Source organism: Nostoc sp. (genome assembly GCF_036917155.1).
In the GTDB taxonomy this organism is placed as follows: Bacteria; Cyanobacteriota; Cyanobacteriia; order Cyanobacteriales; family Nostocaceae; genus Nostoc.
This window is the reverse complement of sequence record NZ_JBALDZ010000011.1, coordinates 1-57,671: the sequence shown is the minus strand read 5'-3', so window position 1 is coordinate 57,671 and position 57,671 is coordinate 1. Positions and strand designations below refer to the sequence as shown.

Below are 57,671 nucleotides of genomic sequence, written 5' to 3'. Positions count from 1 at the left end.
CTGCGGCAAGCCGCTCCGCGTCTACGTTAAAAAAAATTGAATTTGACAAAGAGTTTTAGCCTTAACCCAAGCGTATTGCAGTATAGGTAGGGAAGATCCAAAAACTTGGCGTTCTGCTGACAGCATTGATTGAGAAAAAATCATTAACTACTCTTACGATCCCCATAAAGTCTTAAAATATTGTTAATTTCAGCCAAACCTCTCGACCTTCAACTTACAAGTATCACCCCAAAATCACTATGGCTATCGGCTACGTCGCGCTTGTACTCCACGCACATCTGCCCTTCGTTCGTCACCCAGAAAGTGACTACGTGCTGGAGGAAGAATGGCTCTATGAAGCCATCACAGAAACTTACATCCCCTTATTAAAAGTATTTGAAGGCTTAAAGCGAGACGGTATCGACTTTAAAATCACGATGAGTATGACACCACCTCTAGTGTCGATGCTTCGCGATCCTCTGCTTCAAGAACGCTATGAAGCACACTTAGCCCAACTAGAAGAACTTATAGCATTAGAAGCAGAACATAATCTCAACAACGGGCATCTTCGTTATTTAGCCGAACATTACGCTACTGAGTTTAGCGAAGCACGTCAGCTATGGGAACGCTACGGCGGTGACTTGGTGACTGCTTTTAAGAAGTTCCAAGACAGTAACAACCTGGAAATCATCACTTGCGGCGCAACTCACGGCTATTTACCGTTGATGAAAATGTATCCGCAAGCAGTGTGGGCGCAAATTCAGGTAGCCTGCGAACATTACGAGCAAACCTTTGGACAAGCACCTAGAGGCATTTGGTTGCCTGAATGTGCCTACTATGAAGGTTTAGACCGGATGCTAGCCGATGCTGGATTACGCTACTTCCTCACTGATGGACATGGCATCCTTTACGCCCGTCCCCGTCCGCGCTTTGGCACTTATGCCCCAATTTATACGGAAACTGGTGTTGCTGTCTTTGGTCGAGATCATGAATCTTCCCAACAGGTATGGTCTTCTGAGGTGGGCTATCCTGGGGCGGCGGAATATCGAGAATTTTACAAAGATTTGGGCTGGGAAGCAGAATATGAGTACATCAAGCCCTACATCATGCCCAATGGTCAACGGAAAAATACGGGTATTAAGTATCACAAAATTACGGGGCGTGGCTTAGGGCTGTCAGATAAGGCGCTTTACGATCCCTATTGGGCTAAGGAAAAGGCAGCAGAACACGCTGCTAACTTTATGTATAATCGAGAGCAGCAATCTGAGCATCTCTATGGTATAATGCAGCGTCCGCCAATTATCGTTTCGCCTTATGACGCAGAGTTATTTGGACATTGGTGGTATGAAGGCCCTTGGTTTATCGATTACCTATTCCGTAAGTCGTGGTATGACCAAGGAACATATAAAATGACCCATTTAGCAGACTATTTGCGTGAGCAGCCAACGCAGCAAGTCTGTCGTCCTTCGCAGTCGAGTTGGGGTTTCAAGGGTTTCCACGAGTATTGGTTGAATGAAACGAATGCGTGGATTTATCCGCATTTGCATAAAGCCGCTGAACGGATGATTGAAATCTCGCATCTGGAACCAGAGGATGAGTTGGGATTGAAAGCATTGAACCAAGCTGCGCGGGAAGTGCTATTAGCACAATCTTCCGACTGGGCATTTATTATGCGGACAGGAACTATGGTACCCTATGCAGTCAGACGGACGCGATCGCACCTGATGCGGTTCAACAAGCTCTATGAAGATGTTAAAGTGGGCAAAATTGATAGTGGTTGGCTGGAAAAAGTCGAGTTAATGGATAATATCTTCCCCGAAATTAACTATCGTGTTTACCGTCCGCTATAGTTTCACACAGAGTAATCAACAAAAATCGGCGGGAATCCCAGTCTTTGAAGGGATAGGAGGAATAGCCGCCGATTTAGTCATTAGAAGGCAAGAGACGCGATAAATCGCCGTCTCTACAAAGGACTGATTATTGTAAAGACGGCAATTTATCGCGTCTTTGTGATCTAGGGCTAGGGCGTGTCATCAAAAAACCTTATCCGAACCGTATTGCGATCAAAAAAGACTCGGTTACAGGAAGTGCGTAGCCCGTCGTAGATATCGGATTCTGTGCTTGTTGAAATTTAACAGATCACATTGTTCGTTCCATCTCCAATCGCATCTAAAATTCACTTATCTATTGTACTAAAAACGGTTAGGAATTTTACTTTTAAACGCAGAGGTTCGCTGAGTTAAACGCAAAGGTACGCAAAGTTTTTGTTCAAGTTTTCCCTCTGAAGTTTATACTATCCTGTAAAGTCCAGATATTAGCCGTTTGCAGTATAGTACAACAAGGCAAAAGTAAAAAGTAAATTCGATAATCAAATAGGCTATCACCTACTAGAACACAAGGCGCGATCGCTATTCATTACCTTTTGATTAGTCTGCAAATAATCATGGAGCAAATGGCAACCTTGCGCCAGTAATTTTTCTAGTTGGATATCTGCTAAATTCTGTACAATCACTGTACCGTTAGCACTTCCCGCAGCCAAAGTTTTGCCGTCATGGCTGAAAGTGACGCTGGTTAACTCATCCTTATAACCTTTCAAAGCAATCAGCAACGTCCCTTCTCGGTTCCAAAGCCTCACGTTGTCATCACTGCTGGCTACCAGAGTCTTGCCATCGGGGCTAAAACTCACACTGATGAAACTATCGCCATCTCCCGTGAGATTATTTAGCAATTCACCGTCTCGGCTCCAAATCTTCACTGTGCTATCAATACTAACTGAAGCAATGCTTTGACTATCAGGTGTCCAAGCAACCCCATTTACCCGGCGGATATGACCAGTTAATGTGTATAGCAATTTACCATCTGAACTCCAGATTTTCACGGTTTTGTCATCACTGGCTGAGGCTAGCAACTTGCCATCTGGGCTAAAGCTGACCCAATTCACCGCATCTTGATGTCCCTGCAAGGTGTTGAGCAGTTGACCGTTACGACTCCAAAGTTTGACTGTTTTATCTTTACTAGCTGAAGCTATTACTTGACCATTAGGCGACCAAGCTACACCCAAGACGGCATCATTATGACCCTGTAAGGTGTTGAGTAATTGACCGTCATGACTCCAAAGTTTTACCGTTTTATCTTTACTAGCCGAGGCAATTACTTGACCGTCGGGGCTGAAACTAACGCCCCAAACTTGACCTTTATGCCCTGTGAATGTACGGATAAGTTTACCGTCTCGACTGAAAAGTTTTACAGTTTTATCACGGCTTGCTGCTGCTAAGGTGCGATCGTCTGGGCTGAAACTAATGCTAGTAACCCAGTCATCATTATCGGCTTTGGGCTTTCGCAGTAACACATCGTCCCAATGCCAAAGTTTAATAGTTTTGTCCCGACTGGCAGAAGCAAGGGTGCGACCGTCTGGGCTGAAACTGACGCTATTCACCCAATTATTGTGCCCCTTCAGGGTTCCCAGCAACACACCTTCAGAACTCCAAAGTTTGATTGTCTCGTCGGTACTTGCAGAAGCGATCGTTTTACCATCGGGGCTAAAAGTGACGCTGGTAACTCCAGCACTATGCCCCGATAAGGTTCGCAGTAGCTTACCGTTCAGATTCCACAGTTTGATTGTCTGGTCTAAACTAGCAGAAGCAATAGTTTGACCATCGGGCGACCAAGCTACACTTTTGACGGCATCTTCATGTCCCTGCAAGGTTTTGAGCAGCTTACCGTCCCGACTCCACAATTTTACCGTCTTGTCAGCACTTCCAGAAGCTAGGGTTTGACCATCGGTTGACCAAGCGACACCCAAAACTGCACGATTATGTCCCTGCAAAGTTTTGAGTAATTTCCCTTCCCGACTCCACAGTTTTACCGTCTTGTCGGTACTTGCCGAAGCGATAATCTGACCATCAGGGCTAAAACTGACACTATTTACTACAGCTTGATGCCCTAATAGAGTCGCAAGCAGTTGACCCTCTCGACTCCAAAGTTTTATTGTCTTATCTTGACTGGCGGAAGCAAGGATTTGACTATCGGGGCTAAAACTGATGCTATTGACTACATCATCATGCCCCGACAAGGTTTTAACTAAGCTACCATCGGGATGCCAGAGTTTGATTGTATTATCCGCACTGGCTGAGGCAATTAAAGAGCGATGGCTCCGCCAACCCCAAGGGGGAACGCTGCTAAATATAACACTATTCACACCAGATATATGCCCTTCTAAGCGGTTATACTCTCTTACCCCCGAAACTGCTTGATAAAGCGCCGTCTGCACTTGCTCTCTTGTATAGGAATCTACCCAGACTGTTTGTTGTAATTTTATCCCCGCTTTTAAACCTTCCTTTAAGGCATCAATACCTTTCTGCGAGGCAAAGAGGGCTTCACTGGATACACTCAGGGTCTTAATCTCGCTATCTACTGCTGTGACTATGGAAACACTTAATCCTAATATGGCGAGAACGGAAGCAGTTAGGGCAATTTTCAGCGAACGATTTAATTTAGCTTCACTGAGCCTTTGTTGTTCTTGACTTTCTGCAAGTTTAGCTGTTAACTCTTTTTCTTTAAGTTGAGCTCGCAATTGCTCAATTTCTAACTGACTTAATTCTTCCCGCTTTTGTAACTCCCGCAATTCTGTTAATAAATCTAATCCTGGTTGAGTATGAGGAACTACGAATTTAGAACGCTGCTTATTTTGGAGTTCGCTTTTAAGTCGCTCAATCTCAGCTTTACTTTGTTCTACTTTGTAGCGTAGTTGATTAAGTTGTACCTGTAAGCTCGATTCTTGTTGTTGCAGGTAGCGAATCAAGTCTACTAAATAATCGTGAATCAGTTGATAGCGTTCTGGGACATCAGGAAAGAGAACTACTAAACCGGAACGCACTAAAATATCTAACACTAAATCTAATTTGCCAGCATCTTCTAATTCTGCTAGCTGTGTCGCCAACTCAGCACGAGTTTTAAAAGGTCGGTTGTTGCTTTCATCTGTTAATAAATATAAGACAAGTAAGGCGGCTCGTTCGTTTTCTGGTCCGCAATCTTTAATCAGTTCTTTAATATATCGCTCAATGAGTTTGTTGGGTCTATATGGCTGATATTCTTCTAGTGTAGTAATGCGTTCATCTTGAATTTGCGCTCCCACAACTTGTAATTCAATGGGGCGGACTTCTCCAAATTCTGTTGATAAATCTTCAACCAAGGCATCAATTAAAGCCGGTTCTAAATTAAACTGCGATCGCTCGGTCAATTTTCGGATAATTGCTTTAGCATATTCTGGCGAAAAATTATTTAATTGGTAGCGGATATGCTTGTCGAGAATATTATTATTAATCGCTTCCAATGCCGAAAGATGTTTAAAGTCTAATAACCGATGTAAATAATCTTCTCGCAAGGAAAGAATAACTTTGACAAAGGGTATATTCAGGCAGTCGCTAATAAATTTATCAAACTCTTGCTTTTGATTGCGATCGCTATAACCAAAGAAAAATTCTTCAAACTGGTCAAAAATCAAAACTGTGATCAGATGGTTGTCAGCATTTTCTTTTAGTTGTCGTAAAATTCTGAGGATGGTAATAGGTGTGTCAGAGTAGGGTAAAACTTCTGGTTCAATGGCTGCCTCTGGCTTAAGATCGGCATAAATGGCAAGGGATGTGTCACTAGACATCGCCTCACTTAAAGATTTCCCTAATTCCCGCGCCCAATCGGTGTAAACTTGCAGTACCACAGGCACGGCTATTTGATCGCCAATGGCTCGATTTTGCAGTGCTGGAACTAAACCCGCCGTGACGGTAGAACTCTTACCCACCCCTGACTGTCCATGAATCACCGTCAACTTTTGATCGGCGCGGCTAATTCTGCCAATTAAGTTATTAATATCACGCTCCCGACCAGAAGCAGCAATTTCTAAAGCAACGGTGCTACTTCCAGAAGGTGCCATCAATGCTGGGTTTGTCGCCTGTCTTTGGGGTTGCAAGCGTCCTGCGCCAATAAAAGCCCGAAAACCATACTGCTGCTCAACAGAACGCCGTTTCTGTCGAATGCAATAGGCTTCCAGATAACGCCCTTCTTCAAAATATAGCGATCGCAGTGTCCGCAATAAGCGAATATAACGATGGGCATCGTATTGATGGGCACTGTTTTCTAAGGCTGCTGGGAGTTCTTTTGTGGCCTTGTCTAAATATTCACGAGCAACTCCTAGCTCACCTAAATTTCGCTGTGCCTTCGCCAACACTAAATAGTAAATTTGCCCCAATAATAATGGAAACAAGCAGTTATAAGGGTCGTTGTGCTTTTGCGCTTCACCTAATTTCAGCAGTGATACGTGTGCTAAGATACTTGCCTGTACCCACCGCGACTGCTGTACAGCCACTTGCGCTAGAAAACCGTAGTCACAAGCTAATTGGATTTGACTACCATAAGTTTGATGTAACTCCAAAGAATTTTGAGCAACAGTCTGCAACTCTTCCCACTCTTGCAGATATTGCAAAACCTCTGCAAGTTGATTAATAAATCCAGCCACTATATCTAAACGCCCAGCCACCTGCAAGATATTCAAGCACTTCTGAAAATAAGATTTAGCTGTATTCCAATGGCGACGGTTTTCTGTTTGATTTTGCTCTGCAAAACGGCAATAACACAGCCCAATATAAAACAGCAAAATTCCCTGTCGCAGCAGTAGTGGAGATGGGCGATTAGGAGGCGTAAATGAAGAAAATACCCCCTCATCTCCCCCTGCTCCCCTGCTCCCCTGCTCCCCTGCTTCCTCTGTCTCCGCCAACTTTTGCCAAACTTGTAAGCTTTGCTGAAAATGGCTTAAAGCTTTATTGATGCGATCGCTAATATAATTATCTAGACCAAAAACAAATTCTAAACTAGCGTATAATTCTGGCTCTAAGGTAATACCACGATTGTGCAACTCTCTAATGGCAAAGTGGAGTTCATAGCTATGTTCCCAGACTTGCTCCACAGTGGCATAATGCTTTGCAACTTGCAGATTTTGTTGTTGTGCAGCATCACTTAGTAACACCGTAGCAAATAAAGAGTCAGTTTCCTGTTGCAGAAATTGCAGCAGTGATTGAGTTGTCATTTCAAACCGAATCGGTGTCGCCGCCCAACTAGCAAAATCTGGTGCTAAACGGACTATCTTTGGCAATATTTCTTCATTCACCCACAAAATCATCGGAAATGGGTGACGTTTGCGAAATTCATCCCGAATATGATTGATAGACCTCAGTAAATCGTCGATTCCATCTACTGACTCTAAACCCAAAATCATCAACGCCGATGGCGGATTAGCTTCGGTTAGCAGTTGTAAATGAATACTTGTGTAAAGACTTCTAGCATTATGCGGCAGAACTACCTTGAGAATTTGGTGTACTCCTGAAGAGAGTTCTTCGAGTCGTTGCAGCATTCGCTCTTGCAAAGCTCGATAATTGCAGCACACCAAAACTAGAGAAAATTGACCACTAGAAAGGGTAATTGCTCTACCTAAACTCCGCAAAGCACGCTCATTAGCTGCTCTGACATCTACTTGTGGGTGTCGTTCAACCATGATTTAAATTTTTCCGTCTCTGCTAAAACTGGGTTGACGGCAAACCAAGCTCCCTGATGATCGCGGTATTCAAATACAAACAAACTTCGCAAGAGAGTGTGGTATTCTATATCACCTCTAACTCTCTGCTGTTGCACCACCTGAAAGATTAATTCCCACTCCTGGGGATCGATGGCGTTAGCTCGGTAATCTCGCTGTCTTTGAATCACCAATTCGACACACTCCCGCTCAAAGGGTGGATCTTGTTCTCGCAGACAGTCAAACAGCAACCCTAGTAAGTCGCGTACATGACCACCACTAATCAGGCACAATCGATCTAAGGTTTCTAGACTATCAAACACTTCTGTAATTAAGCCTAACCGATCGCTAGGTAAAATGTCTGGAAAAGCTCTAGCTAGTACCATTTGCCGCAACATTGTTAGCCCTTGCGGAAAAATCTCGCCAGAGCGTAGACGTACAGGTATCATCGGCAAAACTTTTGGTGCGACTCCACCCCCCAAACGATGCTGTAGTTCGGCGCTATCGTTGGAGAAAGTCAAGGCTAGGGGAATAGTGTAGACTACATGACAATTCAGTTTGCGTAATTGTTCACCACGCTGAATAAATAAGTATTCTGGCAGCGATCGCCCCGATGGTAAAGGTCTAATTGCGACTCGATCCAAGTTATCAACAATCACTACCAGTCCTTTTTTCCCCCTGGCTTTTAGCTCCTTGTTGGCAGGTTCTAGCAATTCTTGATTAATTGACTGTAAAATATTTGCTGTTCGCGGTTCTAGATAATCTCTTAGCCGCCGCCGCAATTGGGGACTTTCTTTAGTTTTAGCTGTAATTTTGGCAATTCCTACAGATAACTCTGCTTCTACCCCAAGTTCAATTGGCGTTTGCAGAAAATCGACAATTTCACCAAACAACTTGGTAAAATAGGTAGGTTTGAGCCTGATTTTCATCGCTTCCAAGCTTTCACTTACCTGTCCAGCGATCGCTAACAAAATATCAGTCACATCCACATCAGCCATTTCTAAGACGTGGGTAGACTCAAAGTAAACTACATGAAATTGCTCCACTTCTAATTCAGCTTGCAGCCGTAACAACTCCGTTGATTTTCCACAGCCGAGATGTCCGGTAAATAGCTGACAAGTTGGAGCATTTGGCGAGATTCGAGCGATCGTACGCTGCAAGGCTTCGATGATTTTGCCACCCCGCACCGCAGCAAAATCGATATAGTATCGGCGATCGCTAGGGTTTCCTATAATTAGAGGTCTGCTCGGATTGCAAGCCTGATAAAATCTTTCTAAATCTAGGAGCATAACTAATCAAGTTCACTCAGGAATGGGTATGACAAAATTTACTAGATAAATATATTGATTTTAGGGAATTTCTCCCTTAATTTAAGTACATTTCAATCAAACTACTAACTAAACTAGCAGCATTCCGGATAATTGTTCATATCTTATGTTGGATATAACACATAGCAATGCTGATATTTGATTTTAAGTAAGCAGAAATACTACTATAAGTACAAATAGCAAAAATCTCTAATATTAAATAAGCTACTCTTATGAATATTAAAAATATCCAACACAAAAAAAGGTACTGTTAAGTACAATTTTGTAGTGCTATTGAATATATAGCGGTTCTTAATGTTTCAGTTCGCAAAGATTGGAAAGATTTAACTGAACTGTCTAGCGATCGTCGCCATTGGCAGGTACAGCCGTTGAGGCTGTCCGGGAAACATGGTAAATCCGTGATATTCATAAAAAGCCCGCGCTTGCTCATTTTTGGCATCCACCACCACCGCCATCGTTGCAATCTCACTCATCAGGATACGCCACAGGACATCGACGAGGAGGAACGCCCCCAGTCCTTGCCCTTGGAAACGTTCATCCACAGCAAGCCTGCCTAACAGCGTTGCCGGAACAAGAGGATACCTCGGCAGCCTTGCTCGTAGTGCTTCCGGCAAGTCCTCTACCTGAATTGATGTCGCGGCTAAAGTGTAGTACCCTGCTATCTGATTGGTGTCCAAATCATGTAGTACAAACGGCGTTGCCACATAACGCCGCAAATCCTGACCAGCCTGTTCTCGCAGATAACGGTCGAGGACTTCGGTTCCACATCGGAAATCCACTCGATTGTGTCCAGAGTTCAGTAACTCAATGGTATACGCAAAAGCAGGCACACTCACCCTAGCCCCATACTTTCCTGATAACGGCTGATTGCCCGTGCCAGAGGTGCATCGGGCTGTAGCGCAGGGGGATTAACAAGAGAATCGATGAAAGCGATGCTATCTTCCCGACTGAGCTTGATAATAGTATGTTCCTCAATCGTCCGTACAGCCGCTTCCTGGGCATGACTGACCACGAAATCGGTGACGGTTCTACCTTCCAGGTCTGCCGCCTGCTGCAATAATTGCTTCTGCTCACGGGTAAGGCGTGCTTCCAAGCGTTCCAGTTTGCTACGCCTATCTTCTGTTTTGCTAGGGTTCTGCTTGTCGGACATCAGGGGAGACTCTCTTTCTGCTCTCTATCCTTTATAGTACGTCTTAAAGCCGTACAAATCCAGAAAATTTTTATTAATACCTCCTGCCCCCTGCCTTTTTTGTAATCTACAGCCCCATTGAGTATAAAATTATCTGATCGTGTAGCTTGTCAGGCAAAATATGCTTTAGCAACGCCCCGATTTTGGCATCTTGTCCAACAAGATAGCGCGTCTTAGGTTGCTTTGCAGTGAGCGCCTGAACAACAGTCTGAGCAACAATATCCGCAGAAATTCCCCCTGATGCGAGAATCTGCATTTTTTTGCGGACAATATTCATCGCTTGCCCGTAGAGATTTTGTGCCGATTGTGGTAAATCCTGCTGTGCTATTTCCGATTGACTTAGGGACTTTTCCCAGATTGGGGTAGCGATCGCACCAGGTTCGATAATAGAAACAGAGATTCCCCAAGGTCTTAACTCCATCCGCAGCACATCATTGAGTGCAACGAGGGCAAACTTTGACGCATTGTAAGCTCCAAGGAACGGCGTCGGACTTCTACCAGCAATGGAACCCATATTGACAATTCGCCCCCGACTCTGGCGTAATAGACCAAGAAATGCTTGTGTGACGGCTAATTGTCCGGTGACATTAACCAGCATTTGTTGTTGAAATTCTGCGATCGCTAATAATTCTAAGGGGCCAGGGACAGCAATTCCGGCATTATTCACTAAACCCAAAATTCCCCCACCACCGACTGCATTTGTGACTTGATCAACCGCCGCTGCGATCGATTCAGCATCAGTAACATCTAAAAAAATCGGAATCAGCCTTGGCGATCCTTTCTGTTTAAGTGTTTGAGCATCAATATCTTGACGCACTCCAGCAAAAACAGAGAAGCCCAACTGGTCTAAAAGCAAAGCAGTGGCCTGACCAATTCCTGTTGAGGCTCCTGTAACCACTACTGTACGTTGATATTCTACAACCATTAATTTTCTTTGATGATGGGGCTGCCTTTTTTTATCAATCTTTGCAAATACCAAGCCGAAGGCAATCTTCGGTTTGGTCATCTCTAGCCGATATTTGCCACGGTAATATGCGTGATTGAGCATTTGTACTGTAAGCAATTAGAGCAGCTATTGTGGAAAACTGGTTTTTAACAACTGTCACGTCACTACTACAAGTATTGCCTAGCTCAACATTGTATAAATAAACAGGCAATGCCATGAGGGCAATGCAAATTGTCCGGTTCATACCCAACCTCAGCTAAAAATTTCCGATTACGCTATGTATAGATGCCACCTTGATGAACCGGATTTTTAAAACTGAGTGTTAAATGTTGAAGTTTTGAAGTTGTGTGAATTTACCATACTCAGTGCTGAGTGCTGAGTTCTGAGTCAGAAGAGGAGTACTCGGTACTTTCGTACTTGGGTTTTTGCCCTGCCCCTTGTGGGCGGTCTTTCAACTCAGCACTCTTTATTCAGCGCTACTAGCCGCAGAGACGTGATTTCTTAATTATCGGTTCCACCCTTTTTCAGGTTAGGCATTGCCTACAAGATGGCTTCCTACTAACTTATGCAGATGCAAACCCAAAAAACAGGACAAAAAACCCGCAGCACCCAAAAACATATCTTGGTAGCTGCATTCCCCAGATAAAATAATGAAGAATGCTGAGTCACCGAAATGGTCGATGACCGACAAACACTCATGATACAAGCCTCTAAATTTATTTATGGGATTGTTAATTTTGAATTTTGTACGCCCTTGGCGTTCCTGTAGGGTATTTTAAATTTTAAATTCGGAGCGAAGCGACGTGACGCCTTCACAAGACGTAGATACTATAAACGTTCCCAACATCGATCCAGAAGGATATGGTAACTCAGACACCGATCCTCTTGATGAGTTGCCAGGTGAAATCGAAATGTCCCTCTTCGACCACCTAGAAGAGTTGCGGCAGCGGATTTTCTATTCGTTGATTGCTGTAACAGTGGGCATTATTGGCTGTTTCTTTGCCGTTAAGCCCATTGTCCAACTACTTGAGGTTCCAGCACAAGGAGTAAAATTTCTCCAACTCGCACCCGGAGAATATTTCTTTGTCTCCCTCAAAGTTGCCGCCTACACTGGCTTTGTACTTACTAGTCCTTTTATTCTTTACCAGATTATCCAGTTTGTGGTTCCAGGACTGACTCGCCGCGAACGCCGTTTACTGGGGCCTGTGGTTTTGGGTTCGAGTGTGCTGTTTGGGGCGGGTTTAGTATTTGCCTATTTACTGCTTATCCCCGCCGCTTTGAAATTTTTCATCAGTTACGGAGCAGATGTAGTCGAACAACTTTGGTCAATTGATAAATATTTTGAATTTGTGCTGCTATTGTTATTCAGCACTGGTTTAGCATTTCAAATTCCCATCATTCAACTGTTGCTTGGTAATTTGAACATTGTCTCGTCTCAACAGATGGTTTCTGGTTGGCGTTACGTGATTATGGGAGCAGTCATTTTAGGAGCCGTCCTGACACCTTCTACTGACCCCCTGACTCAAAGTCTCTTAGCAGGAGCAGTTTTAGGACTTTATTTCGGTGGTGTGGGACTAGTGAAGCTCACGGGAAAATAACATTTGGAGTAAAAAAATATTTGATACATCAATCATAACTTTTCAAACATCCTCTTAACCCTTGTTCGCGTAAAAGGGTATCAGACCATACAGCATCTTCCAATTTTAGAGGTGGTACTGGTTCTTTATTATAATCAATTGCTAAGTAATATCTCGCGCGATTGTATATGCCATGCAATAAAGATTGCAAATCTACAATCGGTTCTATATCTTCTGACTGTAAAGGTAATGGAAATAGGGGAATTGTTTCTCTGATGCTAAATCCGTATAATTTAGCTTGAGGACGTGTTTCACTTCTGCTAACAATAATTTGATAATTGGTTACAGGAATTTCCCCTAAAATTAACATGGGTTTTCCAGTTCTGAGTAAATCAATTTCGACTAAGTGAGAAAGACTAGCTAAAACTTGTTTGCGTTTCAGTTGATATGCTTTTCTACCTTCGCCTGGGCGTTTATTTTTAGGCGATAAAATTTCGATAGATGTCACCACAAAACCTGTAGAAACTTCTCGAATTTCTAAGTAATTTTCCGTAATATGTTCAGGTAACGGTATCATCACTGTGATACCTTCTGATGTTTCTTTGTGGGTAGCAGTTGATGAGTATTGCTGTGGTAATTTTTGTTGAGAAAAAACCGAAACATCAGGTATACCAACTAATACAGAATCGGAGTCATCACTTAAATAAGTACGTTGTTCAATTGCAACTCGATACTGTAGGGGAATATTTTGCTCAATAGTATCTGCGATCGCTGTGATCAATCGATGATGTACTTCTGACCAAAACACAGGATTTTCTAAATAAGGATTCATTCCGGGAAATGGATAATTCATAGTTTTACTATCCTGAAATGAGCAATTAGAATGATTCTAAATTAACGCGCTAAAAGGGCGGTTAGAAACCGCACCTACACAGGCAAAACCCACCTCCGTGGGTTAAAAAACCTTGATTTCTTAGTCCACGGAGGTGGACTTCGTTTGTGTAGCCGCGAATTCTATTCGCCCAATACTTTTCAAACTTTTCAAACATCCTCTAAGTTTGGGTTAGATTTGCGATCGCCTCCAGTTCAAAATTATCCACCAGATATTTCAGAGCATTGGCGATAACTTGCTCTGATTCGTCACCATACACATAGCGAGGAACGCTAATATCCTGTTCTACTCTCAGATCAATTCCTTTCTCTAAAGCTTTGAGGGCAAGCATATCTCTGATAGAGTAGATCAGCTGATGCAAATCGAAACAGTTTTCCGTTAACTGTAACTGACCCGCTTCAATTTTGGACATTTCCAGCACATCGTTGATCAACGTTAGCAAGTGTTCTCCGCTGCGGCTAATGAAAGTCAGTAGTGAAGGGGTCAGCGAGTCGAGTGAGATCGGATTTGGTGACTGCATAGCTAAGATGAGCGGTTTTGTAAATCAAAAAGTTGTAAATATTAATTTAAAAATTCAGACAAGGAGAATTGCCTGAAATCAGTTTAATTAGCTATTACTAGAGAGGAAAAAGTAAGAAAACTCGATCACAATATCCATTCTGAAGAACGCTCACCCAAATCTAGAGGAATGCTAACAGCTTTGCCAAGTCGGGGGCGATCGCGGGTTTGGGAAATAAATGTTTGTACCTGTGTTGACCCGCCCAAGGCATGAAGATAATTGGCAATGCTATCGAGATGTTCTTGGTACTCCGCCTCGCTCAAGGGAAAAGAAGCTTGCTCTAGATATTTCCACATTACTTGCAAAAATATCTTTCCCTGTGCCCGCCGAAACTGGACATCGTAAGAATATCCCCACTTATCAAGCAATATCTGACGTAATTCCTGTCCTGTCATAGCTTTTCTCAATCAGATTTTACATTTAGTTATGATGTTAAGTTCCGTGACTCCAGTATGATAAGGATATAAAGAAATGTAATGCTAACAGAAAAGATGCTAAATATATCTTGGAACAAAGAATTATGGCATCGTTGTGAGCGCTAGCATTTCGACTTAGACAAGAGTTGCTCAAGTACTAGTACTTTTGTCAAAATGCTTAACAAAATATACAAAGAGCGCGTAGATTATGGCTCAATTTTCTGAATCAGCAGACGTGCCCGATATGGGGCGTCGTCAGTTCATGAATTTGCTCACTTTTGGGACTGTCACCGGAGTGGCTCTGGGTGCATTGTATCCCGTTGTCAAGTACTTTATTCCTCCCGCTGCTGGTGGTGCTGGTGGCGGTGTAACGGCAAAAGACGAGCTAGGTAACGATGTTAGTGTCACTAAATTTCTAGAAAACCGGAATGCAGGCGATCGCAACCTAGTCCAAGGACTAAAGGGAGATCCTACCTATATTGTGGTAGACAGCAAAGAGGCGATCAAAGATTACGGCATCAACGCCATCTGCACCCACTTAGGTTGTGTTGTACCCTGGAACATTGCTGAGAACAAATTTAAATGTCCTTGTCATGGTTCCCAGTATGACGAAACTGGTAAAGTTGTTCGGGGCCCAGCACCTCTATCTCTGGCTTTAGCCCATACCAACGTCAACGACGACAAAATCGTTTTAACCCCTTGGACTGAAACCGACTTCCGCACAGGTGATGCACCTTGGTGGGGTTAATAATTTTGTCCTTAGTCATTTGTCCTTTGTTCAGGGCTTGATGACTAATGACTAATGACCAATGACTAATGACTAATGACTAATTCAATCGTCGCCCTTATTAGAGATGAGAAATGTTTTCATAACAGCGAGGTTAACTCGCAGTGCTAGAGCGATTGTCAAAACATTGCTCATAGCGATCGCCACTGTGACATTTTACTTCACCAGCGATTTAGCACTTCCCCAATCAGCTGCCGCCTATCCATTTTGGGCACAGCAAACCTATCCCGAAACCCCCCGTGAACCAACCGGGCGAATTGTTTGTGCCAACTGTCACCTAGCCGCCAAGGTTACAGAAGTGGAAGTTCCCCAATCGGTGCTACCTGACACTGTATTCAAAGCTGTAGTGAAAATTCCTTACGATTTGAGTGCCCAGCAAGTTGGTGCTGATGGTTCCAAGGTTGGCTTGAACGTCGGTGCTGTACTGATGCTACCTGAAGGCTTTAAGATTGCTCCTGAAGACCGTATTTCCGAGGAACTTAAAGAAGAAATTGGCGACACTACCTTCCAACCCTACAGCGAAGATAAAGAAAACGTCGTCATCGTCGGCCCTTTACCCGGTGAACAGTATCAGGAAATCATCTTCCCAGTTCTTTCTCCCAACCCCGCAACCGACAAAAACATCCACTTCGGTAAATATTCAGTTCACGTAGGTGGTAATCGGGGACGCGGACAAGTTTATCCCACTGGCGAAAAGAGCAACAACACTGCTTACAACGCTTCTGCTACTGGCACAATTACCAAGATTGCCAAAGAGGAAGATGAAGATGGTAACGTCAAATATCTAGTCAATATTCAACCTGAATCTGGTGATGTTGTCGTTGATACGATTCCTTTAGGGCCAGAACTAATTGTTTCCGAAGGGCAAACAGTTAAGACTGGTGATGCTTTGACCAGCAACCCGAACGTTGGTGGATTTGGTCAAATAGATGCAGAAATCGTATTGCAAGACGCTTCTAGAGTCAAATGGATGATTGCGTTTACCGCTCTTGTGATGTTGGCTCAAGTTATGCTGGTGCTGAAGAAGAAGCAGGTTGAGAAAGTTCAAGCTGCTGAGATGAATTTCTAAATTCTTGGCGAAATCATTATTTATAGGACAGGCAAGATGCCTGTCTTTTTTTATATGTGTTCATGCCGCTACTACTATGAGGTAATCAAAGGATAGTTAATTTCTTTTACAAGATTACCGTCAATATAACGGCGCACCGTTTTGGTTCTGACCCAACCATCTTTACACATAACCGTTATAGTTTTTTGGACATCATGGACACCAAACCAGTTCTCTACCCGAATATAGTGGTAGCAGTCTGATCTTTCGTAACTATGGGTTGTTCGGTAAGCAGATTTCCCACCATAGTAATAGGTTAATTCTTTTGTTTCCCCAGTAGGGACATAAATTGTATGTTATTTAATTCTTATTCCTTAGTTACACAAAGCCTGTAAATTTGGGACTTATACCAATTGCTGTACCTCTAGCAATGTATTTGTATCATTATTAAAGTGAAACGCTATTAACTACGAGTAAACTTTATGAACTCAATCATAGTTATTCATCCCTATAAATTCGGTGAGATGTGGGTGTTTGACGATGAAAAAGTAAGTCTAGTTCGGGAGCCTTTTGTGGCAGGGGCGGACGAAATTATTGAAAGAATGGTGGCACACATTCCAGATGCAGAATCAGGGTTCAGTTTGATATTTTCTGCATTTCCCTTTCCTGGCTATCAACTCAAGTTTGACTGGCGGCGTGAAGAATATCGAGGTAACTGGTATTATAGTGCAGATTTAAATCGGGAAGGATGGCTCTGCCCTGCTCTATTTAAGTATTTCGATGAGGCTCCCAAAGAGTTTTACACTCAGTTTAAAGCGAAGATAAACCGATAATGTTGATGAAGCTGATGAAGATGAGAGCATTATGATGAGCCTAGATGAGGTTGGTTGTCAATCATAATTTCCTGTAAGGGACTTCCAAATAAAACAATATCCCAAAACTAACGCAAAAATTCTCTCTATCTCTTCTCCCTCTGTGTTCTCTGTGTCTCTGTGGTAGCCTGCGGCAAGCCGCTCCACGTCTACGTTTATTTGGATAATTTATTTCTTGGAAGTCCCTAAATTATTTATCGAAACAGAATACATGCGTCAGTCGTCAGAATTCATTCTGAATTCTCCTCAAGGGCTTTTTCTCTATTGATTTAGATTAGGGTAACATTTGTCAATATTTTTCTCTTCTATCGACTAATGTAGCTAAACAAACTAGGCTGTGATTGGTTTATTATTCTCAGCTTTAGTTCTAATCATGATCAAAAAGACTACTCTAGATCCTCTAGTGAGCGATGTTCGGTGTGCAGAAATTTGTCAGATTTTGGGAGAGACTTACAACCAGGAACGCTGGAACGATTGGCGCTGGCAAATGCGGCATCGGTTGACTAAGCTGGAACACTTTCAGCGGTTACTAAGGCTGAGTGCTACCGAAGAACAGGGACTTTTAATCGCACCAGAAAAGTTTGCTGTCGCCGTAACACCATACTTTGCATCACTACTCGATCCAGAAGATCCACTTTGCCCACTACGGGTGCAAGTGATACCACGGCAGGAAGAACTAATCATCAGTACAGCAGACATGGTAGATCCATGCGGTGAAGACAACGACACTCCAGTGCCAGGACTCGTACACCGTTACCCCGATCGCGTGTTGCTCCTTGCTTTAGATACATGCGCTGCTTATTGCCGTTACTGTACCCGCTCTCGTTTGGTGAGCCAAGGTGAGATGTACCCAGTAACGCGGCGGTTGGATGCGATCGCCACTTACTTAGAAGAACACACCGAAATCCGTGATGTGCTAATTTCCGGTGGCGATCCTCTGTTGATGTCTGATGAACCTTTAGACAATTTGCTTGGGCGGCTGCGTGCTATTAAGCACATTGAATTTATCAGAATTGGTTCTCGTGTGCCGGGTTTTTTACCGCAGCGAATTACACCAGAACTGGTTGCCTTGCTTCGGAAACATCGTGTGTGGCTGTCTTTGCACTTTTGTCATGTGCGGGAACTTACCCCAGAGGTGGCACAAGCTTGCGATCGCCTCGCTGATGGCGGCATTCCTCTAGGCAGTCAAACCGTGCTGTTAAAAGGTGTGAATGATTCTGAAAAAGCCCTCAAGAATCTATTCCACGGTCTTCTCAAGCTGCGTGTGCGACCCTATTATCTTTACCAATGCGACCCAGTTGTTGGCACTGCACATCTGCGAACAAGTGTTCAAACTGGACTGGATTTAATTTCTAAATTGCGCGGTCATACTACTGGGTACGCTGTACCAACCTATGTAATTGATGCCCCTGGTGGTGGTGGCAAAGTCCCAATTCAAGCCGAGACTCTACTTGCTTATGAGAAAGGCACAGCTACAGTGCAAAATTGGGCAGGTAAGAAGTACACATATATAGATCCAGTAGAGCAGGGATAACACTATATATTTGTATATGAGTTGATCGCCATGATCTAAAAGTGATAGTTGGAATGATTCTTTTAGATTATGGCAAACTAAAAAACTAAATAATCGCAGGAGATTAGTTGGGATGTTGATTGTTGGTAATATAAACATAAAAGGTCGAGGTATCTTCGCACAGAAGCGCTTTTTAAAAGGAGAACTCATTGAAAGAGCGCCAGTTGTGGTTATACCCGCAGAACAGGTTGAATTGCTCGATCAAACAATTTTGGATAACTATTACTATGATTGGGAAGATAAAGCTGCGGCGATCGCCTTCGGTTTAGTGTCCCTGATTAATCATTCTTACTATCCCAATACTTACTATGTGAAAAATTTCGCTGAACGAGAAGTAGAGTATATTGCCTACCAAGATATAGAAGTAGGAGAAGAAATGACTGCCAACTATAACGGTTCTCCTGACGATAAATCTCCTATATGGTTTGATGTTGTTGATGAGCTATCTTTGACTCAATTGAAGAATTAGTAATTGGAATTATTTTAATTAAGATACCTGATTTGTACATTCAAGCTCACAGAAAAAGCTTTTTCACTGAGAATTATGGGGCTATGGGGTTATTAATTGGTCTGTGTTATGACCTGAAGGTAGACTACCTGAAGGCTGGTTTTATTGCCTCTGAGGTGATGGAATTCGACGATGAAGAAACTATTATCGGGTTGGAAAATGCCCTATTTAAGTTAGGTCATCAGGTTGAACGTGTGGGCAATGGTAGAGAACTGGCTGGGCGATTGGCTAAAGGCGATCGCTGGGATCTGGTTTTCAATATTGCTGAGGGTTTAAAGGGTCGCTCTCGCGAAGCCCAAGTCCCAGCAGTCTGCGAGTTATTTGCTCAACCTTACACCTTTTCCGATCCACTCACCTGCGCCCTAACGCTAGATAAGGCGCTTGCTAAAAGAGTAATGCGCGATCGCGGTTTGCCAACAGCCCCCTTTGAAGTGGTGAGTACTACCGTAGAAGCAGCAGCCGTATCGCTATCAATGCCACTTTTCCTCAAGCCTGTGGCGGAGGGCAGTTCTAAAGGAGTAACTGGGCGTTCTCTTGTCAAAGAACGCGGGGAGCTAGTAAATACTTATGAATTGTTACATGAACTTTTCCAGCAACCACTACTCGTAGAAACCTTTCTTCCCGGTCGAGAAGTAACAGTGGGTATTGTTGGCAATGGCAGCAACTCACGAGTAGTAGGTGTGATGGAAGTAATCTTTACAGGACAAGCAGAAGCTTTTGCTTATACCACCCTTAACAAGGATGAGTATCTGGAACGAGTATCTTATCGTTTGCTCATAGATCCCGAACCACTGGCAGCAGAAGCGAGGCAGCTAGCACTGGATGCTTACCATACCTTTAGTTGCCGAGACGCTGCCCGCGTGGATCTACGCTGTGATGCTAGCGGTGTGTTGCAGTTTATGGAGGTTAACCCACTGCCAGGGCTACACCATATCCGCTCAGACCTAGTAATTATGGGACGTTTGGGTGGTGTGACATATACAGAAATCATTGCTGAAATAATCGATTCTGCATGGCAAAGGTACAAAGGTTGAACTAGGGACTGGGGACTGGGGACTAGGGATTGGGGAAGGTGGGGCCCCCTCTGGGGATAAGGGGTAATGGGGATTGGGGACTACCCCTGGCTAAAGCCGAGGGGCTACCAAGCTCCCGGTCTTTTACGTGTCCTACCCTGCGGGAAACTGTTCCGCGTCTATGCGGTAGCCTGCGGCAAGCCGCTCCGCGTCTACGTTAAAAAAATCACTTTGACAAAGAGTAAAGCCTTAACTGAACCGTATTGGTTTTTAACTCTGTTCAACAGACTCCATCTCAGTAGTCAAAAGATAAAAACGCCCAATCAAAAACACCGCACCCATGAGTAGCCCTAGCATTAAACCCAACCATAAACCTATCGGGCCCCAACCGAAAGTAAATGCCATTAGATAGCCCCCACCTACACCTACTCCCCAATAAGCAAACATAGTGATTAAGGTTGGTATTCGGGTATCTTTCAACCCGATCAAAGCAGCAGCAGCAATAGTCTGAATAGAATAAAATATCTGGACTATTGCTGCTACGCCTAGAAAAGAAATTGTCGTTTTAACTATTTCGATATTATCTAAATTACTGGTGTCCAAATACATTGCCACAATATAGTTGGGAAACAGCCAAAAAATTAGTGCCACAATGCTCACAAAGGGAGTAGCAAGGGCAATACAAACAAATCCTGCTCTGCTTGCACTCTTGAGATCGTTTTGTCCCCTCAACTGTCCTACTCTCATTGTGACGGCATAGGAAATACCTATAGATATTGTTTCGACAAAACTTTCTGTTTCGACAGTAATTTCATGAGCTGCTAACGTCTCTGTCCCAAACCACCCCATCATTAAAGCAGTGGCAGTGAATACTCCAATTTCTGCTCCATACTGTAATCCCAAAAACCACCCAGTTTGGAAGATATCTAAAAACATATCTTGATCGAACTGATCCAGAGCGGAATCAAGTTGGTAATCTTTAAAGTAGTTATCCAAGCAAATCCAACTGGCGGCAGCGATAAAATTCAGCCAAAAAATGAGTGCGCTTGCCCAACCAATACCGGCTAACCCAAGGGCTGGGAAACCAAATTTACCGAACATTAGAACATAATTGGCAGCCCCATTCAATAATAGTCCAGCTACCGTAATTACTATTAGGAATTGGGGGCGATTGAGGGCAGAGCTAACTTCTTTTAAAATACAAAAACCAAGTGCCGCAGGAAAACCCCAAACAATAGACCGCAAATAAGTTTGAGCTAATAATACATTGCTTTCTTCTTGACCAGTCAGCAGTAAGATATAGTCAAAGTGCCAAATGATAAACATCACAGGTAAGCACATCGTCACCGCTAACCAAATTCCTTGACCGGTAGCACAGCTAACTTGGTCTATTTTTCCTGCACCAAAAGCATTTGCAACACTCACACCCGCAGCTGAAAGAATAGAACGACAAATGGAAGCTAGAGTCGAAAAGGTAACAGCACCTAAAGCACCCGCAGCTAGAGCTTGGCTGTTAAGCAAGCCCATCATCACCCCATCCAATAAAGGAATGCCCGCTTCTAATATTTGAGTAATTACTAAAGGAACTGCCAATAGCAGGCAGGCTTGGATTTCTAATATCAGTTCTGACTTAAATTCTTTTGAAGTTAACTCCATTGGGCACGAAAATTAAGGGGGGTGCAAAAAAAGTAACACTTAAGTATATATTAACACTTACAACTGCGATCAATTCCAGTTATTAAGTAGTCAGACAGAATTAATTATACAATGTCTCGTTCCTAGTCTCCGACTGGGAATGCCCGTCGTTGGGGCTGCCGCCTCAAGACTTGCGGCAGAATGTCAATGTGTAAGTAGTAGAGTTGTGAATTTGGAGTTAAAGCAATTTTTTAACTCCAAATTCACAAGTCATAACTTTCTCAGATTATCGCGCTGGTAGTTGTGGGTGTGTAGTAGAGTATTTGGCGACGATGCCAGAAATCTCCGGGTTGTAAAGCCTCAGATAATTCCAGTAGTTGCCAAATACTTGCCGCACATAATTTTTGGTTTCATCAAAGGGAATCTCTTCAACAAACTCGTCTGGATCTTGTGTAGTTAGAGTTTGCAGCCATTTGGAGACATTGCCAGGGCCAGCATTGTAACTAGCGATCGCCAACAGAGAGTTATTGTTATATTGCTGATGAGTATGATCCAAATACCATGTACCTAGCATGATGTTATCGTTGGGATTTTCTAGGTTTATGGTTTTGAAATCCACCTTGATTTGTGGGGCAATCCATTGAGCGGTACTTGGCAACAACTGCATTAAACCAGTGGCGTTAGCGACGGATTTGATTTTTGGCTCAAACCGCGACTCCTGACGGATTAAGGCAGTAACTAACAAGGGATTGAGTTTACGCTCAGTAGACCACTTTTCAATCTCTCGGAGATAGGGAAATGGATAACGGGCTTGCCAGTAGGTGATTTGTTTGCTCAGAGTTTGATATTGGGCCAGTTCTGCGGGGATTTCGCGGTCTTCCAATTTAGAAATTTTGTCAATTCCGATGAGATTTTCTCCCTTAGCCTGCCGCATTAACCCTTCAGTAAATTGCTCTGCTACCGTTGGCTGAATTTTGTTCTGAAATTCTGTTTGCCATTGTAACCAGGCATCGCGGTCTTGACCCAGTAGATATAATTCTTTGAAAGTCTCAGAGCCAGCAGGCGGTACTGGACGTTGGGGTGCGATTACTTCTGGGTTCATGGCGCGCACGCTATCAAAATTGCCGACATTTAGCCCTAGCATGGTTGCGGCTCGCCAAGCATAGTAAGAGTAAGGAAACTGGCTAATCACATATTCATAAGCAGTTTTAGACTCCTGTTGCTTGCCTAGTAAAGCTGTCCATTTACCTACCCAAAAGCCTGCTCTCGGAGCCAAAATACTGTTGGGGTTGTTGGTAACAATTGGTTCTGCCCACTGCCAAGCACCGACGTAATCTTTAACATTGGCTTTATCTTGGGCTATTTTCCAGCGATACTCTGCGGCTTCATCAGAATTACCGTATTTAGCTATGAGTATTTGCCATGCCGCGCTAGCTGACTTTTGATCTTTAAGAGTTTGGAGAGTTTTAGCTTTTTGTGCCAGTGCAGTACCAGCTTGTTTCGGAAATTTACTAATTACCTGATCGAGATAGGGTAAGCCGTCTTTAGGGGTTTTTGCGGTTTCTGCTAACCGTAGTAGAGCATTCCCAGTTTCCTCAGTATTTGGAAATTGTTGCACCAATTGTTTATAGGTGGCGATCGCTTTTTCTTTATCTTGACCTCCTACCTGTAACCCTCGTGCGGTACGGTAGAGGTTACGCGATGTTTTGGGTGCTTTGGCATAAGCATTGGCCGCTTTCAGAAATTGACTATTTTCCCAATAGCTTGTACCAATTAGTTCCCAGTCTTCGGGTTTCAGGGTAGGCTGTTTGACTAACTGATCTAAAACGCCTACTATGCCTGGTTGGTCATAAGCATATTTAGCCAAAATCAATTGTAAATTGGGCTGATTGGGATTTTCTTGCAAGCGTTTGCGAATAATTTCCCAAGTTAGAGGATTGCTAGGAAATTGAGCGATCGCAGTTTCTTGTTGTTTCGGTTGGGCAATTAGATATAGTGCTTTCACGGTAGCCGCTTCTTTGGGATACAGTTTCAGCACACTTTGCCTAAGATCCGAGGCTTTGCCATCCTCGCCCAGCATATCCTCTGCCTGGGCAAGTTTGAGCAAAATGTAGGGCGCAAGAATGGGATAGTCTTTCTCTAGTCCTTGGAGTAAAAGTAGAGCTTTTTTCCCTTGGGTTCTTTCAATGTAATCACTCGCCAAAAGATAACGAGCGCGATTCCGGTCTGGCGATTGTGATTCTTGGGCGATCGCTGCTAGTTTTGCCGCCCGTTCTGGCAGTGATTGTGATATCAGTGGAAATACGGCTGATTGAGCCTTGCTTGCCTCTGATGTTTGCTCCGTTTTATTCTGACTCAGTTTGAGCCATTTCCCTAGAGATTTGCCGATCTCCGGTGCTGATACCATTGCCCCAGCTAAAAAGGCAAACAGTGCTGCACCCGCAATTATCGAAATTTGCTTTTTCTGTAGTTTCTTCAGCATGAATACCCGCTGAAAAGTTCCGGTGAATTTCTTGAAACTCTAGCACTCCTAACCATCAGTGTTACCAAATTTTAATTTTAGATTTTTAATTTTATGTAGAAAAATACTAATTTTCAATCCTACACTTGGCAGTATTGAGTAGATAGCACATATTAGATACTATTACATCTACCTTGGGTATATCATAAATGCAATTCGTCGCCACCACTTGGCAGTGAAAACCCAATCCCCAGTTCCCAGTCCCTTTAATTACCAAGCCCCTTCGGGGCGGGAACTCTTAACAGGGAACTCTTAACAGGGAACAGAAAAAAAATTAGCCCCGAATACAGGGTTTAAAGCCCCTAAATTTATTTATGAAAAGAGATAAAAATATTTGAAACGAGATGGCGTCAGCCACGATGTTTCAATGTGTCCTTGTACAAATCCCCTGATTTTAATTATGGGGATTTCCCTGTTGCCTGTTGCCCGTTCCCTGTTCCCTTTTAAAAGCGATCGCATTTTCTGGGTGAAACTTGAGTGCTTGTTGCCAAAATGCGATCGCTTATAAAAATACTCGTTGAAAACCCTTATCATCTGCAATTGAGTCCGTTTGAGCTATTCCCGCCAGCAGCCCCACGCTGTCCCGAAGGGCAGCGATGGGAAGAATGGCGGGGTGGGTGATAGCGAAGCGTTAGCGAGTCTTCGAGCGTCGGAACCGCCACTCTCTCATCGGTGCAACTCGCGGAGTCTTGGTTTTGCACGTATTGTTTTAGCACTTCGACAGTCACCCCACCACAAGAAGCAATGAAGTAGGCACTATTCCAAAATACGGGTTTACCCCAATAGACGCGCCTAATCTCCATCAAAAACTCTTTACGAATTTGTTGGCTTGTGTAGGATTTTAAGGCGTTGACGAACTTCGATAGTTGCATCTGTGGATAGTACCGGAATAACAGGTGAACGTGGTCACTTTCGCCATTGAATTCAACGACTTCGCAACCCCATTTCTGGGATATGTGATTGACTAGTTCACCCAATCGAGTCAGCATAGCAGGCGTGATGACTTTTCTCCGATACAACGCAAGTCAAAACCAAATGCGCTTTCAAATCAGAAATAGACCTGGCTGTTGATTTGTACGTCATACAAAGTTATAACCCGCATTTCTCACAAGTTTGAAATGCAGAGGGGCAGAGGGGCAGAGGGGCAGAGGGGCGGAGGGGATTGAACTTGGCACATTGAACTCTCCCCTGCTCCCCTGCTCCCCTGCACAAGCACAGGCTTTGAGCATTGGTGAGAAATCCGGGTAAAGAGTCCCGGAAAATTAATTCTTCCCCAACTTGCTGAGTGCAACCCGTTGAACTGAGGGATAACCACTGCCAGATTGGATGCCGGTTTTTTTGAATGAATTGCCCCCAACTAAGCAGAATTGGGGTGACGATAACTGGCTGTTAACCGTGGTGGAAAAGCTGTCCGCAGTCTTCTAGATTAGAGATAATGTTTCTATCACCAGTAATTCTCTATCATCTAATGACTCAAGCCATACCCAAGCTAGTAACCTTTGAGGAATTTGTCGATTGGCTACCCGAAAATCGACGAGTACGCCACGAATTACATAAGGGAGAAATTGTTGAGATGGCGCAACCAGTAGGGGAACATGAGGAAGTTAAAGGATTTTTAGGTATTGAAATTCCTGTTGAAATCAAACGTCTAGGATTACCCTACTTCATACCCAACCAAGCTATTGTTAGACCTCCTGAAAAAGATTCTGGTTACTTTCCAGATGTGTTGGTGCTAAACCGTGCAAATCTAGAAAACGAAAAATTATGGAAAAAACAATCTACCGTTAGTTTGGGTGCATCAATACCTTTGGCAATTGAGGTTGTATCAACTAACTGGCGAGACGATTACTATTTAAAATATGCTGATTATGAAGAGATGGGTATCCCGGAATATTGGATTGTCGATTATGCTGCCTTGGGTGGACGTAATTTTATCGGTAATCCCAAACAACCGACTATCTCTGTCTGTAATTTAGTTGATGGGGAATATCAGATCAGTAAATTTCGAGAAAGCGATTGCATTGTTTCTCAAACTTTCCCCGAATTAAATCTCACCCCAAACCAGATTTTTCAAGCTGGTTTAAATTCGTAATTCCCGAATACTGATCTATCTCTATAGGACTACTATTTGATTTTTGAAAAGATACGTAGTCGCGTATCCAGGCTAAAATGTTACAAAAAAATTGTCGGTTGGGTGGAGGCTTTGCCAAAGCCAACATCCTGATATATGTTGGGTTGCGCTCCGCTCCACCCAACCTACCTCTAATGCACTATTTTTTTGCTTGCCACGCCACTACATATACTTAGATTTTTTCAGGAATCAAATCGGATTCCTATAGTACAGCACAGCCTAAATAAACCACCCATTCCAAATCAACGAAACTCTTACGCTGCATTGATTTTGACTTTTGACTTCCGTCTTGCGCTACTAGTTAATTCCCCCCATTTCTGGAGGGAGTATGTTGTCATCAGACTAACTAGATACTGAATTAGCCGCTTCCGAAACCTTCTCGGCTGGTGGAAAGCCACCCATACGGATTTCAGAAGTGAAAGAAGTGATACTAAATCCACCAAAACTCTTGAGGACATTTACCCGCATTCGTAAATTGGGGCTAGCAAACCACAAGCGTTCCTCTGACGATGTATTTTCATCCTCTGTACTTAGGATCAAAGCACCGTCACTGTCAATTTTATAGCGTCCGGCAACTGGAGTTTTATTGGCATCAACTATTTCTCGCAGTAACTTACCTTGGGTGGGATTATCCGCATCAGGTACGGAAACTAACACAGTTGAACCACTGTGTTTCACTTGATCCTTTTCCGTTGTGCCGTTCCAGGTAATTTTGGTAGCACAGGAAGCAGAACTGGGATTAATTTTATACTTTTGACACAGTTTGATCGCTTCTGGATGATCTAATGCCAGCGTCTCAATGATGATGTCTGACTTGCTATGTTCCGATTGGTTAAAAGCCAAATGTTGACTAGTACGATGAGAAAACCATTTACCAGCGCTTAACTGAAAAAACTCTTCAATATTCATGAATGAAATTACCCTGCATCAAAATGCTAAAATTCCCACTTAATTATTATTAAAAGGTAGCAGGAGGTTTTAATATTAAGCTTGATTGCCTATTTCCTCAAGCTTTTTGAGGCCAATTCTGGCTGCCTCAGCAACGTTGAAATGATTGTCTTTTTCCAGGTATTTTAAAGCTGAGACACTTTTGGAAGTAGGAAGATTGCCCAAAGCTTCTGCCAAACGCTGCCTGACTAACCAATCATCTGATTGGGCAAAACGCAGGATCTTATCTACAGACTCAATATCTTGAATTTCTCCCAGCGCAGAGATTGCAGCTTGCTGCAACACTACCTCTTTACTATCTAATGCCTGAAGCAGAATTTGACGGGCACGAGGGTCTTTAATATTACCTAGAGAAACAGCTGCACTGAAGCGTACTAGCCAATCAGTATCTTCATAGAATGCCCGCGATAGCACCTCAAAGGCTCTGGCATCACCCAAATATCCTAAGGCACCAGCGGCATCGGCACGCATACCATAATCTGGGTCATTTTCGAGAATTTTTACCAAAATTGAATAACATTCTGGTGTCGGCTTGATTCCAAGGGCAAATATTGCCATCGATCGCAGTTGCAAAGATTCGTCGTCTAGTACCTTTTTAATCAAAGGAACTGCATCCTCAGGGGGAACATTACGCAGATTAGCAAGGGCTACCATGCGATCGCGTAAATTCGGACTTTCTAACTGAGTAGAAATTTCTTGTAAGCTTAGAGCTGCCATTTAGTTCAAAGCGTTTTCTTTACTTATCTTAATTTACCCGATCCGTTCATCAGGCTGTCGCCTAGTTAAGTAGGAGTTTGGCGACTTTACAAAATGCCTGAATTATGGGTGAACTGGGGATTGGGGACTGGGGAAGGTGGGGCCCCCTCTGGGGATAAGGGGTAATGGGGACTAGGGATTAGGGACTGGGGATTGGGGACTAGGGACTGGGGACTGGGGACTAGGGATTGGGAAGATTTGAATGAGGATTCAGACCCAAACCAAATCTTAAAAAAATTTCTTCTCAGGGACTTCCAGAAAATAAATTGGTTGTTTTCATCGACCAATGGTATCCCAGCAGTAAGACTTGTTCTCATTGTGGACACGTTCTAGAAAAACTAGATTTGTCGGTGAGAGAGTGGCGTTGTCCCTCTTGTCAGTCCGTGAATGGACGTGACGAGAACGCCGCACGTAATATTCAAATGGTTGGGGCATCAACCATTGGCTTAGGTGATGTCAGACAGGCTATGCCTGCAATTGCTGTTTGAGGCTAGAATCCTCGTGCGTTCACGCCGGGGAGTGTGTCAATCAGATAATATTTTGTTGTCTTCCCCCTGCTCCCTGCTCCCCTGCTTACCCAGCGATGGGATATCTTTTTAGTTGGAAGTCCCTCAGTACCCAGTACCCATGACTTGACACATTTCACCCAAGCATTGGATAAGGTGATCGCATCTGGCAAAATTCCACCATGTCAAAATTAGTTGAAACTGCCCGAAAAAGGCGTTAATCCTCCAAGCTAATTGTTGCTGCGATCGCAAAAAATATTGCTGAATAATTGTAATAATATTTAACATAGTCTAGGTTGTGTAATTTAGATTAACTATCGCAAAGAAATTATCTCAGAGTGAGTAGAATGACAAATACAACGAGGCAAGTCTTTTACGGATTAGTTACCCTAGAACTGTAGACTACGTTTTCAGTCTTGAGTTACTTCTGTATTTTGCCTCTGAGGCATACTAATCTAGACCACACTAAATCCTTCATTAAGAGCTCCTACAAATCATAATGTCTGTGATTGAGAAGAAAAGAACTCGCGATCTGCCCCAAATTAATGAACGAATTCGCTTCCCAAAAATTCGGGTCATTGACACTGACGGTGCCCAGTTGGGAATTATGCCCCCACAGGAAGCAATACATCTAGCTGAAGAAAAAGAGCTAGATTTGGTGCTACTCAGTGACAAAGCTGACCCGCCGGTTTGTCGGATTATGGACTATGGCAAATACAAGTTTGAGCAGGAAAAAAAGGCACGGGAAGCCCGGAAAAAGCAACACACCGCTGATGTCAAAGAAGTTAAGATGCGCTACAAAATAGAAGAACACGACTACAATGTGCGTGTTAAACAAGCAGAGCGCTTTTTAAAAGATGGCGATAAAGTCAAAGCGACTGTGATGTTCCGGGGTCGAGAAATTCAACACAGCGACCTAGCAGAAGATTTGCTCAAGCGAATGGCAACTGATTTGGAGCCTTTTGGTGAGCTTCAACAAGCGCCAAAAAAAGAAGGGCGAAACATGATGATGCTCATCTCGCCCAAAAAATAATTCTCTAACTGTTTAATAGACCAAGTTTGAAAATCCCCTAGCTATACAGTCAGGGGATTTTCTCATTAAATTTGGGAATACTATTAGGACTTACGCAAAAGTACACGCGGTAGGGGCAATACCCTGCGGGAAGCCCTCCGGGTTCAGCAGTCGCTCATGGGGGAAACCCCCAAGACCGCGCTGCTTCACCGCTCCGCGTCTACATGAATTGCCCCTACCTGAAAATAAGGGTTTCGGCTATTGTTTGCGTAAGTCCTGACTATGTTTGATCAACTGAGTGAATTGCAGCAACTAACGCACGAATATTGCATAATTTATTTTTTGGTATTCCTAAGGTCATTTAAATTTATCTCAAATCGATAGTCCTGAAGGCTGAATGGGAAACATAATACTCAGTCGCTCAGGACTTTTGCTATTTCCAGGAGATGGGGTAGAAATCAATTCAAAATTCAAAATTCAAAATTAAAAGACTCCTGCCCCCTACGGTTGCGCTATTCTGCCTCCTGAAACGGTGATACTACCAGAAACTAAAACTGCATGGAACTGAAAAATTACTGGTTGGCTGCAAATAAAAGTGTTCTAACACGATTACTACAGTGGGTGAATCTCCGGCCAGAGGAGAGCGAACGAACTCAGCTAATGTTTGTTTTTTACACAACTGTATGTGTAGGATTACGGTGGGCAGAAGACAGTACGGTGGCGCTATTTTTGGATGAATATGGGACTCATCTGCTGCCGTGGATGTATATTGCTAGTGCCGTGATGAGTGCCGGACTAGTTTTTTTATACTCTTGTCTGCAAAAGATGTTTCCCTTACGTCGGGTGATTGTGGCGATCGCACCCTGCATGTTGATGCCATTAGTTTTATTAGTTATATTACGCTGGGGATCTCATTTTTCCTACTTGGCAGTTATTTCGGTATTTCTGCTGCGGCTGTGGGTAGATGCACTTTATGTGGTCAATGACCTCAACATCTCCATCGTCGCCAACCAACTATTTAATATTCGGGAGATTAAGCGTACTTATCCATTGGTGAGTAGTGGTCTTTTGGTTGCAGATGTAATTAGTGGCTTTAGTTTGCCTTGGTTAGTGCAATACACTACTCTAAATAAGATTGTCCTCATCGCCTGTGTAGTGATTTTATTCGGATCGGGGATTTTATTCTATTTAACTCATCACTATCGAGCAGCTTTTCCTGAAACCCCACAAAGACTAATTCCTGAAGAACAAGCTTCACGACAGCGTTTCATTAAAAGTCCACTGAAACGGTATGTCTGGCAATTGTTTGCCTTTGTCGGTCTGTTGCAAGTCATTGGGTTGCTAATAGACTTTCAGTATCTACGCGAACTCCAATCCAATTTAAACGACCGAGAACTCGCCAGTTTCTTGGGTCTATTTGGTGGGATGTTAGGACTGTGTGAGTTGTTGTTGCAGTGGTTTATTTCCAGCCGACTTATTGAACGAATGGGGGTATTTTTCACTGCTACACTTTTACCAATTACCGTTGGTTTTTCACTACCAGGTGTGCTGATATTGCTGCATTTAATTCCAGCCACCCAATCGCAAAGCTTTTTTTGGGGTTTGGTAATTGTTAAATTCTTTGATGAACTTCTGCGCTACACCTTTGTGATGAGTAGTGGTCCCATCCTGTACCAACCAATTCCAGAGGGAATACGCAGCCGGATGCAGACTTTATCTGGTGGAACCGCCGAAGCGATCGCCACAGGTTTGACAGGAGCGCTAATTTTTGCAACTCTATTATTTTGTGGACGGTTTGTACCTGTATCACTGCAAAAATGGGTGTTGGTAGCAGAAACAATGCTGATTACTGGCACTTGTTTAACAGTAGTTTGGGAATTGCGATCGCGCTATGTTGAACTGTTAGTCTTGAGTGTGGCACGGGGTCACTTAAGTGCAACCAATATGGGCTTACGATTCTTCAAGCAGGGGGTAGTCAAAGCTTTGGCAGAAAAAGGCAGTGAGGCTGATAAACGCTCTTGTATTGAACTTTTAGCCCAAATGGACTCCCAAGGATCTGCCGAAATTTTAGCACCTCTACTAGTTAAGTTAACCCCAGATTTGCAACGCCAAAGTTTGGAGGTGATGCTGACGGGAGGTGCAAATCCAGCTTATCTAGGCGACATTCGTCCTTTATTAGAACAATCCCAAGAAACTAGTCCCGAAGTTTTTGCCTTAGCGCTACGCTACGTTTGGCTAGCTGAACCAAATCCCAATTTAGGCCTCCTAGAAGAATACCTGAACCCCCGACAAAACTCACTCATCCGCGCCACTGCTGCTGCTTTAGTCTTACGCCAGGGAACACCCATGCAAAAGGTAGCTGCTACCCAAACTATGCGCCGGATGCTGACTCATAAGCAAGAACGCGAACGGATAAATGGAGTTAAAGCCCTGAGAGAAGCAGTTTATTTGCAGGCGTTGCGGATTCACATCCCGAATTTATTACAAGATGAGTCATTACGAGTGCGCTGTGCTGTCTTGGAAATGATTGCAGCAACCCATTTAGAAGAGTACTATTCGGCACTGATTGCAGCACTTTATTACAAATCAACCCGCAGTACAGCAATGTCAGCCTTAACGCGACTAGAAAATGAAGCTTTAGAAATGCTGCTGCGGTTAGCTACGAATATTTACAAACCGGAAGTAGTGCGGATGTACGCTTGGCGCACCATTGCTCAAGTTGGTACTCAAGAAGCTTTGGATACTTTATGGGAAAACTTGGAGACATCCTGGGGTACTACAAGGGATCATATTCTTCGCAGCTTACTAAAAATACACAAACAACCAGGAATTAAAGGTTTAGTAGATCGATTTTATGAAAGTCGGGTAGAAAATTTAATTAAACAGGAATTAAAATTTTTAGGTGAAATTTACGCCGCATATATTGACTTCCAAACACTAGACCAAAAAGAAAATTATCAATCTGGTGAGAGGATTGTGATTGTCTCTGAGTTACTACAACGCGCCCTTTTAGAATTGGAATTGGATGTCAAAGAGCGGGTGCTGCTGTTATTGAGACTGCTTTACTCGCCAGAAAAGATGCAGGCAGCATCCTTCAATCTGCGATCGCCCTCAGTGGTAAACTTAGCGCGGGGGTTAGAAATCTTGGAGCATACGGTAACTTTGTCTTCAAAGTCTTTGTTGCTGAATATTTTAGATAACCGACCGCAGTCAGAAAAATTGCAACATCTGATAGAAGCCAAGGTCGTCGAATATGAGAATATGATAGTTAGCGATCGCCTCCACAGATTGCTGATGTTGGGTAACTTCCTTTCGGACTGGTGTCTAGCTTGCTGTTTTCATTATGCTCAAGTTACACGCATCCGATTGACCAGTTCTGAGATTTTAGTCAGTTTGCGTCATCCAACTGGCTTTGTTAGAGAAGCTGCGATCGCATACTTAAATATGGTTTCACATCGCGTTCTCCTGCAAATCCTCCCCCAGTTACAGAAAGACACACATCCTTTGGTAGCCACTCAAGTTAAAGAGTTGCTCGAAAAATACCAATTCAAAAATTACAATTTTAAAGGACTGGACAACCGGAAAAACTAAGAATTCAGGATTAAGAAATGAATTGTCCCTACCAAGGATTTCGAGCAACGCAGAATTTATTTTCGGAGATGTCTATCTATTCGCTGCGAGTTTAGCAAGTACCCCACTGTACAATGCTATAAACTTTGATTCTTCTAGAGATGCCTCGCTGTTATTCCAAGTAGCAACCACACAGTAATTTTTGCCATCCTTCCCTTGCAACCAATAGGTTGCAGTTTTACTATATCTTTCCATGTTCGCTTACCAGAGGCAATTTCTGATTTTAGTGCCTTGAGTACGGCTAGTTTAAAGGCTGAACCAACTGGCAGAGGTGTTTTAGTATTTAATGCAGCTTTTATTGTTTTGTCTTCCTGAACTAGAAAACTGACTTTACCAGGTAATGCTTTAAATTTAGTAATTGCTTCTTCTAAACTCACAAATTGGGCTTGCGGTGACTCAAACAGCAATCCTGAAATCTGTCCTTTGTTATTTAGAACTATTTTAGTTGGTACTGAAGCTTGACTAAAAACAACTAAATAATCTTGTGCATTATTTTGTACGCCTTGATAGGTTCCCAGCTTCTTTTTCAACTCGTCAATAATTTGCCGCGACTGTACTATAGGAAATTGAGCTAAAAATTCCGACGCAAACCATTCACTCTGTATTTCTTTGCTAGTGAATAATCTTTCTAAAGCTGCTTTGGGAGATATTGATGCCGTTTGGGTAGTATTTGAGGTTTTATATCTGTTAATCCCATCTGGGAAAACACGATATTCGTTGTTAGCAAACTAGTCGATATAAAATTGATGCATGATAAATTTTTTACCCTCCTTATAATAGAATAAATTTTATTTCTTTAAGGTTATAAGTTCACATAGTTAAAAATATAGATTAACAAAAATTCACCTTAGATAAGAATGTTAAATTATTTGTGAGAAACAAAATTATCGACTGATCAAAGAAGGTGGGGAAATGTGGCTTTCAATGCTCATAAATCAAATACGCTTGGTATATCTGTTGTGCCAACTTCACAGACAACACAGTTTTACTAATTCCTCTCTCACAAGCTATAGCTTCATTCCTTGTTAGCCTAGAGAGTGAAGTGAAGGAGCATTAAGAATATTCATGTACGTACTAATTGGTGGAGCAGGCTTAGTGGGCTTAAGTTTGGCGCAAAAGCTGGTAGAACTAGGACATACTGTTGCTGTAATTGATATTGATCCTATCGCTTGCCGCTATGCCCGTGAACAAGTGGGGGCAATGGCTTTTGAAGGCAGTGCTGTGAGTACAGAAGTATTATTAGAAGCTGGGATTCGTAAAGCCGGTTCCTTAGCAGCGGTTCTGAGAAGTGATGCCTTAAACTTGGCAATGGTAACTCTTGCGAAACACTACGGTGTAACCCATATTTTAAGCCGGATGCGCCACCCTGATTTTGCCGAACCGTTGCGGATAGCTGGAGCTAACCACGTTATCAGTACTGTTGAACTATCAGTTTCAACAATGGTGAATGCCATTGAGTATCCGCAAGTGGAATCAATGATGCATTTTGAGCAGGGACAGATTGAGGTTCTGAAACTTTCCATCCCCAACAATTGCTATGTTGCTGGCCGTAGCGTTGCCGAAATTGCTCAGGATTCAAAATTTCCTAGTGGTTCGCTAATTATTGGTTATCAATCCCATCCCCACGAAGATTTGATAATTCCTAACGGTAGTACAATACTGGAACCTCATTCAACTGTGCTGATTGTGACTAAACCAAGATGTTTACATCAAGTCATTGATTTTATTGAACAAAGATGTTGAGCGCAGTTCCTACCTAAACTGTTTATTAGGTAGGGTTAGCTACACATATAAAAAAATTGGTGAGTTTTGATGAAGCTGTATCGATATATTTATTTAGCGATCGCTATTATTCTTGCATCTTGTGAATCAACAAATATTCCACCCAAGTCACAACCTAGTGCTATTCAAGCAACCCCGGTACAAAAATCAGTGACGCTGGATAAGAATTTTAAGATAGCTAGCGGTCAAACTCTTTATGTCCCAGTTTATTCTCATATCTATCATCACAATCGACAGGAGATTTTTGAGTTAGCAGCTACACTCAGTATTCGGAATACAGATTTGACCAATCCGGTTATTATTACTTCTGTGCGCTACTACAACTCAGAAGGAAAATTAGTGAAGCAGTATTTAGAGCGCCCTATTCAACTTGATGCCCTGGCTTCTACAGATTTTTTTATCAATAGAAATGATACCAGTGGAGGTTTAGGCGCAAATTTCATTGTCGAATGGGTAGCCCAAACAGAAATATCCGAACCCATAGTAGAGGCAGTCATGATTGGTACTGACTTTCAACAAGGGATTTCCTTTATCAGTCCTGGTAGAGTCATTAAAAGCCAAAATAACGATAAGCGATCGCCTTTAAAATAATTCGTAATTCGTAATTAAGTTTCCTCGTTCCCATGCCCAATGCCCAATAGACATCTCCAGAAATAAAATATGCGTTATCCAGAACCCTTGTAGAGACGTAGCATTGCTACGTCTCTACATTCTTTTTCGGAGATGTCTAATGCCCCATGCCCCAATATTAATCATCCTCTAATTTCAACAATTGTTCATCAAGAGTTTGTATCCGCTCACGCACAATTTCTTCCGAGAGAATTCGCTTCCGCATTGCCTCATTGAGCGCTCCTTTTTCTGCCAAGAGTAAACGTCGGCGAATAGCTTCAAGTTTACTGCTCTTGCCACTTCTACCTTCCACCTCATCAGGGCGACGATTATAAAGTTCCCGTAGCGTCTTTTCTGCGCCGGCAATTCGTACCTGATAAGCTGAACGCATCTCCTCATAAACGGCTTTTGGTAACACCCCTGATTTCAACAGACTATCTAACTCATCTTGTGCTGCTTTACCCGTCATCAACTGAGCTTGCAACTCTTCAACCTGTTGTTGAATTTCCGAAAATTTAGTTAACTTTAAGCGTTTTACCACCCAAGGCAAACTTAAACCCTGTCCCACTAACGACACCAGCACACAGCCGAAGACTATAGCTATCAAAACTTCTCGCCCTGGGAGTGTGGCAGGTAAGCTCAACGCCAGAGCCATTGACAGCGAACCTTTGATGTTTCCTAAAAACAGCAAATGTTGCCAGCGTAGCGGAATTGGGCGGTCAATCCAACGAACTACAGCTAGTAGCGGATAGACTGTAAGAACTCGCCCGACTTGATAAGCCAAAACTGCAAGTAGAATTGCAGGTAAAGTTTTCCAGAGCGTTACCAAATTTATTTCTACACCAATTAACAGAAAAATAAAGGTGTTGACAGTAAAACTGGCATATTCCCAGAAACTCAACAAGGTGATGCGGCTAGAAGCAGAAGTATTGCGAGAAAGTCCTAGATTCCCGAAAATTAATCCAGCAACAACTACAGCCACGGGGCCTGATACACCAAGAAATTGCCCAGCCTGAAAAGTTCCTAATGCAACTGCGACTGTCAGCAAAAGACTACTAAGAGCATCATCTAAACGGGCGAATACAGGTATACTCAAGTAGCCTAAAACTAACCCGACAACGCAGCCTCCTAGAGAGATAAATAGCAGTTGTTGGATTCCCTCTACAAATGTGAGTGAGCCTGTTGAATATACTTGCACAATCAGGTTGAAGGAAACTAGGGCAGCGGCATCGTTAAATAAAGTTTCTCCTTCAACGATGGTAGAAAGCCGCGAGGGTACTGGTATATCCTTAAAGACGGCAATCATGGAAACTGTATCGGTGTTTGCCAGAATTACTCCCACAAATAACGCAGGTATCCAATCCAGCCCCAGCCCAAATTTTAACAGGACAGCAATAATACCACTGGAAAGCAAAGCCCCTGGCCCAGCTAGTAGGGCAATTGGTTTAAAGGTGCTGCGTAAGCGGCTGACATCTGTATTAATACCAGCTTCAAAGATGAGAATTGGCAGGAAAAGATCCAAAACAAGGGTTGGACTTAAACCAATCCGACGAGATAATAGCTCAGTAATTGGCAAACCTGCTAATACTAAACCCGTAACATAAGGGATTCCCAGCCGCCGGGACAGCAGGGCGACACCTGTAGCAACAAGTAAGAGAATAATTGAAACTTTGACTAATTCGGTAACATCCACTATTACGTTTTGGAAGGGTATTTTGGCTTGACTGATAGATTCTCCCCTCATTCATGCCAAATTAGCAACTTTAGGATGTAGGTTCAGAACTGAATGGGACAGTACCTCGCTACCGTAGCTGGGTAATCCAGCAGTTAATCGAGAGTATAGGCGATCGCTACTGCTAATATAAAAATTTGTAGATAAATCTAGACAATCTTTCCTCTAACCCTCAGTATTAACATCAAACAGCGATCGCCTTAATCTTTTTTAAGACTTCCCAATCCCCATTACCCCTTATCCCCGGAGGGGGCCCCACCTTCCCCAATCCCCAGTCTATCGACATTCAAAAATATCGGTGAGCGTGATGCCAAAAATCATCCTGCATCAATGGGAAGTTTCTCCCTTTTGTAACAAGGTTCGTAAGATTCTTAAGCACAAGCATCTCGCCTATTCTGTTGTTAACTATAACGGTCTGCTGGCAGTGGCAGCTACCCGATTGTCATCTGTGGGCAAGCTTCCCGTGATTGAATACGATGGTGAGAAGATTCAAGACAGCTCGGAAATTGCAGAATTTTTGGAAGCCCGACATCCAGAACATCCACTTTACCCAGCAGATAGCAAAGATTTAGCACAAGCCTATTTGTGGGAAGATTGGGCAGATGAATCATTGTACTGGTTTGAAGTATATTTTCGCTTCCGCTATCCAGATGCTCTCCAGCTAGCGAACAGCTTATTATGTAAAGGGCGATCAAAGTTTGAGCAAGTAATCTTTGCTCCTCTGGCTCGCTACACTTACGAAAAGCAATTGAATGCTCAAGGAATTGGTCGCATCGACAAGAACCGCGTTGAGAAAAAGTTCTTCAACCATCTCGGCAACCTTGATACTATCCTCAGTCAGCAAGATTGGTTAGTGGGAAGCCATCAGAGCATAGCGGATTTAGCTGTCGCTGCACAAATAGATGAGATACTTCGTACTAGTCCGCTTAAAGAGCGAATTTTGTCATATTCTCATGTTAAAGATTGGTTTGAACGCATCCAATCGTAATTTTGCGGGTTGCTTTTCCACACTCAATACGGTTCGGTTAAGATTTTTTGATGAAAATTATAGAGCGCAAAGATCCGATGAATAATTGTAGAGACGGCGATTCATCGCGTCTCTTGTCTGAACCGAACTAAAAACCGTGCGTGAATCTGAGTAAGGGTTTGAGTTTTAGGGGTAGGTTGGGTTGAAGAACGAAACCCAACATTTTCAAGGTTTTGTTGGGTAATACGAATGTTCAAAACCTACGCAGTATTGTGTTGCGTCTGTTGCATTACCCGCCATCCCGCCATAGGTTAGAAACCTATGGCTAATAGCTAAAGTCTTCTAAAGAAGACTGAGTAATGGTTTTAGTCCACTTGAGTGGACTTGGGCTATTAGCCTTGCAATTGATTGCAAGGCAGGATATGGACTAAATGTGTATGATATATTTCCGAAATAGACAGAACTGTATTTGTATATCCTAGCGCAATCAATTATTTTATTATTATGGAACCTGTAACACTAACGGCGGCTGCGATCGCAACCTTGGTCATTACCAAAGCTATAGAAAAAACCGTAGAGAAGATAACAGAAAGTACACTGGACAAGCTAAAACTACTGCGTCAAAAAATTTGGGATAAGTTCAAGGGTAAGCCGAAAGTGCAAGAAGCCTTAATAAAAGCTGAACAAGGTTCTAAGGAAGATTTAAACTTGGTTTCTGCCTACTTACAGGTCGAAATGGACACCGACACCCAATTTGGTAAAGAAGTCCAAAGCCTTGCTCAAGAAATTCATCAGGAAATTAATATTGGTAAAGTCCAAGGTAAAAATGTCCAGAATGTTTACGGTGGACAAGGTTTTCAAAGCAATGATAGTAAAGCTCCTACCTTTCAAGGTGTAGAAAATAGCCCAATTACTATCAGCTACAGTCATCCCCCTGATTGACTACAGTCGCCTGTTGGGGAACAGGTAAAGTTAAATCCCTCTACTGAAATACCGCAAAATTTACCCCTGAGTGGGGTGCTGAAGTTTGTTGGACGTGAAGTTGAATTGCAAACTCTGCATGAAATGTTGCAGGAAAATAATCAGGTGGTAATTGCGGCGATCGCTGGCATGGGTGGACTGGGTAAAACAGAACTGGCCTTACAATATGCAATGGCTCACCGTGAAATTTACAAAGGTGGAATTTGCTGGTTGCTGGCAAAGGCTGGAGATGTGGGAATTCAAATTGTCCAGTTTGCTAGAACGCAGCTTGACTTAAACCCACCAGAAAATTTTGATTTACTCGCCCAAGTGCAATACTGCTTTCGGCTTTGGCGCGAAGGTAATGTGCTGCTAGTATTAGACGATGTTGGAGAATATCAACAAGTTAAGTCTTACCTACCTCCGCCATCTTCTCGGTTTAAAGTGTTGATTACCACGCGCCAACACTTGGGAGCATCTATAAAGGAATTATCTCTAGATATATTGCAACCAGAAGCAGCGCTGGAGTTATTAAAGTCATTTTTTAAAGAAACACCACAGCGAATTGAGCAAGAATTGGCTGTTGCAAATCAGTTGTGTGAGTGGTTGGGATATTTGCCTTTGGGTTTGGAATTAGTCGGGCGATATTTGGCGCGAAAACAAGATTTATCTGTAACAGAAATGTTGCGGCGGTTGGAGAATAAGCGACTAGAACAACCTGCGCTTGTTAAACCAGAAGCCGATATGACAGCACAACAAGGTGTATTAGCAGCCTTTGAGTTGAGTTGGCAAGAATTAAAGGACGACGATAAGCAACTGGGCTGTTTATTGAGTTTATTTGCAGCCGCACCCATACCTTGGAAGTTGGTGGAACAGTGTTTAGCAGAGGGAGATGCTGAAGATTTAGAGGAAATTAGAGACGATTGCTTGCTGAATTTGCATTTACTTCAGCGCAAAGGCGAGGGAATTTACCAACTGCATCCACTGCTAAGAGAGTTTTTTCAATATAAGCTTACAGGTTTAGAACAGGCAGAGGAATTAAAGCGATCGCTTTGCCGGATAATGGTAGCAGTTGCTAAAGATATTCCTTACTCGTCCACTCTTGAGCAAATCAGCGCCGTTTCTCCCGCCATTCCTCATATAGCTGAAGTAGCAAACAATCTCATTGAATATGTCAGCAATGATGATTTAACTCTGCCTTTCCCCGCAAGAAAAAATCAGCTAGGATAAATCATATAATTATCTTCACAAGCACAGTAATGTTAATTACATACACTGCAAAATATACAAAAACTAATAACGGATATATGGGACAACTTAATAAAACACACTTTTCTTCAAAAGCATCAAGAAAACGTTCAGATGCACCTAAATTAAACCGAATTATATAGTTTTTTATATCTTTTAAATCTTGCTTGGCAGCAGCACTCAAAATATATCTGCTCATTCTTAATCCTGCTGTGCCTGTTGAATTTCTTCTCGCAGTTCCCTTAATACCTCTTCGCCATCAAATACATCACCGCGATCTGAATCTACAATTCCAATAGCAATTTCTTTGCGGAGTTCCTCTAATCTGAGTAAACGCTCTATCTCCCGTTCTTCTAGCAGTCGTAAGGCGGCGCGAACTACCTCAAAAGCAGATGAGTACCTACCCCTCTTGACTGTTGACTCGACAAACTGCTCTAGTTCTGGTGTTAGAGATATATTCATTTGAGCCTTCTTGGATTGCTGTTTCCATTCCTTGCTTAAGGATAACGTCTATTAACTAATCCAGAAAGCGATCGCACTTACAACAGGGAATAGGGTTGAAAGTGCCTTGCTGTATGGCTTTTTATGAAATTTTGTACCTCATTTACTTAAAATCTGCTGTATGTGATTGTGATGTCTAAGGGCGGGCTATGCCTACGCACTTATCCGGTTGTAAGTGACGTAGAGCGAGCGATCGCCCCCGTAACCAAAAATTATAAGTGTATCAGTTGCTCACCATCAAGTGAGCCACCCGTTCTGCTAAAGCAGCAATAGTCATGGAAGGATTGCGCCCAACAGCTTGAGGTAAAATTGCCCCATCAGCAACATAAAGATTTTTGTAGCCGAAGACTTCTCCTTTATGATCGACCACACCATCTTCAGCAGTTGTCCCCATTTTGCATCCTCCAAGGGGATGCACTGTTAACAAACTGCGGAGAACTGACCAGTAAAAGGGAATATAAAGCTTACCGCCGTTGGCTTGGGAAAGCTGCTTTTGCAAATTGAGGATGGCATCAATTGCAGACTTTGAGCGCTGGATATTCCAATCAAGTTTTAAATCTGTTTCCCAAGGTTTGAGCCAGTTACGACCGAGAGAAAGTTGCCCATCGGCAGCATCAACACCCGCACCTAGCCAAACCATAACATTGCTTAAGGGATTCTTTTCATCCAAACCACGCTGCAAATGGTTGCGTAAAGCTAAAGCAAATAGGCTGAATTTGCCAGAATTCAGTTTGCTGCTAATGGCATTCAGCAACATATTGGGAAAGCCATCATCTTCAATAATAAAACTCTCACCCTCAAAGCTACCATCAGTAAAGTCCATACCTGCGGTAATCGTTGGGCCAATAGACTGCCTAACCTCAACATCTTTGCCGTAGAAATCAGGGGTAAGAACGTTGGCGTTAGCGCTCCAATTTTTACCTAGTTGCTGACTAACTTTAGGTAAAGTGCGGTACTGATCGCGGCTATTTAATAGCAACTCACTAGAACCAAGGGAACCTGCGGCGATGACAACTATTTTGCCCCTCTCTTCACCACGAATTAGTTGCCCGTTTTCGATGCGGTCAAAAATAACGCGATAGCTGCCTTCTTCTGGTTGAATATAGCGTACCAAGTGGAGCGATCGCACCTCCGCCCCTTTGTTTTCTCCAGCCGGGATATAGTTCAAATCGAGGGTATTCTTGGCGTGGACATCACACCCCAAATCACAATTACCCAGATGAATACAAGTGCCTTGTTTTTGCCCTTGGGCATTGACAAATTGCCGGGAGTGCTTTTCATTCAATGGGTCTTCCAGTTGGTAGTTCCAGTCTGGATCGAAGGAGATTGCTAAGGGCATACTTTGGAAGCGATCGCCATATCCTACCTTTTGCGCCGCTTGTTCCATCAATTTTGCCCGTTGGGTATGCTGCCCTGGAGGTATGGGATGGACACCCATCATTTTCCGCACGCGATCGTAATAAGGCTGTAATTCACTGTAAGTAATTTCCGGTGGCCAACCTTGCTCAAATCGCGTTGGATTTGCTTCTAAAACCACGCTGGAATAGCACAGAGAACCGCCACCAACCCCCGCCCCCTGAGCAACAGCCATCCCCTTAAAAAAGCGTAAATCGAGCCAGCCATTATGTTTTTGCGGCTGGGTGTGTTCATAAATCCAGGCATCTTTGGCTTGACGTGGGTATTGGTCTTTCGTCCAACGCCGACCGCGTTCCAACACCAAAACCCGCGCTCCTGATTCAGCCAAACGGCAGGTAACTACTGACCCACCAAAGCCGCTACCGATTACGATGACATCAAATTGCTGGCTCATAGGATTTACTTAATCACAACGGGGTCTGCTGGACGGGCAAGGTTATCTCTTTCTGGTACTGGAATGTCGCGGGGAATCCAAAAGTGTATCCGTTTATCGCAACCTTCACAGATGGAATAGTCATTGAATTCGATCACACCCAACTTCGTCCACTCTTTTTCATTGAAGTTTTTGACGTTGATGGTATAAACCAATTTGTGGTCAGGATACTTTTCTAACCGCAATTCATCGCGGAAGTCTTCTGCATCTATCTTGGCTGTGCCTTCTGCGACCCGAAGCATAAATTGGTCTGGGGTGACAATTTTACTTCCTGGTGCTAATCCAAGAGTTGAAATCGGAAATAGCTGACGAAACCCTGGTCTTTTGTCCATCAGCCGGAAAATGATCCGGTTAACTAAGTTAGCGCCAAGATCCAAACCGACAGAAGGAAAGTTAGTTAACTCGGTATCAGTAATATGGTTTGTCTTAATACCTGTTAGATAATCGACAGTCACAAAATTGCCTGGTTTTACCTTCTCGTCAGGGTTGAGGGTAGGATAAACCTTACCTGCAATGCCAAAGGCCCGGCGATCGCCCCGCTTGATGTTAGCACCAGCAACCGAAAGACGGGCAAACACTAAACCTGCTGAATCCTTAGCAAAGTAGCCTGTATATGGAGAACTCTCAGTAATTCGCCAAATGCCTGAGTAACAAACACCATTAGCGTGAATTAACTTGTCATAATAAGGGCGGATATCCCGTTTATCGAACATATTCCGCGCCGAATCATTAATAAACTGTAAAAATTTTGTTATTCCCAGACCCTCATGATAAGGCAGGGGTTCACCGTAGGCCCCACTAAAACCAACTTCTTTGACTTCGTTGTGGGTAGATCCGTCATACTCGAAAACATCTTTATCCGGGGTGGAAGCTTGAGGTTTGTTGAGCATAGTTAGTATCAACAATGGGATTTGGAATAAGCACAAAACTGAGTCAATAATCCCGAAGGCAGGATAAATATTGGGGTAAAGAAAGAAAAAGAAGATTACCCCAGGCGGACGGGAAAGGGTTGCTAATACAGCGTTGGGAGTGTAGCGGTAGGGGTCATTGGCTCCAGGAATGTAGAATAGCGACAGCAGAACCACTAGCAAACCAGCAAAGGAAGTCCATACTGGGTCTTGGGTAGGTCTTTGGTGAAGTAATTCCAGTAACCAATTCGGTGCAAAAATCGCCGGTAAGCCAATCGCCCAATCTTGGATAACGCCTAGCCAGACGATGCGGCGAAACCAAACAGCATATTTGTTCATAGCTTAGTTACAAAGTTTTGAGATATTCGACTAATGCTTGTTTATCCTTGGCAGGTAAATCAGTACCATAGAGATGTCCTTGGTTACTATTAGCAGGAACGCTAATGTCGTATTTAAAACCTACACGTTCTGCTTCTTCCCCTTCGGAAATAAAGCCAACTTTCTTCTGGTCGTAGACATCAAATCCTCGGTAAAAAGATTGGGGACGATTCTCTGGTTTTTCTAACAAATCTTGTAGGGATGGCACTGAACCATTATGGAGATAAGGCGCTCTTAACCAAAGACCATCCAGGGAGACAGATACATAACCATCAGTCTTCCGCAACTCATTGAAGTCCCAAGCATAACCATCACCAAATTTGTTGTAAGTATCTGCTGCTTGCTGCGTCCACATATCTAGACGGTGGCGGTCAGTTCCCACTTCTGCAACAGGAATCACCTTACCCGTCCTTTCGCCGCCAAAGGCATGGCAAGATGCACAAGTACTGCTAAAAATCTCTTTTCCTTCTGTAGCTAATTGCTCATCAACTGCAAACGGATATTTGGGAGGTGGTAATTCCGAAATATAATCTTGTACCCGTTGGAGATCCTCTACTGGTAGAGACTCTTTAGTTGCACCGTCACCAATAGCGCCAGTTTGCACCGTTTCTCGCAACGAAGTTTCTAAACCATCCCAATGCAGAGCAAAGTTTTGGTGTTGCTTTTGATTCCACAGAGGCATCATATCTGAGTTACCAATGGTGTCATCTTTAGGCAACTTTAAAGTAGTGAACTTCACAGGGTTAAAGGGGTCAATCCTACCCGGGCCCCAATTGGGACGAGAATCAGTCCAAGCAAAGTTTGCTTTTTGTTTTAGCAACTCTTTCTTGGTTTCGGGAATAATTACAAAACGATAAAGCAGGTTTTCCCACCAAGAAAACTCATGGCTATATTTAATTTCATCAAGGATATAGTCAGGTTCAAATCTGGGGTCACTAGCAGCGTTACCAAGAAACCGAACATAGCCTTGAGAATCAAATTTGTTAGCAGGCCCGGCTGCAATAATTGTTGGCTTATCTTTGAGGTTTTCTCGATAAGTAGCATGATGACAAACAGCACAAGTTATCCCAACTCTCGGAAACCCAATGGTTTTTTTTGCAAAACCGACTGGTAGCTCTTTACCTTCTTCCCATGTAATTCCCAAAGAAGTATAACCTCCTGGGCCTGGTAGCTTATCGGGAAAGATCCTCGGCAATACTAACCAAATCCAATACGGTACACCTTGCGCCTGTTCTGTACCAATAGAACCATATTTAAAATGATCCTCTGGTAACTCATAAACTTCGCTAGGAGCTTCGCGGAAAAGACTGTACCATCCCGCGTAACCCACAACCCCAAAAAGAAGGACAATAACTACAGCAATTGAGGTGATTATTTTCCCTAATTTTGACTTAAGTATTGCCATAAACTTAGGTTTCTCCTTGCTAAAGTGTCCTTCAAAGTTTCTTCATGTACTCAACAATTGCATCTTTCTCTTCTGGGGAAAGATCAACGCCGTACAAGTGACCGCTATTGCTGTTACCATCAAGTTTTGTATCGAACTTGAAGTATTTTTTACCATTTTCTGCGGTGACATCAGAGACAAAGCCAACTTTGGCTCTATCGATAACGTCGTAGCCCCGATAGAATTCTTGTGGTCTATTCTCTGGTTTTTCTAGTAAATCCCGTAGGGTGGGGACTGAACCATTGTGCAAATAAGGGCCGCGTAACCAAACACCATCAAGGGGCATATTTGCATAGCCATTAGTCTTGCGGAAATGCTTAAAGCGCCACGGATAACCTGCATACAAGGTATTTTGGTTAGAGATGGTTTCATAAGTGAATGAATCTAGGCGATGCCGGTCTGTTCCAATTTCTTGAATTGGAACAACTTTGCCTGTATAAGCCCCACCAAAAGCGTGACAGCTAGCGCAATTACTTTCAAAAAGTGGTTTTCCTGTAGCCGCTAAAGTTTCGTTAACTTCGTAGGGATATTTTGGTGGTGGTAGTTCCAAAAGCCAATCGGCAATTCGATCAATCCGAGGCAAATCAATCGTTGTGGGTGTGACTCCAGTGCCTAAAGCTGCACTTTTATTACGTTCATCAACAGAACTATTATTACCATCCCAATGCAACTCTAGTCCTTTGCGGGGTCTTTGATTCCAAATTGAGGGGAAATCAGAAGTACCAATTAGTTCATCCTGACGCAATTTATCCATTGGAAAATGGAATTGAATTGCTTTATAAGGATTAAAAGTATCTACTCTTCCTGGACCCCAATCTGGTTGTTCTTCCACGAACTTCAGTCGATATGCCTGATTAATTAGTGCATCTCTAGTTTGGGGAATTGCAATGAAGCGATAAAGTAATTTTTCAATGGGATTCAGACCACCACTGATTTCTTCAATTTCTGGTAACATCCGGTTGGCAGTAAAGCGCTCATCCACACCAACTGCTGATAAAAATTTGATATATCCCTGCAAATTAAGTACATTAGCAGGCATTGCTGTAACCACTTGATGGTCGCTATTAGGATTATCTCGCAGCGTCCCTGTATGACATACAGCACAATTCAATCCAACTCGATCAATAAATACTCTCCGTTGCGAAAAACCTACAGGTAAATCTTTATCAGGTTCTTTGATAAATCCCAGGGAAGTATAACCTTTGCCAGGTAATTTATCTGGGAATAATTCTGGTAAAACTTTCCAAATCCAGTAAGGGATACCATTGATAGGTTCGCTGCCGATTGAACCATATTTAAAGTGGTCTTCAATACCAGCATAATCCACTGGGGAGTTAGAAAAAATAGGCCAAAGGAAAAATACTGCTACTGCAATAACACCGACAATCACAACCCAAATTCGCCGGAAGATTCCCTTAATTGAGGTCGGGAGTAGGGTAGGGTTTGTTTGTTCAGTCATGAAACACTCCCCATATTGTCGAGATTATTTGTAAGCGAAATTGTCAATTTGATACCCATCGCTTTTTTATTTAGATGAATTGGCAAACTGAGTTGGATGAAAAACTGACATGACTTCTTCCATCATCTCTTCATAACTATTGAAACGATCCTGCTCGTAACAACCTAAAGGATTCTCAGTTACATTCAGTAGGCATTTATTACAATAGGTACAGGGTTTATCTGCCAGGTCTTTACCTGCTTGAAAAGATTTAACTAAGTCATTATTAGCAATTAGGGTACGAGCCATTGTGACACCATCACAATACTTATCATTAATTGCCTGACGAATATAAGAAGCCTGTTGCAAACCACCAGTACATAGTACGGGAATATTAACGTGCTTTTTAATTTCTCTGGCATCTAGTAAGTTTCTGCCTTGGTTCTCTGCCAGTAATTGCTTGATTTTAGGGTCTTTTACATCGTCACCACTAAATGCTTGAGGAGCCAATTGCTTTTTGACTCGATTCCATAAAAGATTGAAAACAGGATGCAAAAAGGAATTACGAAATAAAATGTAGTTACGTGTAGTCTCTACACCACTCGACAACATGGTGTCATAAGTTCTAGTAATGACATCAAAATTAAAATCACCAATGGGATTGAGTGGGTGAGGAAATAAGCTACCAGTTGATACATGGACGCCATCAGCCCCAGCTTCTTCTGCCCATTTACAAACTTGAATGGAATCTTCTATGGTATTACCTGGTTTTTCCCAAAAGGTGACAGCGTTGTTATAATCAACAGCACTAATTTTGAATTGTAGGTGAAAGTCGTTACCTACTTCTTTGCGAATTGCCCTAATGACATCTAGCAAAAACCGCGCTCGATTCTCTAATGAACCACCATATTCATCTTGACGGTCGTTAATTCCAGAACTGAGAAATTGGTTAAAAAGATATCCATTAGCGCTGTGCAGTTCTATTCCATCCAAACCTGCTTCACGGACACGTCTAGCACCATCAGCAAAGTATTGGATTGTTTCTTTAATTTCTGCTAGTGTCATCGCTTGACACAAAAAACCGTGGAATGGCTCGGTTTGGCTAGTGGAACTTAATGCTTTTTTTCCTAAATTTTCTACACCCCCAATATCCTGCTGTCTCCCGGAATGGCTTAATTGTAAGATAAATTTACAGTCATATTCATGGACTTTTTCTCCTACTTTTCGCCAAAAAGGAATGGTTTCATCAGAGTGAATTGTGGCATAATTGGGCATAATTCTGCCCCGGATGGCGACTGGAACAAAGGAAGTAATAATTGCCCCGACGCCACCACGAGCAAACTTTTCTTCCCAGTTGATTCGGGCTTGAGTACCTGAACCATCGTAGTTATCCCATCTTCCTGAAATACTAGAGCGAAATATCCGATTTTTGACTGTGAGATTACGAAATCTCAATGGTTCAAAGATAATATCGTTTTCCATTTGTTCCTCTCTCTTTCGTGTTCTTTCGGCAATAAGATTCGGCTTGGTGAATTCTTCTTAGCACCAACAATCTCGCCAGAGAACTGTTATTTTCAGTGTCTCTGGGAGGGCAATTTTTTATGTCTACAAATCCACTGTGCAGGTTTTCGGATGGGAACGCTAATTATTAATTTTTTGTTACTTAGATTTACTTACCAAGTTTCAGCATGGGTATTTAGCCTTATTGGTTTTTACAGTTATATAAAGACTTTTGCAATTTGTAAACCTACGGTATTTACAGAGAAATTCTTAAAAAAAGCTAAAATTTTCCTCTTTTTTATTTCTCTGATCAGGTTAAGGCAACTTTAAAAGAAGCACTTGACGATTTGTTACAAACATTACCAAGTACGTAAGTAACGCATATAACCATAGCAAATTGGTTATTCAAACCACTGTAAATTTACAATTTTTTAAATTTTTTGTTTAGAAATGTATAAAAGTTTATTAATGACGTTTTGCAAACTTGTGTAGTAAGTTCATATATAGCGAACCTCAGTAAGGTACATTTTAAATCATCAAAATATCCCAAGACTAAATCTGGAAAATGGGAAATTAGTGATGAAGCATTAGTGTGCCTCTGCAAACGTGAGGTGCAGTGGAGAAGGTTTAGGGGTTACAACCAGAGAGTTTTATGAAAAAGACAAGTCTAATTTTTAAGGGCTGTCTGCTCCTTCTGTTCGTGACTATGTTTATAGTCTGCGGCTTTTATGGAACGCCTACAGCCCTAGCTGATGAGTATAGTGAAACACCTACGCCCATAAGTAACAAGTACTCTGACACTGGTGTAAGCGAATACTCTGATAACTGTGAGGGTATCGGTTATCTCCCGGAGTACACAAAGGAGAATTTGACAGATGCCGAAAAACGGGGTCGTTGCACCTGGTACTTATGGACTGGCGGTAATGATAAGTACTATCGTGATTTAGCGAAACGGACAAATGGTGGTGCTGACCTGCTAAAGCTGATTGACTCAAAAGAGCATGACAAGCGATTTGAGTTATATGGCGCAATTAATGATCCTGGATGTGAAAAATCCACAGAAAAAGATGAATACGGGTTGCAGCTAGATAAATGTAAAGACCCGCTCTCAACTGGCGTTATTGGGTTGCGTAAGTTCCCCAATCCCAACTTCGACCAGGCAAAATGGAACGCTGAGGAGTATTTCAAAACCTCACAAGTCGAGCCTCCCTACTTAATTGGACAGTCTTGCGCCATCTGTCACGTGGCGTTAGATCCCCTCAATCCACCCAAAGACAAGGAACACCCAAGATGGGAAAACCTCGTACCAGCATTGGGTAATCAGTACATCAAGGAAAACAAATTCTTTGGAACCAGCGTTGGGGAAAATAGTTTTATTAAGCAAGTACTTGACTCTCAACAACCTGGGACTTCTGATACTTCGCGGATTGCTACCGATCACATCAATAATCCGAATGCGATTAACGCTATTTTTAATTTAGGCGATCGCCCCAAATATCCAGAGGTGATGAATGATGGTTCAACCAAGGATGTGAATCATATTCTCAAGGATGGTGCAGACTCCACAGGAGTAGCCAATGCCTCACTACGGGTTTACGTCAACATTGGGATGTGCGGCGATTACTGGACAAGTCTCCATGAGCCTTTATTAGGCAGAACTCCCCAAAAACCTTTTGATATAGCAAAGGCACGGAAAGACTGCGAAGGCTGGAGACAGACAGAAGCACGGATGGCTGATGCAGAATCCTTCCTGAAAACCATCAAGCCGATGCACCTGAAAGATGCACCTGATGGTGAAGAGTTCTTAACTAAAGACGAGGAAGTTCTCAAGCGTGGCAAGCTGGTTTTTGCCAGCACTTGTGCTAGTTGCCATTCCAGCAAAAAGCCATCGGCTGCGATCGCTGCTGACCCCGAACAGGCTCAGAAATGGTATGAAGAGTCTGTACTCAGTAGTAATTTTCTCGACCACAACTTCTTGTCTGATGACCAGCGTTATCCAGTTACCCTAATTGGTACCAATGCGGCGCGATCGCTAGGAACAAATGCCACTAAGGGGCATATTTGGGATCAGTTCTCATCCAAGACTTACAAAGAACTGCCATCACCAGGTACTTTGACGCTGTACAACCCCTTTGATGAGAAAAAACCCATCGAATTTAAAATACCAGACGGCGGTTTGGGATATTATCGTACACCTTCGCTAGTAAGTATTTGGGCAACAGCACCACTTCTTCACAACAACATACTAGGACTTTACAACGAAGATCCTTCAGTGAAAGGACGTGTAGAAGCCTATACGGATGCGATGGAAAAGCTACTCTGGCCTGAAAAGCGTGAGGGAATTATCAGCAGGACATCTCAAGATACGAAATTAGAGCTTCCCCCAGGAGATCCGAATCCGAGATTTAGGATTCCTGTTCCTAAAGGTACACCTGTGAATTTGCTGGCGAGCATTAATATCAGAGAGGCGATTACATCTCTCAATCTCAGCAGCCTTTTCCAAGACTTGAAACCAGGTGGAGGAATCAAGAATAAGTTGGCACGTGTGCTTTTAAGAGCCAACAAATCTCCTGACTTCGTAGAAGATGAGGGTCATTATTTTGGTTCCGATCTCCCAGATGAAGACAAGAAGGCCCTAATTGAATTTGTGAAAACGTTCTAGTACAGCTTCGTAGTGTTTTAAATGCTCCAGGGGCACAGAAAATTCGCTACGAATTAATAAAATTTTGTACTAAAACAATCTGTCTGAATACTCTGCACTCGTTCCCAGGTTAAAACTGGGAACGAGCAAAAATATTTATTACATAGCGAGGATATATATGCAGTATTTACCAATCATCTTCGTTCGTGGATATGCAGGTACACAAAAAGATGTTGAGCAAGTAGTTGACGATCCATTTTATGGATTCAATAATGGTTCAACCCATATTCGAGTGGATGAGAACGAAAATCCCCAGAAGTTTTTTTTCGAGAGTCCATTACTGCGGCTAATGACCGATCATGGTTATCAACCGATTGTTGACAATCAAAATGTGAACAATCAAATTAAAAGATTGTCTGGACAACTTAATAAAACTATTTGGGTCTACCGATTTTATGATGTAACTACACCTAGTTTTAACTCTTCAAGTGTAGTCAGACAGGAAATGGAGCAGATAGCTGAGGGTTTAAGAACACTGATTCAGAATGTCAAGGAAACGACGGGTGCTGACAAAATTTATCTTGTTGCTCACTCAATGGGAGGTCTTATTTGTCGTAGCTTGATTCAAAAGATTTATCCAGACAAAAACGAGCAAGCTGTCGATCACATTGACAAATTCTTTACCTACGCTACACCTCATGGTGGTATTTATTTTGAGATTGGAAGTGGCTTAATCGAAAGCCTTAGAGACAAGTTTAAATTAAATAATTCTGATGACTTTGGCCCCCAGCGGATGTACCAGTATTTAACACCTAAAGCCAACGATCCAACAAATGAGTTACCCGATGACTTTCAGTTAGAAAAACTACAAAGCCTAGAAGATGCATTTCCGCCAAACCGCGTTTTTTCTCTAATCGGTACTAATGCACATGATTATGAAGAACTTTTTGGTATTTCACAAAAGGCTGTAGGGGTGAAAAGTGATGGTCTAGTTCAAATCGATAAAGCTTACATCACAGGATCTCATCGTGCTTATGTTCACCGTTCTCATGGTGGGCGTTATGGCATAGTCAACTCAGAAGAAGGTTATCAAAATCTACAACGCTTTTTGTTTGGTGATATCCAGGTGAAACTATCTCTGAGCAATGTTGAATTAAAAGACCAGGACAATAATTTTTATCAACTGGAAACTAGGGTTGCTTTGCGTGGTCTTCCTATTCCTATATACGAGCAAGCGATCGCTCATTATTGCCCAATCACACAAGAGTTACTCAGAACAGATAAACCTATTCCCCTGTTTACAGCTTTCTTAATCCCCAGAAACTCAGCTAGTGATGATAATACCTGTAGATATGCTCTGCGTTTAGCACTGCATTCTTTTACAAAACAAGAGACGAATTGGTTGCGTGACAGTCATCTCGACCAAGTACCGCTGTGGTCCGACTATTTAATTACTGATGTTTCTGCATCAGATAGCACATACAAAGCTACCTATAGTTGGAATTCCGATCAAAAAGAGCCAGTAACAGACTTAACTCCCAATCCAGAATCCAGTTCAGATGTATATGTTGCTTATGTTTCTCTACCTGAACGTGGGCAAAAAGTCTTAGGAACAAATGCGGCAGTTCGCTTGGAAATTTCCCAATGGAAATAGATGTCATTTTTTAAAAGAAGCCCAGTGAGTGAGCAAAAATCTACCTGGATAAGGATCTTAGACTTTCCTATAGCGAGGGTGATTAAAGAACGTTAGGTTACTAATGATTCATTTGTTTTGAAGTAGTTAACAAAGGAAAAATTATGCAAGGTAATCGCAAACAAACGGCTCTGATTACGGGTGCATCTGGCGGCATCGGTTATGAATTCGCGAAGTTATTTGCTCAGGATAGTTACAATCTTGTGTTGGTAGCTAGAAGCGTGGACAAGCTGAATAAAATCGCTGATGAATTTAAAAAGAAGTTTGGCATTGATGTCAAAGTTATTTCCAAGGATTTATCTAACCCATCAGCCTCAGAAGAAATTTTTACTGAGCTAGAACAAGCATCAATTAGAGTTGATGTGCTGATCAATAATGCTGGCTTTGCTACCTACGGATTATTTCACGAAATTGACCTAAATTCTGAACTGCAATTGCTACAGGTCAATGTCTTATGTCTGACACATTTAACCAAGTTATTCCTCAAGGGTATGGTTCAGCGGGGGTCTGGAAAAATATTAAACGTGGCTTCGACTGCTGCTTTTCAGCCAGGGCCGCTGATGGCAGTATACTACGCTAGTAAAGCCTATGTCTTATCATTCTCAGAAGCGATCGCTAATGAATTAGAAGGTACAGGCGTTTCTGTAACAGCACTTTGTCCAGGCCCTACCGAATCTGGTTTTCAACAGAGAGCTGCAATGGAAGACTCAAAGTTGGTAAGCGGTCAAAAAATTATGACTGCGGAAGCGGTAGCCGAAATCGGCTATCGTGGTCTATTTGAAAAGAAAACTGTTGTTGTTCCTGGAATTAAAAATAAGCTACTCGCTGAATCTGTAAGATTTACTCCCAGAAAGCTAGTGACTAAAATGGTCAGAAATATGCAGGAAAGTAAGTAGGTCGGCGTAAATAATTATCGTTGGGATAATGCAGGGGGCAGGGGGCATGGGGCATGGGGCATGGTGAAGAGGACAACCAGACAAAGAGAAAGACTTGTTGCAAGTTCTCACTAAAGTTACCTTGCCCCCCTGCCCCCCTGCCCCCCTGCTTTTTCACTAATCCCCCTGCGGATGCTCATCCCACAAGGTTGTTATTTCCCGTAAACTCTGATGATTGCCATTACCCAAAATCAGATGATCTAGTACCGGAATGCCCAAAAGCTGCGCCCCTGCTAATAACTGACGCGTCAATTCTATATCTTCCTGGCTGGGCTCAAGGTTCCCAGAAGGATGATTGTGGGCAACTATCGCCCGTGTTGCACCTTGGCGAATAACTTCTCGAAAAATATCACGGGGAGAAGCGAGGGTTTCAGTTGCAGTGCCAATGGTAATTACTTGCGTACCCAGTAAACGATTTTTGACATCTAACAGCACCACTGCAAAACGTTCTTGTAGCTGCCACATCAAATCTTGACTGAGGGTAGCAGCAGCAGCAAGTGGGCTATCAATTAATGTGCGATCGTTCGGCCGAGATTGAAAGGCGCGTTTACCTAATTCAATTGCTGCTAAAATACTTGTCGCCTTCGCTGGACCAACACCAGAAATTTGCATCAACTCAGCGGGGCTAACTTCTCGCAGAACTGCTAAAGGATCGCGTTGGTGTTTGCCTAATTCGCTCAAAATATATTGCCCCAAACCCACAGCAGATAGTTTTCCCGGCCCTTGACCGGTGCCTAGAAGAATTGCAATTAACTCCGCTGTGGCTAAAATTTTGGCTCCATGCGTCATTAATCGCTCACGCGGACGCTCATTTGTAGGTAGGTCGGCAATTCTGAGGCAATAGGTCATATTAAACTAAGAGAATAGCACCACACATAGAACTATCCTTAGTTATCCCTCGTTTGCTCTCAAAATCATCTTTATTTGAGAAAATCTTTAAGCTTGATTTAGGATGTCCAAGAGTGTGTTCTTGCTTGTCAATTTAACGCGAAAGTGCTAGACACAGAAAAATCAATTGCAGTAAGTTTAGGTTTACGTAGACTAGGGCAATGGGGGCAAATTACAACAGATCCCCGACTTCTTGAAGAAGTTGGGGATCTTTTTTCTTACAGATGATTCAAAATTGCTATATTCAAGAGGTTGCAACTAAATTTTAAGCCAGAGCGACTGCTGGTTGTTGCCAACGTCCGACAGCTTTAGCAATTACTGCTAATTCTTGCATCAAGTTATCGAAACGGTCTGGTGTCAGAGATTGGGGTCCATCAGATAAAGCTTTGGCAGGATTGGGGTGAACCTCTATCATCAGGGAATCTGTGCCAGCTGCGATCGCAGCCATTGCCATTGAAGGCACAAACTCAGACCAACCTACGCCGTGGCTGGGGTCAATCATAATTGGCAGGTGAGTCAGCTTTCGCAACACTGGCACTACTGATAAATCTAGCGTATTTCGCGTATACTGGCGGTCAAAGGTGCGTATTCCCCGTTCACACAAGATTACATTGGGATTACCAGATGCCAAAATATACTCGGCTGCCATTAACCAATCTTCAATAGTAGCCGCCATTCCCCGCTTCAAAAGAACTGGTTTCGGCTGCGCTCCCACTTTTTTGAGCAAGGAGAAATTCTGCATATTCCTTGCCCCCACCTGAATCACGTCAGCAACTTCTGCTATTTTATCCAGGTCAGCAGCATCCATCACTTCTGTAATAATACCTAGTCCGCTGACTTCCCGCGCCTTTGCCAACAAATCCAAAGCACTCTCACCGTGTCCTTGGAAGGCGTAAGGTGAAGTCCGGGGTTTATATGCCCCTCCACGTAAAAATAAGGCTCCAGCCGTCTTGACGCGCCGCGCTGTCTCCACGATCATTTCTTCATTTTCTACTGAGCAGGGGCCAGCCACAACTACTAAAGGCTGATGTTCACCAAATACTACTGCTCCATTGGGAGTATTAACCACTACTTCCGAAGCTTCACCGTGGCGGTACTGGCGGCTGGCTCGTTTGTAAGGTTGCTCAACCCGCAACACCTGCTCAATCCAGGGGCTAACTTCCTGAACTTGTAGTGGATCTAAGTTGGCGGTTTCACCTACTAGACCAATAACTACTTTGTGTTGACCAACAATTTTTTCTGGAGTTAGCCCCCAGCTAGTTAGTTCCTCATCAATGCGGTTTATTTCCGCCTCTGGGGAACCACTTTTCATTACTATAATCATGTTAAAGTTCCTAATTAATTGAGTAAAATTTTCTGTAAATAGGATAACTTTATTGTTGCCTATTGGCTAATTACGAGTAGTTGAAAATAAAATTTGTTTACAAAATAAGTAAATAAAGTGTGGCGCTCAGTCAGTATTTTCACTACCAAATAACTTAGATATGGGGTATAAAAAAGATTTTATAATTTTAATTAGCAATGTTGAAGTTATAAAATTTCAACTTCAACATTTACTTCTTCATTTACCCAATACCGCCGTTACCTAATTCCTGAGCGCCGATCGTTTATGAGTTTTTTTGCCGAGTTTCGCGCCAAGCTTCCACCATTCGTCCCCAATTAGTCTTGAATTCACCAAAACCCAGCAAACTCCCGACTTTTTCTTCATCCCAAGAGGCAGAGAGAACGCCATAAGTTATCCCTAAGACCCCCAAACCAAATAATCCCATATTCACCAATAACACGGCGATGGGAGGTAGTTTGATGTCGGAGTAGATAGCAAGCAGATAGCTGACTACCAGAGCGCTAATGCCCAAAGCTGTTGGTACACCACAGAACCCAGCAACCCGTCGAATCATCCGCTGGCTGACTACTTGGGGAATTGCCATTTCTTGTTTGGTGTAAGGCGCTTTTCTATCAGCCTGTTTAGCAGATTCTTTTGGCTGTGCTGCTGGTTTACTTTGAGTTTTTGCGGGTTTTTGGCGCTTTTTGTTTGGTTCAAAGGGCAAGCGACTGCGTTCAGATTCTTCAGCAGACATAAGCGGTAGTCCTATCCACGAATACCGAGGCGAGCAATCAAAGCTTGATACTTTTCCCGGCTTTCCTGCGATATGTAAGCTAGAAGACGCTTACGCTGACCAATTAGCTTCAACAGTCCTCGGCGGGAAGAATGGTCTTTTTTATTTGCCTGGAGATGTTCGCTGAGGCGGTTAATGCGCTCAGTTAGCATGGCAACTTGGACATCGGCCGAGCCAGTGTCGGTTTCATGAACTTGGTAGGTGGAAATTATTTCTTGTTTCCGCAGTTGCGTGAGGGCCATGATCGATTCAGTTTCTAGTTTTTCTAAATGTATGTAGCAGTCTCCCATAATATCACAGCCCTCAAGCTGGATGTGAAATGACCTGTGTTGCGATAATTTGTATTTTTTTATACTAAATAAAGGTCAAATCCCTATGATACTTCGTTTCAATCTCTACTGTTGATTGCAATGAGCGATCGCTTTGTGGGCGATCGCAGTTAATTAAGTTTCAATCCCTAATAGGGATTTTAGTTGATTGCAATAGTAATTAAAAATGGCATGGTTGCAGTCATTATTTCGTTTCAATCCCTAATAGGGATTTTAGTTGATTGCAATGGTAGCATAGAACCTGATGTGACTTTCACTAAAGTTTCAATCCCTAATAACCCAAGTTGCGTGTTAGGCGACTCTGGGTGCGAAGCACCCGGAGAGTCATGCGATCGCACAAAAACTCTTCGGTTACGTCAGATCAT

General features: G+C 42.9%; 48 protein-coding genes and 2 pseudogenes. 22 read left to right on the top strand and 28 right to left on the bottom strand.

The window, feature by feature from the left end:
- Positions 1 to 239 precede the first annotated feature (239 nt).
- Entirely contained in the window at positions 240 to 1,829 is a 1,590-nt protein-coding gene (locus V7K67_RS01445) for a glycoside hydrolase family 57 protein (protein WP_334733247.1), read from the top strand.
- 530 nt (positions 1,830 to 2,359) lie between these two features.
- Here V7K67_RS01445 and V7K67_RS01440 read toward each other — a convergent pair.
- From V7K67_RS01440 to V7K67_RS01415, 6 genes are all read right to left on the bottom strand, one after another.
- Positions 2,360 to 7,522, bottom strand: a complete 5,163-nt coding sequence (locus tag V7K67_RS01440) for an nSTAND1 domain-containing NTPase (RefSeq protein WP_335164945.1) — start codon at positions 7,520 to 7,522, stop codon at positions 2,360 to 2,362.
- The gene (locus V7K67_RS01435) at positions 7,498 to 8,829 is read right to left on the bottom strand and encodes a P-loop NTPase fold protein (protein ID WP_334733255.1); all 1,332 of its coding nucleotides are present in this window, start codon (positions 8,827 to 8,829) and stop codon (positions 7,498 to 7,500) included. The genes V7K67_RS01440 and V7K67_RS01435 overlap by 25 nt, the downstream gene beginning before the upstream one ends.
- 362 nt (positions 8,830 to 9,191) lie before the next feature.
- Positions 9,192 to 9,698, bottom strand: coding sequence for a GNAT family N-acetyltransferase (locus V7K67_RS01430; RefSeq protein ID WP_335164943.1), 507 nt, complete (start codon positions 9,696 to 9,698; stop codon positions 9,192 to 9,194).
- 2 nt (positions 9,699 to 9,700) lie between these two features.
- Positions 9,701 to 10,018, bottom strand: coding sequence for a type II toxin-antitoxin system TacA family antitoxin (locus V7K67_RS01425; protein ID WP_335164941.1), 318 nt, complete (start codon positions 10,016 to 10,018; stop codon positions 9,701 to 9,703).
- A gap of 106 nt (positions 10,019 to 10,124) precedes the next feature.
- Positions 10,125 to 11,063 (bottom strand): SDR family oxidoreductase, encoded by a 939-nt coding sequence (locus V7K67_RS01420; protein WP_334733257.1) that lies wholly within the window; start codon positions 11,061 to 11,063, stop codon positions 10,125 to 10,127.
- On the bottom strand, positions 11,017 to 11,247 hold the full coding sequence (locus tag V7K67_RS01415; RefSeq protein ID WP_334733258.1) for a hypothetical protein: 231 nt from the start codon (positions 11,245 to 11,247) through the stop codon (positions 11,017 to 11,019). The genes V7K67_RS01420 and V7K67_RS01415 overlap by 47 nt, the downstream gene beginning before the upstream one ends.
- Before the next feature lie 559 nt (positions 11,248 to 11,806).
- Between V7K67_RS01415 and tatC the strand changes: the two genes are divergently transcribed.
- Complete coding sequence (gene tatC / locus V7K67_RS01410) at positions 11,807 to 12,601, top strand: twin-arginine translocase subunit TatC (RefSeq protein WP_334733259.1); 795 nt, start codon at positions 11,807 to 11,809, stop codon at positions 12,599 to 12,601.
- A 28-nt stretch (positions 12,602 to 12,629) separates the two neighbouring features.
- Here the strand turns inward: tatC and V7K67_RS01405 are convergent, their stop codons facing one another.
- From V7K67_RS01405 to V7K67_RS01395, 3 genes are all read right to left on the bottom strand, one after another.
- Positions 12,630 to 13,433 carry a DUF4058 family protein gene (locus V7K67_RS01405; RefSeq protein ID WP_335164938.1) on the bottom strand — a complete coding sequence of 268 codons (804 nt, stop codon included), beginning with the start codon at positions 13,431 to 13,433 and terminating at the stop codon, positions 12,630 to 12,632.
- 199 nt (positions 13,434 to 13,632) lie between these two features.
- Positions 13,633 to 13,884: a hypothetical protein gene (locus tag V7K67_RS01400; protein ID WP_335164936.1), complete on the bottom strand. Its 252-nt coding sequence runs from the start codon at positions 13,882 to 13,884 to the stop codon at positions 13,633 to 13,635.
- Positions 13,885 to 14,117: 233 nt separating this feature from the next.
- Positions 14,118 to 14,426: a DUF3067 family protein gene (locus tag V7K67_RS01395; RefSeq protein ID WP_334708279.1), complete on the bottom strand. Its 309-nt coding sequence runs from the start codon at positions 14,424 to 14,426 to the stop codon at positions 14,118 to 14,120.
- A gap of 229 nt (positions 14,427 to 14,655) precedes the next feature.
- Here V7K67_RS01395 and petC point away from each other — a divergent pair, with 229 nt between their 5' ends.
- From petC to V7K67_RS01365, 6 genes are all read left to right on the top strand, one after another.
- On the top strand, positions 14,656 to 15,195 hold the full coding sequence (gene petC / locus V7K67_RS01390; RefSeq protein ID WP_179063612.1) for a cytochrome b6-f complex iron-sulfur subunit: 540 nt from the start codon (positions 14,656 to 14,658) through the stop codon (positions 15,193 to 15,195).
- Positions 15,196 to 15,301: 106 nt separating this feature from the next.
- Positions 15,302 to 16,303 (top strand): cytochrome f, encoded by a 1,002-nt coding sequence (petA, locus tag V7K67_RS01385; RefSeq protein ID WP_334733262.1) that lies wholly within the window; start codon positions 15,302 to 15,304, stop codon positions 16,301 to 16,303.
- 461 nt (positions 16,304 to 16,764) lie between these two features.
- Entirely contained in the window at positions 16,765 to 17,115 is a 351-nt protein-coding gene (locus V7K67_RS01380) for a DUF6717 family protein (RefSeq protein WP_334708277.1), read from the top strand.
- Positions 17,116 to 17,527: 412 nt separating this feature from the next.
- Positions 17,528 to 18,688 (top strand): KamA family radical SAM protein, encoded by a 1,161-nt coding sequence (locus V7K67_RS01375; RefSeq protein WP_335164933.1) that lies wholly within the window; start codon positions 17,528 to 17,530, stop codon positions 18,686 to 18,688.
- A 112-nt stretch (positions 18,689 to 18,800) separates the two neighbouring features.
- On the top strand, positions 18,801 to 19,196 hold the full coding sequence (locus V7K67_RS01370) for an SET domain-containing protein (protein WP_334708275.1): 396 nt from the start codon (positions 18,801 to 18,803) through the stop codon (positions 19,194 to 19,196).
- Between the two features lie 83 nt (positions 19,197 to 19,279).
- Positions 19,280 to 20,269, top strand: a complete 990-nt coding sequence (locus tag V7K67_RS01365) for a D-alanine--D-alanine ligase family protein (RefSeq protein WP_335164931.1) — start codon at positions 19,280 to 19,282, stop codon at positions 20,267 to 20,269.
- A 249-nt stretch (positions 20,270 to 20,518) separates the two neighbouring features.
- Here the strand turns inward: V7K67_RS01365 and V7K67_RS01360 are convergent, their stop codons facing one another.
- Both V7K67_RS01360 and V7K67_RS01355 read right to left on the bottom strand, forming a co-directional pair.
- The gene (locus V7K67_RS01360) at positions 20,519 to 21,904 is read right to left on the bottom strand and encodes an MATE family efflux transporter (protein ID WP_334733265.1); all 1,386 of its coding nucleotides are present in this window, start codon (positions 21,902 to 21,904) and stop codon (positions 20,519 to 20,521) included.
- Between the two features lie 265 nt (positions 21,905 to 22,169).
- A complete protein-coding gene (locus V7K67_RS01355; protein WP_334708272.1) occupies positions 22,170 to 24,365 on the bottom strand; it encodes a lytic transglycosylase domain-containing protein in 2,196 nt (731 codons plus the stop codon).
- 373 nt (positions 24,366 to 24,738) lie between these two features.
- Between V7K67_RS01355 and V7K67_RS01350 the strand changes: the two genes are divergently transcribed.
- A complete protein-coding gene (locus V7K67_RS01350; RefSeq protein ID WP_335164929.1) occupies positions 24,739 to 24,912 on the top strand; it encodes a hypothetical protein in 174 nt (57 codons plus the stop codon).
- A 181-nt stretch (positions 24,913 to 25,093) separates the two neighbouring features.
- Here V7K67_RS01350 and tnpA read toward each other — a convergent pair.
- A pseudogene (gene tnpA, locus V7K67_RS01345) lies at positions 25,094 to 25,487 on the bottom strand (IS200/IS605 family transposase); the annotation flags it as partial.
- Between the two features lie 385 nt (positions 25,488 to 25,872).
- Between tnpA and V7K67_RS01340 the strand changes: the two are divergent.
- The gene (locus V7K67_RS01340; RefSeq protein WP_335164957.1) at positions 25,873 to 26,496 is read left to right on the top strand and encodes a Uma2 family endonuclease; all 624 of its coding nucleotides are present in this window, start codon (positions 25,873 to 25,875) and stop codon (positions 26,494 to 26,496) included.
- A gap of 381 nt (positions 26,497 to 26,877) precedes the next feature.
- Here V7K67_RS01340 and V7K67_RS01335 read toward each other — a convergent pair whose 3' ends face one another.
- The gene (locus V7K67_RS01335; protein ID WP_334733267.1) at positions 26,878 to 27,444 is read right to left on the bottom strand and encodes a phycobiliprotein lyase; all 567 of its coding nucleotides are present in this window, start codon (positions 27,442 to 27,444) and stop codon (positions 26,878 to 26,880) included.
- 75 nt (positions 27,445 to 27,519) lie between these two features.
- The gene (locus tag V7K67_RS01330) at positions 27,520 to 28,200 is read right to left on the bottom strand and encodes a HEAT repeat domain-containing protein (RefSeq protein ID WP_334733268.1); all 681 of its coding nucleotides are present in this window, start codon (positions 28,198 to 28,200) and stop codon (positions 27,520 to 27,522) included.
- A 296-nt stretch (positions 28,201 to 28,496) separates the two neighbouring features.
- On the opposite strand from V7K67_RS01330, the pseudogene V7K67_RS01325 reads away from it, so the two are divergent.
- Positions 28,497 to 28,727: pseudogene (locus tag V7K67_RS01325) on the top strand (zinc ribbon domain-containing protein); the annotation flags it as partial.
- Positions 28,728 to 28,850: 123 nt separating this feature from the next.
- Here V7K67_RS01325 and V7K67_RS01320 read toward each other — a convergent pair.
- Positions 28,851 to 29,033 (bottom strand): hypothetical protein, encoded by a 183-nt coding sequence (locus V7K67_RS01320; protein WP_334733269.1) that lies wholly within the window; start codon positions 29,031 to 29,033, stop codon positions 28,851 to 28,853.
- 211 nt (positions 29,034 to 29,244) lie between these two features.
- Here V7K67_RS01320 and infC point away from each other — a divergent pair, with 211 nt between their 5' ends.
- Positions 29,245 to 29,778, top strand: a complete 534-nt coding sequence (gene infC, locus V7K67_RS01315; RefSeq protein WP_334708267.1) for a translation initiation factor IF-3 — start codon at positions 29,245 to 29,247, stop codon at positions 29,776 to 29,778.
- A 537-nt stretch (positions 29,779 to 30,315) separates the two neighbouring features.
- Entirely contained in the window at positions 30,316 to 33,348 is a 3,033-nt protein-coding gene (locus V7K67_RS01310) for an MFS transporter (protein ID WP_334733270.1), read from the top strand.
- A gap of 134 nt (positions 33,349 to 33,482) precedes the next feature.
- Here V7K67_RS01310 and V7K67_RS01305 read toward each other — a convergent pair whose 3' ends face one another.
- Positions 33,483 to 33,917 carry a hypothetical protein gene (locus V7K67_RS01305; protein ID WP_334733271.1) on the bottom strand — a complete coding sequence of 145 codons (435 nt, stop codon included), beginning with the start codon at positions 33,915 to 33,917 and terminating at the stop codon, positions 33,483 to 33,485.
- Positions 33,918 to 34,452: 535 nt separating this feature from the next.
- On the opposite strand from V7K67_RS01305, the gene V7K67_RS01300 reads away from it, so the two are divergent.
- Together V7K67_RS01300 and V7K67_RS01295 are read left to right on the top strand one after the other, a co-directional pair.
- Positions 34,453 to 35,130, top strand: coding sequence for a potassium channel family protein (locus V7K67_RS01300; RefSeq protein ID WP_334708263.1), 678 nt, complete (start codon positions 34,453 to 34,455; stop codon positions 35,128 to 35,130).
- 69 nt (positions 35,131 to 35,199) lie between these two features.
- Positions 35,200 to 35,760 carry a DUF3124 domain-containing protein gene (locus V7K67_RS01295; RefSeq protein WP_335164925.1) on the top strand — a complete coding sequence of 187 codons (561 nt, stop codon included), beginning with the start codon at positions 35,200 to 35,202 and terminating at the stop codon, positions 35,758 to 35,760.
- 157 nt (positions 35,761 to 35,917) lie between these two features.
- Here the strand turns inward: V7K67_RS01295 and V7K67_RS01290 are convergent, their stop codons facing one another.
- Entirely contained in the window at positions 35,918 to 37,471 is a 1,554-nt protein-coding gene (locus V7K67_RS01290) for a cation:proton antiporter (protein ID WP_334708311.1), read from the bottom strand.
- A gap of 346 nt (positions 37,472 to 37,817) precedes the next feature.
- On the opposite strand from V7K67_RS01290, the gene V7K67_RS01285 reads away from it, so the two are divergent.
- The 3 genes from V7K67_RS01285 (at position 37,818) to V7K67_RS01275 (ending at position 40,667) form a co-directional block, all read left to right on the top strand.
- Positions 37,818 to 38,498 (top strand): glutathione S-transferase family protein, encoded by a 681-nt coding sequence (locus tag V7K67_RS01285; protein ID WP_334708262.1) that lies wholly within the window; start codon positions 37,818 to 37,820, stop codon positions 38,496 to 38,498.
- Positions 38,499 to 38,981: 483 nt separating this feature from the next.
- Positions 38,982 to 39,419 (top strand): hypothetical protein, encoded by a 438-nt coding sequence (locus V7K67_RS01280; protein WP_335164924.1) that lies wholly within the window; start codon positions 38,982 to 38,984, stop codon positions 39,417 to 39,419.
- Between the two features lie 75 nt (positions 39,420 to 39,494).
- The gene (locus V7K67_RS01275; RefSeq protein WP_335164922.1) at positions 39,495 to 40,667 is read left to right on the top strand and encodes an NB-ARC domain-containing protein; all 1,173 of its coding nucleotides are present in this window, start codon (positions 39,495 to 39,497) and stop codon (positions 40,665 to 40,667) included.
- 1 nt (position 40,668) lies between these two features.
- On the opposite strand, the gene V7K67_RS01270 is transcribed toward V7K67_RS01275, so the two are convergent.
- From V7K67_RS01270 to V7K67_RS01240, 7 genes are all read right to left on the bottom strand, one after another.
- Positions 40,669 to 40,884 (bottom strand): type II toxin-antitoxin system RelE/ParE family toxin, encoded by a 216-nt coding sequence (locus V7K67_RS01270; protein ID WP_335164920.1) that lies wholly within the window; start codon positions 40,882 to 40,884, stop codon positions 40,669 to 40,671.
- A gap of 2 nt (positions 40,885 to 40,886) precedes the next feature.
- Positions 40,887 to 41,147 carry a type II toxin-antitoxin system ParD family antitoxin gene (locus tag V7K67_RS01265; protein ID WP_335164918.1) on the bottom strand — a complete coding sequence of 87 codons (261 nt, stop codon included), beginning with the start codon at positions 41,145 to 41,147 and terminating at the stop codon, positions 40,887 to 40,889.
- A gap of 262 nt (positions 41,148 to 41,409) precedes the next feature.
- Positions 41,410 to 42,996 (bottom strand): GMC family oxidoreductase, encoded by a 1,587-nt coding sequence (locus V7K67_RS01260; protein ID WP_335164916.1) that lies wholly within the window; start codon positions 42,994 to 42,996, stop codon positions 41,410 to 41,412.
- Between the two features lie 5 nt (positions 42,997 to 43,001).
- Positions 43,002 to 44,282 carry a hypothetical protein gene (locus tag V7K67_RS01255; RefSeq protein ID WP_335164914.1) on the bottom strand — a complete coding sequence of 427 codons (1,281 nt, stop codon included), beginning with the start codon at positions 44,280 to 44,282 and terminating at the stop codon, positions 43,002 to 43,004.
- A gap of 7 nt (positions 44,283 to 44,289) precedes the next feature.
- Entirely contained in the window at positions 44,290 to 45,726 is a 1,437-nt protein-coding gene (locus V7K67_RS01250; RefSeq protein ID WP_334733279.1) for a cytochrome c, read from the bottom strand.
- A gap of 31 nt (positions 45,727 to 45,757) precedes the next feature.
- Positions 45,758 to 47,224, bottom strand: a complete 1,467-nt coding sequence (locus V7K67_RS01245) for a cytochrome c (RefSeq protein WP_335164912.1) — start codon at positions 47,222 to 47,224, stop codon at positions 45,758 to 45,760.
- A gap of 66 nt (positions 47,225 to 47,290) precedes the next feature.
- On the bottom strand, positions 47,291 to 48,685 hold the full coding sequence (locus tag V7K67_RS01240; protein WP_334733281.1) for an NADH:flavin oxidoreductase: 1,395 nt from the start codon (positions 48,683 to 48,685) through the stop codon (positions 47,291 to 47,293).
- Positions 48,686 to 49,409: 724 nt separating this feature from the next.
- Here V7K67_RS01240 and V7K67_RS01235 point away from each other — a divergent pair.
- The 3 genes from V7K67_RS01235 to V7K67_RS01225 all read left to right on the top strand — a co-directional run bounded on the left by V7K67_RS01235 (position 49,410) and on the right by V7K67_RS01225 (position 53,933).
- Positions 49,410 to 51,365: a hypothetical protein gene (locus V7K67_RS01235; protein ID WP_335164910.1), complete on the top strand. Its 1,956-nt coding sequence runs from the start codon at positions 49,410 to 49,412 to the stop codon at positions 51,363 to 51,365.
- A gap of 157 nt (positions 51,366 to 51,522) precedes the next feature.
- A complete protein-coding gene (locus V7K67_RS01230; RefSeq protein WP_334733283.1) occupies positions 51,523 to 52,998 on the top strand; it encodes an alpha/beta hydrolase in 1,476 nt (491 codons plus the stop codon).
- Between the two features lie 143 nt (positions 52,999 to 53,141).
- Complete coding sequence (locus tag V7K67_RS01225; protein WP_334733284.1) at positions 53,142 to 53,933, top strand: SDR family NAD(P)-dependent oxidoreductase; 792 nt, start codon at positions 53,142 to 53,144, stop codon at positions 53,931 to 53,933.
- Between the two features lie 156 nt (positions 53,934 to 54,089).
- Here the strand turns inward: V7K67_RS01225 and radC are convergent, their stop codons facing one another.
- The 4 genes from radC to rpsO all read right to left on the bottom strand — a co-directional run bounded on the left by radC (position 54,090) and on the right by rpsO (position 57,219).
- On the bottom strand, positions 54,090 to 54,821 hold the full coding sequence (gene radC, locus V7K67_RS01220; protein WP_179067955.1) for a RadC family protein: 732 nt from the start codon (positions 54,819 to 54,821) through the stop codon (positions 54,090 to 54,092).
- Positions 54,822 to 55,125: 304 nt separating this feature from the next.
- Complete coding sequence (gene aroF, locus V7K67_RS01215) at positions 55,126 to 56,184, bottom strand: 3-deoxy-7-phosphoheptulonate synthase (RefSeq protein WP_334708244.1); 1,059 nt, start codon at positions 56,182 to 56,184, stop codon at positions 55,126 to 55,128.
- 283 nt (positions 56,185 to 56,467) lie between these two features.
- Positions 56,468 to 56,938: a PAM68 family protein gene (locus tag V7K67_RS01210; protein ID WP_334733286.1), complete on the bottom strand. Its 471-nt coding sequence runs from the start codon at positions 56,936 to 56,938 to the stop codon at positions 56,468 to 56,470.
- A gap of 11 nt (positions 56,939 to 56,949) precedes the next feature.
- Positions 56,950 to 57,219 carry a 30S ribosomal protein S15 gene (gene rpsO / locus V7K67_RS01205; RefSeq protein ID WP_094343580.1) on the bottom strand — a complete coding sequence of 90 codons (270 nt, stop codon included), beginning with the start codon at positions 57,217 to 57,219 and terminating at the stop codon, positions 56,950 to 56,952.
- A 231-nt stretch (positions 57,220 to 57,450) separates the two neighbouring features.
- On the opposite strand from rpsO, the gene V7K67_RS01200 reads away from it, so the two are divergent.
- A partial coding sequence (locus V7K67_RS01200; RefSeq protein WP_335164906.1) for a hypothetical protein occupies positions 57,451 to 57,671 on the top strand: 221 nt, incomplete at its 3' end.

Excerpts from the sequence above, each read along its gene's own strand:
- V7K67_RS01445 (WP_334733247.1), top strand. The coding sequence starts at position 240 with ATGGCTATCGGCTACGTCGCGCTTGTACTCCACGCACATCTGCCCTTC.
- V7K67_RS01440 (WP_335164945.1), bottom strand. The coding sequence starts at position 7,522 with ATGGTTGAACGACACCCACAAGTAGATGTCAGAGCAGCTAATGAGCGT.
- V7K67_RS01435 (WP_334733255.1), bottom strand. The coding sequence starts at position 8,829 with ATGCTCCTAGATTTAGAAAGATTTTATCAGGCTTGCAATCCGAGCAGA.
- V7K67_RS01425 (WP_335164941.1), bottom strand. The coding sequence starts at position 10,018 with ATGTCCGACAAGCAGAACCCTAGCAAAACAGAAGATAGGCGTAGCAAA.
- V7K67_RS01420 (WP_334733257.1), bottom strand. The coding sequence starts at position 11,063 with ATGACCAAACCGAAGATTGCCTTCGGCTTGGTATTTGCAAAGATTGAT.
- V7K67_RS01415 (WP_334733258.1), bottom strand. The coding sequence starts at position 11,247 with ATGAACCGGACAATTTGCATTGCCCTCATGGCATTGCCTGTTTATTTA.
- V7K67_RS01405 (WP_335164938.1), bottom strand. The coding sequence starts at position 13,433 with ATGAATTATCCATTTCCCGGAATGAATCCTTATTTAGAAAATCCTGTG.
- V7K67_RS01400 (WP_335164936.1), bottom strand. The coding sequence starts at position 13,884 with ATGTCCAAAATTGAAGCGGGTCAGTTACAGTTAACGGAAAACTGTTTC.
- V7K67_RS01395 (WP_334708279.1), bottom strand. The coding sequence starts at position 14,426 with ATGACAGGACAGGAATTACGTCAGATATTGCTTGATAAGTGGGGATAT.
- petC (WP_179063612.1), top strand. The coding sequence starts at position 14,656 with ATGGCTCAATTTTCTGAATCAGCAGACGTGCCCGATATGGGGCGTCGT.
- petA (WP_334733262.1), top strand. The coding sequence starts at position 15,302 with ATGAGAAATGTTTTCATAACAGCGAGGTTAACTCGCAGTGCTAGAGCG.
- V7K67_RS01380 (WP_334708277.1), top strand. The coding sequence starts at position 16,765 with ATGAACTCAATCATAGTTATTCATCCCTATAAATTCGGTGAGATGTGG.
- V7K67_RS01375 (WP_335164933.1), top strand. The coding sequence starts at position 17,528 with ATGATCAAAAAGACTACTCTAGATCCTCTAGTGAGCGATGTTCGGTGT.
- V7K67_RS01370 (WP_334708275.1), top strand. The coding sequence starts at position 18,801 with ATGTTGATTGTTGGTAATATAAACATAAAAGGTCGAGGTATCTTCGCA.
- V7K67_RS01365 (WP_335164931.1), top strand. The coding sequence starts at position 19,280 with ATGGGGTTATTAATTGGTCTGTGTTATGACCTGAAGGTAGACTACCTG.
- V7K67_RS01360 (WP_334733265.1), bottom strand. The coding sequence starts at position 21,904 with ATGGAGTTAACTTCAAAAGAATTTAAGTCAGAACTGATATTAGAAATC.
- V7K67_RS01355 (WP_334708272.1), bottom strand. The coding sequence starts at position 24,365 with ATGCTGAAGAAACTACAGAAAAAGCAAATTTCGATAATTGCGGGTGCA.
- V7K67_RS01340 (WP_335164957.1), top strand. The coding sequence starts at position 25,873 with ATGACTCAAGCCATACCCAAGCTAGTAACCTTTGAGGAATTTGTCGAT.
- V7K67_RS01335 (WP_334733267.1), bottom strand. The coding sequence starts at position 27,444 with ATGAATATTGAAGAGTTTTTTCAGTTAAGCGCTGGTAAATGGTTTTCT.
- V7K67_RS01330 (WP_334733268.1), bottom strand. The coding sequence starts at position 28,200 with ATGGCAGCTCTAAGCTTACAAGAAATTTCTACTCAGTTAGAAAGTCCG.
- V7K67_RS01320 (WP_334733269.1), bottom strand. The coding sequence starts at position 29,033 with ATGTTAAATATTATTACAATTATTCAGCAATATTTTTTGCGATCGCAG.
- infC (WP_334708267.1), top strand. The coding sequence starts at position 29,245 with ATGTCTGTGATTGAGAAGAAAAGAACTCGCGATCTGCCCCAAATTAAT.
- V7K67_RS01310 (WP_334733270.1), top strand. The coding sequence starts at position 30,316 with ATGGAACTGAAAAATTACTGGTTGGCTGCAAATAAAAGTGTTCTAACA.
- V7K67_RS01300 (WP_334708263.1), top strand. The coding sequence starts at position 34,453 with ATGTACGTACTAATTGGTGGAGCAGGCTTAGTGGGCTTAAGTTTGGCG.
- V7K67_RS01295 (WP_335164925.1), top strand. The coding sequence starts at position 35,200 with ATGAAGCTGTATCGATATATTTATTTAGCGATCGCTATTATTCTTGCA.
- V7K67_RS01285 (WP_334708262.1), top strand. The coding sequence starts at position 37,818 with ATGCCAAAAATCATCCTGCATCAATGGGAAGTTTCTCCCTTTTGTAAC.
- V7K67_RS01280 (WP_335164924.1), top strand. The coding sequence starts at position 38,982 with ATGGAACCTGTAACACTAACGGCGGCTGCGATCGCAACCTTGGTCATT.
- V7K67_RS01270 (WP_335164920.1), bottom strand. The coding sequence starts at position 40,884 with ATGAGCAGATATATTTTGAGTGCTGCTGCCAAGCAAGATTTAAAAGAT.
- V7K67_RS01265 (WP_335164918.1), bottom strand. The coding sequence starts at position 41,147 with ATGAATATATCTCTAACACCAGAACTAGAGCAGTTTGTCGAGTCAACA.
- V7K67_RS01260 (WP_335164916.1), bottom strand. The coding sequence starts at position 42,996 with ATGAGCCAGCAATTTGATGTCATCGTAATCGGTAGCGGCTTTGGTGGG.
- V7K67_RS01255 (WP_335164914.1), bottom strand. The coding sequence starts at position 44,282 with ATGAACAAATATGCTGTTTGGTTTCGCCGCATCGTCTGGCTAGGCGTT.
- V7K67_RS01250 (WP_334733279.1), bottom strand. The coding sequence starts at position 45,726 with ATGGCAATACTTAAGTCAAAATTAGGGAAAATAATCACCTCAATTGCT.
- V7K67_RS01245 (WP_335164912.1), bottom strand. The coding sequence starts at position 47,224 with ATGACTGAACAAACAAACCCTACCCTACTCCCGACCTCAATTAAGGGA.
- V7K67_RS01240 (WP_334733281.1), bottom strand. The coding sequence starts at position 48,685 with ATGGAAAACGATATTATCTTTGAACCATTGAGATTTCGTAATCTCACA.
- V7K67_RS01235 (WP_335164910.1), top strand. The coding sequence starts at position 49,410 with ATGTTTATAGTCTGCGGCTTTTATGGAACGCCTACAGCCCTAGCTGAT.
- V7K67_RS01230 (WP_334733283.1), top strand. The coding sequence starts at position 51,523 with ATGCAGTATTTACCAATCATCTTCGTTCGTGGATATGCAGGTACACAA.
- V7K67_RS01225 (WP_334733284.1), top strand. The coding sequence starts at position 53,142 with ATGCAAGGTAATCGCAAACAAACGGCTCTGATTACGGGTGCATCTGGC.
- radC (WP_179067955.1), bottom strand. The coding sequence starts at position 54,821 with ATGACCTATTGCCTCAGAATTGCCGACCTACCTACAAATGAGCGTCCG.
- aroF (WP_334708244.1), bottom strand. The coding sequence starts at position 56,184 with ATGATTATAGTAATGAAAAGTGGTTCCCCAGAGGCGGAAATAAACCGC.
- V7K67_RS01210 (WP_334733286.1), bottom strand. The coding sequence starts at position 56,938 with ATGTCTGCTGAAGAATCTGAACGCAGTCGCTTGCCCTTTGAACCAAAC.
- rpsO (WP_094343580.1), bottom strand. The coding sequence starts at position 57,219 with ATGGCCCTCACGCAACTGCGGAAACAAGAAATAATTTCCACCTACCAA.